This window comes from Nostoc sp. (genome assembly GCF_036917635.1).
Classification (GTDB): domain Bacteria; phylum Cyanobacteriota; class Cyanobacteriia; order Cyanobacteriales; family Nostocaceae; genus Nostoc.
On the sequence record NZ_JBALCW010000082.1, the window covers coordinates 1 to 56,483 of the forward strand.

Here is a 56,483-nt window from a genome sequence, read left to right on the forward strand (position 1 = left end):
TAGCTAATGCGACTGCCAAGGTTAATCTTTGTTTTATTCGGTTGATGGTTAAGAGGCTTGCTGCACCTTCTTAGATGTCAAATGGGTTCTATAAGAGAGGAACTTTAGTTTTGGGCGGTTTATGCCTAGAACGAAATACCCCTGAGTGGGGAGTAGGGAGTTATAAGTTTGGAGTTGAGCCTTTTAACTCGGACGTTGAGCCTCTGAACTTGGAAGTTGGTTTAAAACCCCTGCATTATTACCCACACTACCCCAGCCGTTACTAGAGGCACACTGAGGTTATCTGTGCCGTGGGGTGAAATTCCCTCTGCTAGGGTGGCGAAAGTAGCAGTTACCACTGCTGTCAACAAAGCCCATCGTAAACCTAAAGGCGTTGCTAGGGGACTCAGTGAGGAACCAGGTAGCAGCAACAACACTAAGAAAATTGCCACTGTACTCGCTACAAACATTGCTGCTGAACCTTCCCAAGAACGCACAGAATTTCCCACTTGGTATTTATGCTGCCCGAAGCGTCTACCAATTAATGCTGCTAGTGCATCACCCCAGGTCATCGCCATTATCCCAGCAACTGCGATCGCAACGCTATCTACTGGCCCATCTGGTCGCCACAGTAGCCCGAAAAGCAGCGTCACTGAAATAGCGAAATAAACTGTACCAGGGGAGCTATCCTGGGTATCCATTGCGCCGATGATTCGGTAGCGGTAAAACAGGTAGTTGAGTCCAATAAAGCTAGCAAAAGGTATAATTCCGATTTCCCAATGCTTAAACAGCAGCAGGACACCGAAAACCCACATCCCTGCACCAATATGGATTACCTTCCGAGTCAAATCCGGCTTCACACCAAACAGCCTACGCAGTCCCTCGCCAATAACAAGCAGACTAGTTGCGTAAATATAAGAAATTGCTAGTCCGATAAAATCATTTGTCATTTGTCATTTGTCATTGGTTATTCGCCTCATCTCCCTCACTTAGATCGATCGCTATTTCGTCTCAAGTTTTTTTCTACTAACGAAACACTACCAATACCTTGAAGAATACCACGACCGATTAAACCTAAACCTCTACCAATTATTTGGGTGAGAATGAAGACTATACCGCTACCAATAAAAGCTAATAGTGATTTTAAACGCGGTGCGATCGCATCACTAAATTCTAAAAGCAATGTCACTACTAAAGGAATATTAGAAAGTTTTTCTAATTCCTGATTTCGAGGAGCATAAACTGATATATTGGCAATACCACGAGGCGCAATTACAAATAGTTCATAGCGACTTTCAAAAATTGCTTTTGGCTCACTTATATAATTTTTTAATCGATATTTCCACGACAAATCATTTCTAAATCGTTCAATCTCTCTTGTGGAAATTAATTGCCGTCCATAAAAATTTTGCTTAATCGCCTCTACATCTGCTAAAGAGTTTAACAGTGGTTGCGCTACCCCATTCGCTACCTGAATCAATAAGTTCTCTAAAATCATTAATGCTTGGGACTTGGCTTCAGCGCTGACTACTGGATAGGAGGTATTATCAATGTTCAATTCTGTTTGAAACATTAGATAGGAATACAATTCCAAAACTAAGGGAATTTTATTAAGAATATCTCTTTGCACAACTTCTATATTTGGCAATAAATAATTAACAATTTCTAAGTTTTGATTTCCTACGTTTATCCGAGAAAACTTGCCAAAAAAAGCTGTAATTGCTGCTTGCCATAACTCGCTTAATAATCTAAATTTGACTTCATATAATTGATTTATCTCTATTTTAGAAGCACGCAATTCATCCAACTGTTCAGCCAGTTTTTGCAAGATAAGATAAAGTAATTCTCGTTTTTTATCTTCACGAAATATGTCAATTTCTAAAGGTATATCTGTAACATTTCTTAAAGGAAGTTGAAGTTTGGTAACACAAGATGCAAATAATGCAGATTGTAGTGTTCCCGGACTAAGTAAAGGTGACATTTGCCTTTGTTGAATGGCACTACTCAACGAAGGATTGATAGGCGGCTCATCAGCAACGAGAATATCTGACTCTTGCTTTTCTTGTGATGAAACCAACAATCGATTTAGCAACCAATGAGCCGCTACCAGTTCTCGCCTCTGTCCAGCTAGAATTGCTCGATCTAATACTGTTAGTCCGGGAACTTGTAATTGTGCTGTTACTGCGGCTAGAGTAGCTTCAATGTGAGAAATTCCTGACAAACGTAAATTATTTCGGAGTCTATATAAAGGGAGGGGGGAATTAGGAGTTGGGAGGAGGGAGTTAGGAGTTAGGAGTGAGGAGTTAGGAGTTGGGAGGGGGGAGTTAGGAGTTATTATTGCTTGCGTGTCGTGGAACCAATAATCACCACTATTTGCAACTTCTTGCATGGCGGCGACTAATTCAGGAAGTGGTGTACCTTTGGGGCAGTAGCCATTAATACCAATAGATTTGGCAGCTAATAGCAGTCCTTGTTCTTGAATAGAACTGAGAAGCAAAATTGGCAGGTTGGGATATAAGGCTTTGAGTTGGCGACAGAATTGTAACCCTAGCTGCTGACTGGTGGTGGAGCGACCATTACCGAATTCCAAAACTACCAAATTTACCTGATTTGGGTCTTCTTTGGCAATTTCTGCTAAAATCTGCAAAGCAGTAGGATCATTTTCTACCACTGCTGTTATCTCTAGGTTAGGAATTGCTTCTAGAGCTACCCGTAATCCCAAACGAAAAATCGGGTCTTGGTCGATTAACAATAATTTTATCGGGCGATCGCTCATAGTCTACTCAGTTACACAAGCACTGTTTTTTACCAATCAGAAAACAACTTTGATACAAAACTTTGTCTTCCCCATTGTTACCTGTTTTCGCAAACTGATAAATCGATCATAATTGCCTTATGCAGCCGTCACTGTGTAATTAAATGAACCTGAGTATTCGGCATTGGTTGGCAGAACGCGATATCGCAATCAATCAAATTAGAGGATTTTTGGCGGGACAATTGGCAGGTATTGCCTACCGGATTGTTCAGGATATGGAAGTCAAAAGCTTGATGCCTTTTGATATCTGTACTTTGGTAGAGGTTTTAGAACTGCCCCTAGCTATTGTTTGGCAAGAAATACAATGTCATTTCCCAATTGACAGCAAACCTGTTGCGTAGCCTCAGCCAAAAAACACTGTTAAAACTTAACGAAAGTACATGGCTAGCCTTTAAAATTGTCTATCTCCAAGCTTTGCAAGCAATTATAGAGCAGGAAGCAAGCCTGCAAAGACCGTGGCTAGACCGAGCAAATATACTCATCGCACCACAGATGCTCAAGGAGGAAGTGGGTATCACCCTCCAAGATCCGCAGCCCCAGAAATACCGTTACCATTGAAGCGAATTATCATTCAGGCGTTAGATGGAAAGGAACTCAAACAATGGTTTCAGCAGTGGACAAAAGTACAATCGTTAGCGATCGCTCAAAATTTCTTTATATTTTTAAAACAGGCGGGCTTATTTAACAGTCAATCAAAGTTAAGAGAATTATTTGTGCTTGTCCGTCAACCCCTGATACTGCATTTGTTGGGCATTTTACACCGAGAGGGACTGCTAGATGATGAACTATTATCCTTAGCTGCTAATAACCGAAAGTCTTCTCTGTTATGGGAAATTCATCATCGCCTGAGTCGATGGTTGTTGGGCTATCCGCTAACTAGCGGTATTAAGAGGATGCTACTGCGATCGGGATTGGCTCATATTCATCAGACTCCAGAAGCGATCGCTAATTTACTCGCTAATCGTCATCCCCAAGATTTACTTGAGCAGATGCAAGCGATCACTCTGAAAATTTTACACTCACAACGTCATCAAATTATTTTGCCTGGTAAATTTAATCCTCTACCAGAGTTTTATTTTAAAATTCGGGATTTAGAAAACGCAGCAAGTGCTTGATTCTCCTAGTAGCGTTGCCCAGCATATTTACAATTTACTGGGTTACGGCATACTTAGCCAAGAAATTGAGTATATGACGAGGGACTTCCAAGAAATAAATTATTCCAATAAACGAACCACAGAGACAAGGCAGCGCGGTCTTGGGGGTTTCCCCCATGAGCGACTGCCGCACAGAGAACGCAGAGAGAAGAAATAGAGAGAGTTTTTGCGTTAGTTTTGGAACATTTTTTTATTTGTCAGTCCCCGATCATGATGCCGATGATGAGACAATTTTTGGCAATAATTATATTGAGGAATCGGGAATCGCTTCATGTCCCCCTACCCCTCTTGCGGGTTACGGTAGCCAATAAAGTTAATACTGTAATCAGTAATCCGCACTCCTGTTTCTTCTTCAATTTTGCGGATTAACTCTTCTGGTAGTTCCACATGGACATCAAGAATTTGATTTGTATCTATACAGTTTACATGACTATGAGAATCACTGATATTGCCGTACAAGCGCCCATCACAGCGTTCAATACACTCAATGATGCCCTGACTGGATAATGCTTCTAAATTTTGATAAACAGAGGTATGACCGATATCTTTACCTTGTTGGTTTAAGCGATCGTAAATCTCTCTGGCAGAAAGATGTTCATTTGCTTGCCAAAGTAATTCCAGAATAAAGCGACGCTGGCGGCTGACGCGCATACCCCGCATTTGGCACTGCTCAAGCGCATCTTCTAGAGAACGAATTGGTTTTGGAGAAATTGTTTGTTTTTGCATATTACAGCTTCTTAACTGTTAAGGAAATTTTCCCATTTAAATGTTTATTGCTTATTTATATGCAATGATATTGCACACGAGCTTTTCACCTGTACTTGTGTTTTGGCTTTTGATGCTGCGGAAGTTACAGGTTGCGATAATGATTTTTTGGATTATTGATGGCTATTTTGACAGACCTTCATCTAAAACAAACTCATTACAACTTTAACTTAAAATTGCTATAAATGTCCACCTTGGGAAAGGCAACGCCTGTCCAAGTAGGCTAATTTTTATCGTGTAATAATTTCTGAGAAAAATTTGGGCATTTATCACATTTACGAATGTAACATTTAAGTGTGGAAATTCAGTGTACGTGAGAGGCGACGCCGAATAGCGGTCACTGAGCGCAGCCGAAGTGAGCGCCGCAGGCATGGCCATCTGCTCATATCAAGCCTAGCAACTAGATGTATATTTGTTATAATTAGCGAAAACTAAGAAAAAATATCAAATAAATTAGAGAAGGTCAGACTTGTGTATAAAACTTGTATAAGTTGACCAATTATCAGCAAAAAAAGTATTAGTAAATAATTTATTTGTAAAGGTCAATCTAGCGTCAATCCTTGAAAGCTGCTACTGTATATTCTCGATCCTACAGTTGAGCATCAAAAAAGTGGCTGCTGAATCAAAGACAATTGCGATCGCACTCAATAATGACTTCATTAACAATCTGGATCTGTCGCCTGCGTCAACGGTGATTGAACAACTGCTGCAAGATGGGGCTGCATCCCATGAACAGCAGCTACGCTTTGATATCAATTATCAACTCGAACCTGGCGATCCCCGGGAACTCTCAGAAATTCCAGAGGTGCGCCTGTGGTTTGTACGCCTAGATGCCAAATACCCCTGGTTGCCATTTTTACTAGATTGGAAAGCTGGAGAATTTGCTCGTTATAGTGCCATGCTTGTACCACACCAGTTCAGTTCCAAAGAAGGCATTCAGTACAATCCTGAAGCCTTAGAAATATTTTTGATGCACAAAATATTTATTTTAGGTGATTGGCTCAAACAACAAAATATCCCCAGCCTCTCGCGGCTAAAGTCTATGGCCCAAATGCTGGGTTATGAATTAGAGGATGCTTTTTTTGAGATATTTTAACGAATCGCAAAAGTCCCCACTTTCAATTTGAAATAGTTTTGCAGTACATCAAATCTCAAGAAGTGCTTAGTCTTCTGTCCCATTAATTTTGCGGGACTGCGAGATCCCCGACTTCTTCAAGAAGTCGGGGATGTGAACACCACGAACCTCTGAAAACTTTTGGGACAGACTACTAGTGGTCTGTCCCATTAATTTTGATGAGTGAATAAGTTCGTAGTGAATTAGTCGCTCAGAGGGGTTTCCCCATGAGCGACTAACAAACCCCACTAGACATCTCCAGAAATTAAATAAATATGCGTAACCTGAAACCCTTGTAGAGACGCGAAATTTCGCGTCTCTACATTCATTGTCGGAGATGTCTATTGGGTAAGGACTTTAGTCCTTGATTTGAGCGCCCAGGCGCTCACTACAAACCAAGCATTGTTGACTTGGCGGACTACTAGAAAATAATTGGAGACTCATCATAAGCTAAAAAACATTTAATTTGCATAACCCTTATTAAACATAACTCTTGTGGGGTGGGCCGAAAAGCCCGCCCAGGATATGCAAGTTTATTTGTGGGACAGCTTATCTCCCTATCCCCACCCTCAGATGAAGGCAGGGTGGAGACTTTTGCGAACTGTTAAATTGTGACTAATGGTTTTTCAACGGGGATAGGCGTAGTCAGTGGATCAAATCCTAACTGCTCAGTAATGCGCTCTCTAGCTAAAAGGCGGTATTCCCAAAAATGCTCACCAGCAGCACATAAACCTAAATACATATTCACGAATTGGGGCTTGGTGTAAAGAATAACCCAAAGCTGTTGCCAAAATTGACCCCGAATTTCCCGCCGTTGCCAACCTTGTCGCCACAGCAAGTGAGCAAGTAGTCGCAGCCCTTTGCCAGGAGGAAAATACATCGTCTGCTGTAGTTGAGGATTAGGTGTAATCTTGAGGCATTGTTCAAAACAACGTCGGAGATAGTTTTTGGGTTCGTACATTCTCCAAATTGCCTCTAAATATTCTTTAGCAACTTCAGCCATCGGACGGGTAGGAACAAAATTCATTAAGGAATTCTGATCCCCCACCTCCAAACCTCCAAATCCTTCTAATAATCGCTCCTCTTTTTTTAGTCTTTCCCAGAGGGCAGTATTGGGAAGGGCTTGCAGTATACCTAGCATCGGTTGAGGAATGCTGGTTTCTTCAATAAAAGCTTCAATTCGCTCCCCAGCGCCAGTTTTTTCTCCATCAAAACCAATGATAAATCCTGCATAGATTAACAATCCAGCTTCATTGATGTTACGACAGGCTTCTAACAAAGGATTCCGGGTATTTTGAAACTTGCGAGTGAGTTGCAGGCTGTCTTGATCTGGTGTTTCAATACCCAAAAATACAGCATAGAAACCAGCTTTAGCCATTAATTCTAATAGCTCAGTATCTTCTGCTAGATTGACAGAAGCTTCAGTCATGAAGGTGAAGGGATAATTGCGTTCCTGCATCCACGGAATTAATGCTTGTAAGAGACGTTTCACATTGCGCTTATTGCCAATGAAGTTATCATCAACTACGAACAGAGATCCGCGCCAGCCTAAGTCATAGAGGGTTTGGAGTTCTGCTAGGGTTTGACTGGGTTCTTTGGTACGTGGTTTGCGACCGTATAAATTGATGATGTCACAAAATTCGCATTCAAAAGGACAACCGCGAGAAAACTGGATTGCCATCATTAAGTATTCATCTCGCTTGAGTAAATCAAAGCGAGGTATAGGGCTTTTGCTGACATCTGGTTTTTCTAGGGCGCGGAAAGTTCCTTGTTCTTCACCTTTGGCGATCGCATCTAAAAACTGTGGAACTGTAATCTCCCCTTCATCTAAAATCAAGTAGTTAGCTCCTGCTTTGTGAGCAGGTTCTGGTACTGAAGTTGGATAAGGTCCACCCACAGCAACTTTTTTCCCCAGTTGCGCTGCTTTGTGAATTTGGGCAAGAAAGTCTTCTTTCTGTGCAAGCATGGCAGAAAGAATTACGATGTCGCACCATTGCCAATCAGCATCCGTTTCTTGGTTAACATTGCGGTCATAAAACCGAACTTCCCAATCTGTTGGTAGCATAGCGGCAACAGTCAGAATCCCTAGCGGTGGAATAACTGCCTTAAGTCCCGCTATTTTCATAAATTCGTCGTAAGACCAAAACGTTTTGGGAAAACGAGGGTAGAGTAAGAGTACTTTCATTGCTGTAGTCCTCTAATTAAATTTTGGTTGGAAAATTTTTTACTTTTGATAAAACTGTATTTTGGATACTGATTGCAGAGATGATGCTACAATCGCACTACCCCTATTCTTTCGCTATCTGTCTTTAGACAGACATTTGCATCGGCAAACGTGATTTTTTCGCAGGATTGCCACCGTTGTATTGAAGGAGGCAGAAGGCAGGAGGAGCAAATCATCCTTTTATCCGACCCTTTTGTTTCGTGAAGAGTTTTTATAGCAATCCGAGTTGAGTTAAAATCTCTAATTCCGTCACGGCGAGTTGACCTGGAAAATGTCAAAATTAAATGAGTTTTGCGTAGGCGCAAAGCGACTTTTCGCCAGACATCGCCACTTTACTAGGGCGGATTTGAGATAACTAAGTTGAAATTTATGGGCAAGCAACGTGTTCTTTCTGGAGTTCAACCAACGGGCAATTACCATCTAGGTAACTATTTGGGAGCCATTCGCAACTGGGTAGAAGGTCAGAGCGAATACGAAAATTACCTCTTTGTGGCTGATTTACATGCGATTACAGTCCCCCACGATCCAACACAGTTGGCAGCTGATACCTACACTCTTGCTGCTCTGTATCTAGCTTGTGGTCTTGATTTAAACCACTCCACTATCTTTGTCCAATCCCACGTTTCCGCCCACAGTGAACTCACCTGGTTGCTCAACTGCATTACACCTCTAAACTGGCTGCAAGACATGATCCAGTTCAAGGAAAAGGCTGTTAAACAAGGAGAAAATGTGAGTGCAGGCTTATTGGATTACCCTGTGCTAATGGCATCTGATATTTTGCTTTACCAAGCTGATAAAGTGCCAGTGGGTGAAGACCAAAAGCAACACTTGGAGTTGACACGGGATATTGCAGCTCGGTTAAATCACCAATTTGGTAAACCAGATCAACCAGTTCTAAAGTTACCAGACCCTTTAATTCGTAAGGAAGGGGCAAGGGTGATGAGTTTAGCGGACGGTACACGCAAAATGTCGAAGTCCGATCCTTCAGAGTTAAGCCGAATCAGTTTGCTAGATCCACCAGAACAGATTCAATACAAGATTAAGCGTTGCAAAACCGATCCGGTTCGTGGGCTGACTTTCGACGATCCGGCGCGTCCAGAGTGTAATAATTTGTTAACGCTGTATACATTGCTTTCTGGTAAAACCAAGGAAGATGTAGCCGCTGAGTGTCAGGATATGGGCTGGGGGCAATTCAAGCCATTATTGACAGAGACGATAATTGAGTCTTTGAAACCAATTCAAGAAAAATATCAGTCGATAACGGAGGATAAAGGCTATTTGGAGTCTGTGTTGCGGGATGGAGGGGAAAAAGCTAGAGCGATCGCAAATCAAACTTTATCACAAGTAAAAACTGCTTTAGGTTACTCTCTTCCTCTATAATTTGTCCCTTTTCGGTGTGATTGGCTATACCATTTAAGAAATTGAATTTCTTAATTTTATGCATCACACCCATAGCCCCACAGCCTTTCGCAAAGCTGTACAAGCAGGTGAATTTCTAATTACCGCCGAGGTAGCGCCGCCGAAAGGGGGAGATCCAGCGCACATGATTCAAATGGCGGCGACTCTTAAGGGAAGGGTTCATGCTGTCAATGTTACTGATGGTAGCCGCGCAGTATTACGGATGTCTTCGTTAATGGCGTCGGTGATTTTGTCACAAAACGGTATAGAGCCGATTTGTCAAATTGCTTGCCGCGATCGCAACCGCATTAGTTTACAAGCTGATTTGATGGGCGCTCATGCCTTGGGCATACATAACATTTTAGCTTTGACTGGCGACCCAGTAAAAGCGGGCGATCATCCAGATGCCAAATCAGTGTTTGACTTGGAAGCCGTGCGACTGCTGCAACTGATTCGGAAGATGAATCAAGGCGTTGATTGCAACGAGAAACCTTTAACTGATGGAGCGTTAGATTTATTTGTTGGTGCAGCAGTAGATCCACAATGTAACAGTTGGTCGGGTTTGCAAAGTCGATTTGAACGCAAAATTGAAGCCGGAGCGCAGTTTTTTCAAAGTCAGTTAATTACAGATTTTGAGCGGCTAGAAAAGTTCATGGATACTATTGCTGCTGGCTATAAAAAACCAATTTTGGCAGGAATTTTTCTGTTAAAATCGGCAAAAAATGCCCAGTTTATTAATAGATGTGTTCCGGGTGTAAATATTCCCCAACATATTATTGATAGATTGGCAAAAGCCAAAGATCCTTTTGAGGAAGGGATAAAAATCGCCGCCGAGCAAGTGCAAATAGCGCGGCAATTGTGCCAGGGTGTGCATATGATGGCGGTGAAGAGAGAAGATGCGATCGCACCAATTTTAGATTTGGCTGGGGTTGCTCCACTTAATCAGTTGGTATCCAAGTAAACAAATTGATGGATTTTTTTATTAAAGCAGATGGGAGCAACCATCTGCTTTTTTTAACGCCGAATCAGATGCCTGATTTTTCACGGTATCTGGAAAACCTCACTTCTATTTCTCTCTTCCTTTAAGGAGAGAGACTTTGAATTTTCCCCCTTAGAGGGTCGGTAAGGGGGTTAGGTTAATCGTTAGCTTTTCCACATGATCTGAATTGTCAGAATCAGACGCGGATACACTATTGCGGAGGTAGCTTTAATTTTTTGACTACTAGGTTAAATTATTTGCTTTCTCAACTGCTCCCTTTAACTCTTCAAAGGTAATACTACCGTCTTGGTCTGAATCATACTGTACTAGTAACTCCTGGGGACTACTGGTATTTGTTTCTGATATGATGATTGCACTTAAGCCAGGACTTAAAAAAAGCTCATTAATGGAGACTTTGCCGTCTTGATCGCGATCTAATTTATTAAAAAGAGATTGAAGCTCTTGCTCGGTTGTCATAAGTTTCTATCTGAATTAATCTTTCAATTTAATATCTCAAAATCTTGACAAAGACGCAAGGATAGTTAGTACAGTTAAAGTGTAGTCTGTGATACAGGGTCTACAGTCTGACAATGAAAATCAATCGGCACAATATTCTCACACAGCAAGAAATACAGCTAATTTTCAGTGATGGCTTAGACAACGACCACGATACCTGCGGCGGGCTACGTCTACGCACTTTGTTTGGTGTCTGGGCGTGCTGTTGTCATCTATCCGCAACGAAGTTTAGATCCAAACGATCGGCTACCATATAAGTTGCTGCTCCTCGGTTCACAAGTGCAACGCATTTATCTAGATGAATTAGATACAGGTGAGAACTCAGTTCAAGTTGCGATGGTTAAATTAATTATCGAAAGGGAAGAGACAGCCCCGGTTGTTGGCATTGGGGTTGAGTGTGGAACAAGTGGCGGTGGCTCTCGATTTGACAGTGGAGCAAGTACAGCAAGTAGCCCAGAATCAGTCTAGCTGATAGTGGGCGATGCTTGCGTCTAATATAATCAGCAAGTGCGTAGACTGCGCCTACGCACTTCAAAACTTGGGTTACATCTTACCGTGTTGCAGCACTTGTTGTAGATGTTGGCGAATCTCTTGTGCGTGTTCAATATCAGATTGGCGCAATTTTTGGAACAACTCTACACAAGGCTGAGAACCTACTTGTTCTGCATCTTTAATGTAGGTATCGTAAGCTTTAACGGCTTCTGCCTTGTTGTGCAAAATGGTGACAAAATCGTATTCCAAATCGCTAATCGCTTGTTGAGATTGTCCGTTACCTGTATTTGTAGTCATTGCTTAAACCTCTTTTAGAATTTCTAATTAACTTTATACTCACCCTTAAAGAGCGATTCATCTTCCAAAAAGAGTATATTTCAATACGTCGGAAGTACCTTGCAAAAGTAAGTTATACCATTTTAGATTTTAGATGCATCCAAGTTACTGATACAACCTTAAGCAAAGGAGTGGAGAGTAGGAAAATACTTTTTCACCACTCCCCACTCCCCACTCCCCATTTTCATAACAATTTATCCAAGCGGTTGATTTTCATCACATTGACGTGAATACTGGAATTCCAACTCATTTTGCCGTTCTCTACCTCCCCTATACGCAACCGGACAAAACTTAGTGTTAGCGCTCATACAATCCATGTGTGGCGTTTTAGCACATACCACAAGTAATCCACCCAGAACAAACAACAAACCACAAATTGCAAGCGTATTAACCCAATAAATTTCTAGCGCTCCGTGAACTACTATTTCTCGCAGTAGAGATACAATTGTTACCTCAACTGCCACTCCCACAGAAATACTATGTTCTTGCAAATAGACCATTAATAGTCGGAATAATTCGACTAAAATCAACACAAATAGTATTTTTGCAGTCATATGTTGATAGTCTAGTGGCTGCGTGATGGCGATCGCTATCCCCCACAATTGGATTATCATGACGGCGAACAATCCCAAACACAAAACAATCACAATTAAGTCTTGAAAGGCTTCCATGTTGCGAACAATTGAGTGCCGATCAAGCCAGCGATCGCTAAATAAAAATCGACTTTTCTGGCGCTTTTGCATGTACATTTTTTCCAATCGGGACAACTTCAGACAACACCAGCAAGTCAACCCAATAATTTTATATTATGCAATATTAAGCTTTTGTACATCAGCGAGGTTTGTAATTTAAATTTTGTGCTTGTTGCAACAATTGCTCGGCATTTTTCGCCCACTGAGGATTCTTCTGAGCATTATATAAATCTCTAGCAAATTGCAATACTTGTACTGCATCCCCATATTGCTGTAACTGCATAAAAGCTAACCCTGCACCATAATAAGCGTTGGGATAGTTAGAGTTAGCTTCGGCTGATTTTCTAAAAGCCTCTAATGCCTCTTGCAACTTGCGTTGCCCAAACCAAATTGAGCCGAGATTGTAGTAAGCTTCTGGATACTTCGGATTAATTTTTACTGCCTGATTAAAAGATGCGATCGCTTGATCGAGTTTGCCTTGTTGGAGATAACACATCCCTATATGATAAGGAGGCTCTGGTGCATTTTTGCTATATTCTATGGCTTTTCTAAAAGATGCGATCGCTTGCTTACAATCTCCTTGCTGCTCTCGTACCAATCCCAAGTTATAATGGGCAAATCCGAGTTTAGGATCGAGTTCTAAGGCTCGTTGCAAATAATCGTTAGCTAACTGTAAATTATTACCCTCTAACAACGCTCCACCTAAATTAGCAAAAGCTGGAGCAAACTTAGGATCGGCTTGCGTCGCTCGATAAAATGCATCCGCAGAGGGTTGCAATTGTCCCGTTTGTCGGAATGCTAACCCTAAATTATAGTGCGCTGGTGCCAATGTCGGATTTAGTTTAGCTGCTTGTTTGAAGGCTGCGATCGCATCTTGTACCTTTCCCGCCTGAATTGCTTGTAAGCCTTGGTTTAACCAGTCTATAGCAGTTTTACCATTAGATTGTGCCAGCTTTGAGGGAACAGGAGCAGATAGAGAAACAGAGGGAAAGGTAATACTAACAAGCAGCATCAAGCTTACTAACCCGGCTATGCGATATTTAAAAAATGATTTTCCCATTGATTTTCTGACTTGCAATACCTTCAGTTAAATTTACTTTATAAAAAGTTTTTTACAAAAATTTTTATTTCGCCATAAAAACCGGTTTTTATTAAGTTTTATTAAGGTAAATCTTACAACAGGCTACAATTTTTTTAAATTTAGATTAAAAGGAGCATAATAACAAATTAAAGAAGGGGTAATTTTGACTCCATAGAAGCACTTTTTATCCCTGATATATACACAATCATGCGGTTAGGAAAGACTTACCGCAAGGGAGGTTTTATAAACGAAAAAGTAAAATCGGGTTCGCGGAATGTTGCAATTGTCGGGCCTTATTTAAGTGGAAAAACCACTTTACTAGAAAGCTTGTTATTTGTCACAGGGGCAATTTCTCGCAAAGGGAGTGTTAAGGACAACAATACAGTAGGAGATAGTGCTGCAACTGTTGAGTGGTAGACGGGGGCAAATTTTAGGTTATGAGGGCAGAAACGATTGGTCGGGCTGGGATAATATCTCTGCATACTTGCCACAAGCAGAGATGCAAAACTTTATTGTAAAGCTGCGATCGCTCACCTTGGGTCTTGGTTCCTTCCACTGGGAATATGACCATCTCCAAGAAGTGCCAGAAAAGCTTGCCGAACGTGTTATTCATAACAATGGTAATGGTCCTAACGGCAACGGCAAGTAATTTTGGATTTTAGATTTTAGATTTTGGATTAGGGACTTCAAAATAAAAAATACCCAAAAAACTGCCGAAAAAACTCTCTCCTGCTTATTCCTCTGTGTTCTCTGTGTCTGGAGTAGTTCGTTTATTTGAGTAATTTATTTCTTGTCAGTCCCTTAATCTAAAATCAACACTAGCCCGGAACTTGAAGTTTCGGGTTAATTGACTTGACTGCTGGGGTATTCTGAATTCTATCTTCTGACTCCTTCTCATATAAGGCTTTACCAGAAACATATTTAATAAGGATATTTGCAATCAACTATTTATCGGGTTCAAGTTCTTCCTGCTGGCTAGCAACTTCAAGCCAATCCTGAATCGCATCTTTAAGTAAGTGCGATCGCGCGTTCCTGTTTTGCGGTATCCAGTGGATCGTAGATGTAAACGAGAATGTTGGTATCAAGTAAAATCCTAACGTTCATAAAGGTCTTCACGCTGCCAATCCCGACCTCCAAGTTGAGCAGGTCGAGTTTTGATTTGATCAATAAATTCTCTTTCGGCTTCCCACATTGCAAGATTGGTTTGGCGTGCCGTTATTTCACCAAGATGAAGGTCAATGGCTTGGCGAATAATCTCTGCTTCACTTACACCCGCTTGTTGGGCGATCGGTTTTAGCAGATGTTCTTGACGTGGTTCAATATAAATCTGCTTACGAATTTTGCTCGACACAATTTACATTATACATTACTTGTTTGGAAAGTGCGATCGCACCAAAGCTGAGATTCCCGAACTTTCTAAGAAATTGGGAATCTTTTTCAATCTATCAAAGGATTCGTAAACCACTAACTTTTGTGAAACAATATTAGTTTCATAAAAGCCTTTGGGAATTATGTAATTAAGTATATTCGTCCTAATTACACAAAACAACTCATGGGCTTTATAGTCTCTCTTCTAACTACCCTAATTGCAATTCTTGTTTATCTCAGTACAGGTAGGATATCTGATGAAAGGTCACGTTTAGCAATACGCACAATTATAATATTGATTGGCAGTATTGCAGTACTCAATTCTATTTCTAGACTTTTGGTAATTGTCCCACCTGGTAATGTCGGTGTCGTCAACTTGTTTGGTGAAGTTTCCGAAACTACTCTTAATCCTGGTGTTCACTTGCTTAATCCCTTTAGCAAGGTGCTGAATTTTTCCACTCGCATTAAGGATGTAAAAGAAAATGTAGATGCAACATCTCAAGAAGGTTTGAGCCTAAATCTTGATATCAGTCTTCAATACAAACTCGATCCGCAAAAGGCAGCTACAGTATATAAAACAATTGGAACTGATGAAACACAACTGGTGATTTCCAGATTCCGCTCTACTGTCCGCGCCATCACGGCTAACTACCCAGCCAGTGCTATTTACTCTACCAAACGCCAAGAAATCGCCCAAAAAATTGATCAACAACTCACCCAAGAGATACCCGCTTTGGGTTTCATCGTAGAGGAAGCTCTTTTAAGAAACGTCAAAATGCCTGATACTCTACAAGCTGCAATTCAAAACAAACTCAAGACAGAGCAAGAAAATCAGCAGATGACATTTGTTTTAGAGAAAGAGCGTCAAGAGGCAGAACGAAAGCGTATTGAAGCGCAAGGTATAGCTGATTCCCAAAAAATTATCTCTGGTGGACTTACCAACCAAGTCCTACAATTACGAGCAATTGAAGCCACAGAAAAGCTAGCTCAATCTAATAATTCTAAGCTTGTAATTATTGGTTCTGAAAAAGGTGCAGTGCCTATTCTGATCCAGCCAGAAACAGGAACCTCAAAGCCTTAAAATTTTCTTATTAGGTTAATGGGTTGACAGAATTTCAATTGTATGAGCTATACACTCTACATTATTTACTAGTAAGGTGCGTAGGCAATGCCTGTCGTAGGCATCGCTCACTCTCGGCGTTAGTTCTTTCCACTGGGAATATGACCATCTTCAGGCGGCAAGTAATTTTGGATTTCTTTAAAATCAAAGCCCTACACTTAAAGGTACAGGGCTTTTTGTTAATTAATATTTAATAGGTTTTGGACGTGCTGTTGAAACGTTAATCCTTCTGTGTTCCACCGTTCTTGGAATCCTTGTATATTTTCCAACTTTATTGCTTTTCCATTGGGGGGGAAATTAATATCATAACCAAATACTGTATTCTTATCTGGAGGATGATCCCAATTATCCGTCATCCAAACTACTTGGACAATCCGATAAATATTAAATTCATCTCCAGCATTTTTGTCAAGAGAGAATTGCTTATCCAGTACTTTTACAATGTGCGTTACTTTACTACGTTGTCTTAAAATTATGAGTTCATCTTGTTGTGGAGTACTGGCACTTATTTTGTCTCTACCTTGAAAATTTCTCCAGTGTAAAGCGAAAATCTTTAAGTCTGGATATATGGTAGGTATACTGTGATAAGCCCAATGTTCACCATCTATAGGTTTTACGTTTTTAGTCCAAATTAATCCATTTAAATCCATAACTATTTTTCAATGCTGTTCTAATAGAGAAGCTATAGCTATAGTTATAGTTTTCCCTGAAATATAGCTCAACTAACAACAATTGTTTTTTGAATATCTTGTTAAAAGTTTAGTAGTCTAACATTATTCCTTGCTACGATAGTCTCATATTGGCTTTTGCAAGCTTCAACATGAAATTTCAATGGTAAGTAATGGTAACACTTCAATTACGACAATTAAGTGTTCCGCCGGGACATAGAGTAATACTCCACGATGTTAGCTGGCAAGAATTTGAGGCAATTTTAGAAGAACTTGGCGACCATCGAGCCGCTCGATTGGCTTACAGCAAGGGAACTTTGGAGATGAGAATGCCATTACCAAAGCATGAGAAAGCCAAAGTCATCATTGGGGATTTGGTGAAAATTCTACTTGAAGAGTTAGAAATTGACTGCGAAACATTTGGCTCAACCACTTTTAAACGTGAAGATATGGCTTTCGGTGTAGAACCTGATGACTCTTTCTACATTCAAAATCATGCTCAAATGATTGGTAAAGAGCGAATAGACTTGACGGTTGACCCGCCACCTGACCTTGCAATTGAAGTTGATGTTACTTCTAAAACTCAACTGGATGCTTACGAAGTATTGCGAGTTCCTGAACTGTGGCGATATGAAGATGGTAAGCTACAAATTAATATTCTTCAGGATGGCAAATACATTGAGTCTGAAATTAGTTCTACTTTTCCCAACTTGCCCATTATTGAAGTAATTCCCCGATTTATCGAACAAAGCCGAACTTTAGGTAGAAGTCCAACACTTAGAGCATTTCGTAAATGGGTAAGAAAGCAAATCACCGAAACTTAATGTAATTTTTTCTCCATCCGCGCTAAATTTCCTACGCAATGGTCGAGTTGTTTTATTCCCACTTTGCTGCTATTTGAATGATACAGTATGAGCGTTGCTAAAAACTGATAACTATGAGCGGCGAGATTGTCGAAAAACTAAAGCAAGCTAGTAGTGGCTTGTTAATGATGAGCGAATCAGATTACCCTTTTGAGGTTGTTCAGTGGAAAGGTGCTGCACCTGCAACACAGGAGAAAATATTACAGCTAACAGGTTCTCAAGACTTGCCAGTAGAAATAGTAGACTTAGACTATCTCTTTCGTAATTGTGCATTTGAGCAAGAGTGGCACAATAAATTACAGAAAAAAGATGTAAAAAAATTTCAAACACTTATTCAGACGCTTAAAGATAATCTTAGTGACATCAGGGTTTATCGTGTTGGGCAAATAAATATTGACGCCTACATCATAGGACAAACTAAAGACGGTGACTTAGCTGGAGTAGTAACAAAACTGGTTGAAACCTAATAAACAGTTTGGAAATTTATCTAAGGGACTTCCAAGAAATAAATTATTCCAATAAACGAACCACAGAGACAAGGCAGCGCGGTCTTGGGGGTTTCCCCCATGAGCGACTGCCGCACAGAGAACGCAGAGAGAAGAAATAGAGAGAGTTTTTGCGTCAGTTTTGGAACATTTTTTTATTTGTCAGTCCCTAAATAAAAGCTTAGTACTCTGTCAACCCCAAAATGACGGGTGAAGGTGGGGAGTAGGGAGTAGGGAGTGGGGAGCGGGGAAAGAGTTTTTTCTGTTTCTCAAATGTCTTTATATTCGTCAAAATGTATTTGACAGACTACTAGCCGCACAGATGGCTAGGCTTTCTCATTTTTGAAATAGATATCTCCAGAAATTAAATATGCGTAACCTGAAACACTTGTAGAGACGCGAAATTGCACTTCGTGCCGCTACGAAGAAAGCGTCTCTACATTCATTGTCGGAGATGTCTAATTATCCCAACTTATAAATTATCAACTTGCCCTTCTATTACAGACTGAATAGATGTTGAGACTTCTGAGAGAAAATTGTATCCAGTTAGGGATTCTAATGAGTCAACGCTAACCCGATAGTTTCTCCAATTCGCTGTTCGCACCCCTTGCATATTGGGAATATTGACAGCAATTACTCTTGTGCTGGTTGTCACGCCAGCAAGACCTGAACCTGGATTATCCAGTACAAGAAGAATTTTCCAAGTTGTATTAGGGACTTGAACCCGTCCATTAGCTATTGTATAGAACCTTCCGTTTGACCCAGTACCGCCCATCCCATATCCACCAGATATGATGTAGAGTTCTTTACCCTGTCCTACTAAAGTTCTGGCATATTCCTCTAAGTTTGCCCAAATTCCCTGATTGTTATCTGGGGCTTGAGCAATCATGTTGCTCATTAAAAAGGTGGCAGAATTATTGGTAACACTATTAGTTCTGTCACCACTAGGTGTCATGTGACCACGATCAAACCCACTTCCACTAAAATCGGTAGATTGAACTTGATAGCACCCAGAAGGAAGTGTTGTATCAGCCCGAAAATTATCTTGCCTTGGTGTGCTACCTAACCAACTACTATTCAACTGCCAAGACACCCAATTTGCTCTACCTATTGAGCAGTTGTAACCAATTACATACTGTGGTTTTACCAGCAAATAGTTATTTAGGCTAGAAGTTCCCGCATTGCTGGGGTTGCCAAGGGTTAGGTGAACACTTACTGATGACTGGGCTGGTACGATCTTTCCCAACCCAATTATCAATAAAACTACTACCACAAATGGTATCAGAAACTTGAAAATCTTGGTTTTTTTCACGTTTTTGTACTTTTGATTGCAAGAACAGTGGACGAGTTCTTCACTTCAATATCAAGCATTCAGTGATACAAAAATAAAGATTTTTGTAATGGTAAATATGTAGTGACACAATAGCTGGAAATCTTTGTTCGGCAAGAGTTAACAATCAACAAATCACTATACCACTAGTTTGATCAGGCAGGAGCGATGTCTACGACGGGCTACGCCTACGCTCAACATTTGGCATCCCTATACTAAGATTTATACATCTAATTACCAACACCAATCTTTTTTCTTAGAAGAAATTTAATTAAATGCCTGTAAAACTCAAAAAATTAGGAATGTCATTCTGAGCGGAACGCAGGGGAGAGAAAAATTTAACCAGATGTTTCGCTCCGCTCAAGATCACAATTTCAGTATTTATGCAAGATTAAGGTAAGTATACCTATTGTCTTAATCTTTAATTTTCTCTTTGCAGTCGCTATTTAATTACCTTAAAATTCTCAATTGTGAGATATTTTTCTTCATCAGCTATCTGACTATTGTAATCGATATCAATTTGGGTTGGATAGCCGAATCTAGCATTGTACCGTACATTCAGGCTGAAGGCTTTACGGTTGATAGCATCTTGAATCACATCAAACAGTTTAGGAATTGTGTTGTAATTTTGAAAGTATTCTCGATTAACTGGTTTACCTGTAGCTACAGAAGTGATGGAAGTTGTTTGACCATTACGTACTTCAATTACTACTGGCCCCCTAGCATCGCTTATACAAAAGCAACTATTGCTAAGTTCATAACGATAGTTGGAAATATTTTGCTGATTCCAGAAACGGCGATTAAATTCTAATCGCTTTTGTAATTGCTTTAAATTCAAGTTATTCTTCGGTGGCGATTGTGCTATCTCTATGGGAGATTTAGACATTACTGGTAGGTTCAGTCCAAAAGATAGCAATAATCCGGCACTGATAATCATAGGTAAACGCATATCAAGCCCTTGGATTTCAAAAGTATTATGTATGTATTATATATATTAATTCATCTACTTATTTAAGGACACTTTATATTTTTATTAAAATTTATCAGTGGTATACAAGGGCAAATAGCAAATTTATGACTCTACGGAACTGGTTGCTGAGTGTAGTCTATAGCTAAATCAGATCCGATGTAATCGCATACACGCAAGAATATTTTCTCTATGGCGTAAAATTTTTACTGTAAAAAACAAATGTTTTATTTAAAGTATGAATAAATCACAAAGTTCGTATATTGTCAAGGTTTCTGTTGGTAATTGCGAAATTGTCCCCAGCGAGAAAGTTGGCGACGATAATCTACAGATTATAGAACAGTGGGGGCCTTTTAGTTCACAAGAAGAAGCGATCGCTCGGCGTGTCGGACTTATTAGGGCTGGAAAGTGCCAACCAGTTTAATTTAGGAGTTAGGAGTTAGGAGTTTGGAGTTAAAAGTTCACAATGATGGTTTTTATTCATAACTCCTCACTATTGACTCCTAACTTTATTCCTAACTTTTCATTTTTCTGCTGTGGCTGCGCCCACAGCAGCAATTTTTTTACCTATTACGTCCACTGCTTTAGCGAATTGGGGATCTGCTAAAGTAGCGAGTTTGTCACGTCCATGAAGCCACAATTCCTCCATCTGCGCTTTAGTCAAATCTACCTTCACATCTGGACTAATACCTTTATGATTAATATCTGTACCGTTGGGGGTATAGTAATGAGCAATTGTTACCGCCAATCCTGAACCATCTTCCAAGGGACGCACTGATTGCACTAATCCCTTACCAAAGGTTTGAGTACCAACCAAAGTAGCACGCTTGTTATCTTGCAAAGCCCCTGAAAGAATTTCACTTGCACTGGCTGAACCTTTATCTACCAGCACCACCAACGGTTTATTTGTCAAGGCGCGTCCGTTTGCTTCTTCTTTTTCAGCCTCTCCTTGGCGTTCAACGGTGGAGACAATCTTACCTTTATCTATCCACATCCGGGCAATGTCTACACTGGAGAAGAGTAAGCCACCGGGATTACCACGCAAATCCAGGATATATCCAGCTACCTTTTTGCTTTCTAAATCCTTGATAGCGGTTTGCATTTCTTTACCAGCATTGGCGCTGAACTGGTTGAGGCGAATGTAGCCAAGATTACCTGCTGGAGTTTTCTTTTGCGAATATTTAAGTGGATGAATTTCAATCCGTGCCCGTTTGATGTCAAACTGTTTTGTCTGACCGTCACGCTGAATCGTTAAGCTGACTTTCGATCCTGCTTCACCTCTAATCATGGATACTGCCTGATTAGTATCCATCCCTTTGGTATTTTTGCCGTCGATTTTGATGATGACATCTTTTGCCAAAACACCAGCTTTATAAGCTGGTGTATCTTCGATTGGCGCAATTACAACCAATTGCTTGGTTTTTTCATCCTGGCTAATCGTGATCCCAATCCCTGTCAATTCTCCAGAGGTATCCACTTGCATATTCTTGAATTCTGCTGGGTCCATAAACCGGGTGTATGGGTCTTCTAGCTTTTTGAGCATTTCCCGAATGGACTTATACGCTTCCTGCGGATTACTGTAGGACTTGCTCAAGTATTCTTTACGAACAGCTTGCCAATCTACTTGATTAAAAGTACCGTCTACATATTGGCGTTGAACAATTTGCCAAACTTCATCTACTAATTCTTTGGGACTTGCTTTAAATAAAGCCTGACCTCGGGAATGAATGCCAAGGCTAGCAACAGCGATGGTGGAGAGTGTCACTGCCGTAGCACCCAAAACAAGCCTACTTTTTGTAATCACCATAATGACAGCTGCGTCAGAGGGAAAATATATAGTCAGTATGCTCAATCTAACACAGGCTACCACTGTAGAGACCGAGTATGTATCCTTAATTTAAACAAAATACTTGACAATCCGGCGAACTTGATGGTTTATACAAAATTTTGGGGAGTGGGGAGTGGGGAGTGGGGAGTGGGGAATCGGGATCGGCACAGAAGGTAGGAGGCAGAAGTTCTAAAATGTTTGAATTTTGAATGCGTGAATTTTGAATTGATTTCTCCCCCCACTCCCCAAACCCCTTACGGTTCTACCCAGCGTTCATCTGCCTTAATCAGGTTAATTAATTCCTCTACACCTTTATCTTCTGGGACTTTTTTAATTTCCTCTCTACCACGATACAAAGAAATGTAACCAGGTGTTTTGCCAACATAACCATAGTCGGCATCCGCCATTTCTCCCGGACCATTGACAATACAACCCATAACCGCTATGTCAAGACCAGTTAAGTGTTTAGTGGCTTCCCGAACTTTGTGCAGCACTTCCTCTAGGTTAAACAAAGTGCGTCCACAGGAAGGACAAGCGACGTATTCCACCATAGTTTTTCGCAATCCCAAAGCTTGGAGAATGCTATAACAGACGGGAATTTCTTTTTCTGGTGCTTCTGTAAGTGACACGCGAATTGTATCGCCAATGCCATCAGCAAGTAAGGTAGCAATACCGGCGGTGGATTTAATTCGCCCGTATTCGCCATCACCGGCTTCGGTAACGCCTAAATGTAGGGGGTAATCCATACCCAGTTCATCCATGCGCTTGGCGATCAGGCGATAGGCGGCTAGCATCACGGGTACTCGTGAGGCTTTCATGGAAATTACTAAGTTGCCAAAATCCAGAGATTCACAGATGCGAATGAATTCTATGGCAGATTCCACCATGCCTTCTGGGGTGTCACCGTAGGTAAATAGCATCCTTTCAGCGAGGGAACCGTGATTTACCCCAATTCGCATCGATTTACCTTGATCGCGCAAAGAAACTACCAGAGGTTCTAAGGTTTCGCGGATTTTATCGCCAATTTCGTCAAATTCGGTTTTAGTATACTCGGTTCGATTGACGTTGGGCTTTTCAAAGACATATAACCCCGGATTAATCCGCACTTTCTCTATGTGCTTGGCAACTTCCACGGCGATTTTTAGTCCGTTGTGATGGACATCAGCCACAATAGGCACGTCTTGGTAAGTTTTAATTAATTTGTGTTTAATTTCTGCTAAAGCTTTAGCATGAGCCATACTAGGCACTGTGACACGGACAATTTCGCAGCCTATTTCGTGCAGACGACGAATACCAGCCACGGAACCATCGATATCAAGGGTGTCTTCGTTAATCATTGACTGCACCACAACCGGGTAGCCGCCGCCAATGGTGACATTTCCCACCTTTACGGGACGAGTTTTACGCCGCTTGATAGTTGTATCAAAGGTAGGCTGGCTGGATGTAGTATTTGAAGTATCTACTATGGGCAGAGTTTGCATAACCTGATTAGGTAAATTTGCTGTCGTAAAAATATCAGATTTAATAAATCTCTGTTTCCCAGATTGCCACAGGTGGTGGCTCTTTTGGAAGATTAATATAAAAAAAGGAAAATAAGACAGGCAAAGAAATAAAGAGCAATTCAAATATTTTGCTCATTATGAATGTGAAAATTATAATTTTCACCCCTAACTCTGCCAATTTTAGATTTGGGATTGAAGTAAAAATCTAAAATCTAAAATCTAAAATCCAAAATTGAATGACTCCTAACTTGAAAATGGAACGCCCAATTTTATACTTAGTCATAACTAACCACGGATTTGGTCATGCTACCCGTATGGCATCTGTAGCTGCGACAATTCAAAAATTATGTCCAGAAGTTCTGCTAATTCTCGTAACTACTGCCCCGCGCTGGTTGCTAGAGTGCTATATAGAAGGCGATTTTATCTATCGTCCCCGTGCATTTGATTTGGGTGTGGTGCAAACCGATAGTTTGACAATGGATAAAGTAGCGACTTTAGAAAAGTTGCTCGATATTAAGAAGCATCAAAATTCGCTCATTGCCTCAGAAGTGAATTTTATCCGCCAAAATCGCGTTAATCTCATTTTGGCAGATATTCCCGGACTCGCTCCTGGGTTTGCCAAAGGTGCAAATATTCCCTGCTGGATGATGAGTAACTTTGGCTGGGACTTTATCTACCGAGATTGGGGAGGTGAATTTACCGCAGTTGCAGATTGGATTAGTGATTGGTACTCAAAGTGCGATCGCTTATTTCGTCTCCCCTTCCACGAACCAATGCAAGCTTTTAACAATATCACAGATGTCGGTTTAACAGGTGGTTCCCCCCGTCACTCTGCTGATGATTTACGTTCTCTTTGGGGAATAACTGCACCAGTGGAAAAAACTATTTTGTTAACCTTTGGCGGCTTGGGTTTACAGCAAATTCCCTACGAGAACCTGCAACGATTTCCAGATTGGCAATTTATCGTCTTTGATCAATCTGTCCCTGATTTACCTAATTTAGTTAAAATTAGCGATCGCAAATACCGCCCTGTAGATTTTATGCCTATTTGTGGGCGAGTCGTTTCTAAACCTGGTTACAGTACTTTTGCTGAAGCCGCACTATTAGGAGTACCTATTGTTACTATCCCCCGCGAGGATTTTGCCGAAGCAACTTTTCTCATAGAAGGCATTACTAATTATAACCAGCATCAAATCATTACCCCATCTGAATTTTTTCAAGGGACTTGGGATTTTCTGTATAAGTTACCTCAATCGCCAAAACAATCTGAACCAATTGCTAAGGATGGTAATGAAGCGATCGCTAAAGCTATTCTCAATTATTTACACACGAAATAAAGTTATTCAAAACACCATCAATTAATAATGGAATCTCCAGCAATAGATAAAGAAACTTTAGAATTAGCCACCCAAGATGTGCGTCGAATTCTAGAAATCCAAAAAGAAGAACAGCAAATTTTAATTACTCAGATGAACATTCTATTTGTCACAAACAGCGCTATACTAAGTTTTTTATTTAAATGACTCACTACCAAAAGCTACTAAAAATTTCCACCACTGGTAAATCTTTTTACAACATCACTGCAAAAATTGCAGCCACAGTTGCAGAATCGGGAGTTGAAACTGGTCTTTGTACTCTATTTTTACGCCACACTTCAGCCAGTTTAGTCATTCAAGAAAATGCCGATCCTGATGTCCTTGTGGATTTAGCTAACTTTATGGCAAAACTCGTCCCAGAATCGGGAAAATACATTCACGATGCAGAAGGGCCCGATGATATGCCGGCACACATTCGTACCGCACTCACCCACAGTTCTGAACATATCCCCATTAATCGTAGTCATTTAGTACTGGGAACTTGGCAAGGAATTTATATTTGGGAACACCGCCAGCGGAGTCATTTACGAGAATTGGTTGTCCATATTTCTGGATAGGCGATTCTCAAGTTTTAAGTAGGTAGACGTAATTAAACATAAGAAAGAACCTCACCCTCAATCCCTCTCCGATGCTTTGGAGAGGGATTGAGGGTGAGGGTGAGGTTTTATATTTAATTTCACCCACTTACTTATTTATTTAAGGTGGAGTCCTGTAGAGTCTAAATACTCTAGTTATCCCGCTTAACCTTTGGGTATAATCTGATAAACTCGCGGTGATATACATCTAATAAATTTCGCCGCGATCGCTTTGCCATGAAAATTAATCAAATCCACGCTCAAAAAATCGTGTCAATTTGTAAATTCAAAAGTAAAGTTTATTTGTGATTATTAAAAAATCTCCTTGTCTCGATATAAACTAATATTTAGTGTAAGCTGTATGGGCTATTTCAATTACTATGAAGCAAAAAGTGACACCAACTCATACTTTCCAATTAATTGATAAAATACTTGCCCAACAGTCGATTAATTTATTATCACTTAATCCCAATAAAACATTAATTACGAGTTTTGCCGAATTGGAAAATTTAATTACTGAACAAAACACTGATATTGAAATCTTCATAACCCTTCAACAAACTCTCGAAAGCATAGTTATTACTCAGTTGCAAAACTTCCCAGAAAACATATTCTGGGATTTTGATTTTTTGGTAAGTAGTATGCTTAGGCAGGCTTTAGTAGCACATGAAGGTGCTATAGCTTTTTTAAAATTTTTTGGTGAAAAGATGGTTTCTCTTACACAAATGTTCGGAAATAAAACGGAAATGCGCTTCCGTTACGTTCACGATTTTATGTATGGGTTTGAGTGGGCAAGATGGATACAAAAAGAGCCACAAAAACGCGCACATATAGAGCCTTTTAGTCTGGTTTTTTTAGATTATTTGCTCATCAAAGGTAAAGAACTTTTACAACGGATTAATCACGGACAAATCACATCTTATAAGTTATGTGACACAGGCTACCGTAATCCCTTCACTTTTTCTCGTGAACCAGAAGATGAATATCGTCTACTAACTTGTCTTGCCCAAGAAGAACTTATCCCAGTAGCAGTGTGGAACTGGAATGCTAGCCCTGTCTGGAACAAACCTTTCCAAGAAATGCGCCAGCAATTAGCATTAAAATTAAATATTCAACCACAAAGACACTAATTAGCAATTAAAATTAAAAATTGCTGAAGAGAATAGTTATGAAAATTGCTGACTTAATTACTTGGTTTGAAGCATGGGCAAATCCCGCTTGGTGTGAAAGCTGGGATAATTGCGGCTGGCAGATTGAACCAGGAGTGTTGCCGGAAAAAGCACGGGTTTTGGTATGTTTGACACCGACTTTGGCAGTAATGCAGGAAGCGATCGCAGAAAATGCTAACCTGATATTTGCCCATCATCCCTTGATTTTTACTCCTCCTAAATCTTTACGCACTGGGGAAGCGATCGCGGAAATAGTACGGTTATCCTTTACCCACAATATTGGTATTTACACTGCTCACACCAATTTCGACCAAGTACAAGATGGTACTGCTGACGTTTTAGCTCAAATTTTAGAACTCAAAGAAGTTACTCCTATACAACCTACACAAGCAGGGTTAGGATATGGTCGTATTGGTTTGCTAGAGCCATTTTTGACATTACAAGAATTACTCGCAGCCATTCAAACCCGACTTGCTCCCCCTAATTTGATTTTTTCCCCAAGTGCTGATTTACAGCAAACAATTTCACGACTTGCTGTTTTGGGTGGTTCCGGGGCTAGTTACATTTCAGCAGTCGCCAAAAGTGGTGCCCAAGCTTATCTGACTTCTGACTGTAAGTTTCATCAGTTTCAAGAAAGCCGCGATCGCAATCTCATTTTAATCGATGCCGGACATTACGCTACTGAACGTCCGGCTTGCGATCGCTTGGTGCAAAAATTCCAGTCCTTAAACCTAGACTGGGTGCAATTAAGTCAAAAGGATGAAGATTTCCGCCAGTTTTTTGCTTGATTGCTTATTTTTCACTATATTTTTGGGATACTTTTTAAAAGTTTTTCTATCTTTTAATATTGTGCAATTATCCGTCATCTCAGTACTAACATTTTTTTGTAACTATTATCTACGTATATTCATAGATAGATGCACCCAAATCTTATATTGTGAACAAGTTATGTGATCTAAATCACCAATTAAATGTAATTATAATCACATGATATTCATGTTCCATATCAATTATTATCAGAGGGAAATGTTCCACACTTGACGTAACAATTTGTTTACTCTGTCCTAACCAAGATGATTCGCACACTCGTTGAATCTGCTTTTCAAACTGGATATCTTAGTGTTGAATCTGAGGGATTACTCCATCAAGTGCTAGTAACTAAATGCTGGAAGGAAGAGGATTTATCGGATCTCGCAGCCCTATACGATGCAGTTCGGGCAGGTAAAATAAAACGAGAAGCATCCTCGTCGAACGTGCTTATGGAATTTCCGCTACCATATAAATCTTGCTGATACTCCAAAATAAAAAGGGTAACTTTCTGATATTTCCCCTTATCCCCCCATTTCCTTTGCCCCTGAAGCTTCTCCCCTTATTCCGTTGCCTTTTCCTTAGCCATCATCAGCCAAAAACCTGCAAAAATCAAAACTATTTAGGTGTTATTGTTGAAAACCATCAAGGTCAGCAAGAGAATGAGTTAAGATCATATACACATGGGTAAAAGTAAAACCAAGTCCCCGGACTTCCCAGCAATGCCAATGATTATAAGTAGGCAAGTTAAACAACCGCAATCAACGATTGGTTTGGAGTATTGTTTATTACATAATAGTAACAACGACTCACCAGCAAATATCAACCTGGTTACGACAGGTTCCAAATTGTTTGACTTCGATGAAGCAGACATTCCGTAGAATGAGCCGGAGGGAGATTGAGTTCATTAGCTAAAACAAGCATTGATTTATGATCCAAAATTTCTCAATATTTGACAACTACAAGCAAGTCTTGGGATTGGGTGATGAAGCTTGCTTGTTTTCAACAGTGAAATTAACCTCTTAAAGGTGTAATGTAATTGGGTAGAACCCAGATTTTGACAGGTTTAACTACGTTGTTTAAAAAGGCAGAAACAGTACATGCTACACCGCAAGATTTATCAACTCTGTTGCGATGGGCGCGAGGTATGTGTTTTCTTGCGGGACCAGCAACGCTGGATTGAACGCGCCCGCATCATCGACATAGAGGGAGATTTAGTGACTCTACGCTATGAAACAGAAGAAGAGGACGAAGTTTGTTCTTGGGAAGAAATGGTTCGCCTCGAGAGCATTGGTGCTGTAACGCAAAAACTGGCTTCAGTACCACGCGGTAATGTGGAACCTTTGATGACTGAAGACTGTCCCGAGGCCGAACGCATCCACAACCGTTACACTGACTCGAATCCAGAATAATCAGTCATTAGTTAATAGTCATTAGTCATTCGTCATTCGTCATTAATTAAAAATGACAAAAGACACCGGATTAATGACTATTGGCTCTCATTGAAACCTTCAAAAGCAGGACAGTAACCTTCTAGAGTTACCTTAAAGTTATACAACGGGGAAGCTGGATTCCAACATCGCTGCCCCCTTTGGTGTCGGCAAGTACCGCAACAGTCTACATCTGTCCATGTATAGCGATCGCTACTTTGGTTGAGCAATTCTCGTTGAGACAATCCCCTCAATACTAGTTCTTCGCCTTGCCAACGAGCTTCGATTAAACCAGTATCGGCAAATTGCCGCCAACGCGGATCGGTAGTAATCACATCGGCTAGGGTGATTGTGATTACTGTTCCCAACTCTGTCAGTTCGCCTTCGTAATTAGTTTCTGGTGCTGCGGGTTGTAAAAATGTATCGCCGATAGGCAATTCTACTAAAGTATCAGCCGCCGGGGAATGGACATGGTAGCGGTTTTGTAACTCCTCTAAGCTAGTCAGGTCTGCCAAGTAGGCAGGAGAACCGTGAATAAAAATGACGTGCTGGGGTCGCAAATTATGAATTAGCTGCGTAGTACCAGGCCCATCACTATGTTGAGCCAAGAGATAGCTTTCAACAGTGGTGGGTGCTAAATATTCTTTGTTAACTTTTATATCAATTTTTTCTGGTAACAAGATCAGCCAAGGTCCTGTGTCTAGTTGGCAGTGCTTACCCAAATCATCTGTAGAGTCGGTGAGGACTATACAAGGTGACTTACCCACAGTAGGACGATGTTCTGGTTGTAAACGACGCACGCGGGGACGCACCCGTTCATCCCAAAATAAGGGTTGATGGCGGGCGAAGTTCTGTACAGATGGGGGAAGGTGGGGTAACAGTTCTAAGTAGGCATCACACCCAGTAGCGACAGCACCATCTACCCAGATATCTAAATCTCGTCCGGTGAAGTGGTGATGAGAGCGTAAGAGCATTAATAATTCTTGACCCAATCCTAAAGCAGGGGTGGGAAGAATTACAGAACAATTCTCAGCGATGGCGCGATTAATTCTTTCTGCTAGTTGATTTTCTTGGTTGCGGCGGTGAGGATGACGGGATGTGCCATAACTGCCTTCAATAATTAGCACATCCAAGTCTAATCCTCGCAGTTCCTCTAAACGCAAACCTTCTACCAACCGGGAGTTTGACAGGAAAAAATCTCCTGTATACAGTAGCTTGTAAGTACGTTGCTTCGTGGTGTAGGTAAGGAGAATTGCCACAGCCCCCGGTAGATGCCCGGAGGGAAATAATTCTGCCACCAAACCATCTTGGAATTCCACAGGCGATCGCAACGGCAAGGCATGACAAAATTCGGAAATTTTCTCTGGATCTTGGTCTAGCCAATTCAACGGCAGTAACTTGCTGGTTACTTCGCTACCATAAATAGGTAACTTGGGAAAAGCTTTATGCAGTGCCAGTAAGCCTCTGGCGTGATCTGGGTGGGCGTGACTAATTAAAACCAAATCTGCTGGGGAGGACGAATCAATTCCCCGTACCGACTTACTAAGCCCCTTCGCCAGCGATGAAATATCTTCCAAACCACAATCTAACAGGATGCGGTGTGGTCCCATCTTCACCAATAAACACACACCCTCATCGTAATGCTGCACACTATAGGGCAAACATTCTAATTCACTACCCCCGAACGCAGCATCTACGCCAGAGGATGCCGATAGATTATCCCTCATGCTCTCCTCCTCCCCTCAAACCTCATCATCATGGACATATCCCAAAAGCCAAAAATTACACAAATTTTGGTTTTGTGACTTAGGGGTAAGTTTTATCGTGCGCCCCTACACCCTGAGAATACAGATTTTTGATTGGGGAGGACGCCTCCACCGAACCCGCACTGGTTCAGAAAGGTGGACTAACCAGAAGCCATCAAATTACTAGCTCAAGGATGCCTCTTGTTTATTTTCCCTTTGCAAGTTCTGAACGCTCTTAACCAACTCACTCTAAGGCAAGTCGCCCAAGCCTTTACAGATTTATCTCAATGTGCAGAGCCATTGCCGTGATAGTTATCTGAATCATAAAATCCATTTTTCGTGCCAAAAAATAAGCACGAAAGCGTAAAGATAACTGTCAATCCAGCTAGAATCAGCTTTACATCCATTTTTTTGCTGCCCCTTAGTTTTAAAGACTTTCCTATATTAATTTAGTGCTTCCGCAATTAAACGTAATCACTAGAAAATCTTTACTATGGTTATGTGGATTGGGCAATAGGTAAATTTACCGCAATCAGTCAGATTGTAGAACCTTTCGGTTCACCTGTCCATTGATCTAGATTTGACCTTGAAAGGGCTGGTCTTACTTAATATTAAAAACAGGAGCAATTATTTCCCAACCCCTAAATAAAAATACCTGTGTTGTATGACTATCGAACGAATTCCCCAAAAACACTATCCCAAAGCTGAAATTGGGCGGCGAGGTATGGCATTAGGGCTTGATTTCCTTGGTGTCTGGTTAGTCAGTTCCCTGCTGGGAGGGGGCGATATCGGGATTCAATTTGTGCAAATCCTAGTTTTTGTGATCCTTTGGCTGATTTTGCGGGTGGTGGTGGTATACAACAATCAAGGGCAAAGTTTAGGGCGTTGGGCGTTCGATTTAAAGGTATTGGAAGTTGAAGATGGGGAAGTAGTCGGCAGAATTCCAGATTTGCTTTCACTGGTGAAGCGAGAGGCGATCGTTGGCTTGAGCGCCCTTTTAGTGTCAATTGCCCTGAGCAATATTGGAGCCAATCCCACTGCTATACTGCTAGTACTTCCCTTAGCTATTGATTGTGGGACTGCCTTCTCTGATACCCAGATGCGGCAGGCTTTACACGATCGCTATTGTGGAACTTTCATCGTTTCATCGCGTCGTGGCTACTCGCTCGATATAAAAGTTAAAAGATTAGTTGATAATATGCGGCGGAATGTGAGAAGATAGTCATTTGTGTTAATTCTCTTCAGGCTTCACTGTTTGTAAGATTATGGCTAAGAGTAAAGGTGCCCGCATTATTATCACACTAGAGTGTACTGAGTGCCGGACAAATTCAGACAAGCGTTCTGCTGGTGTTTCACGTTATACCAGCACCAAGAATCGCCGCAACACCACTAACCGGCTAGAACTGAAAAAGTTCTGCACCCACTGCAACAAACATACCGTTCACAAGGAAATTAAGTAGAGATGAGTTATTTCCGTCGTCGCCTTTCTCCGATCAAGCCAGGAGAGCCAATCGATTATAAAGATGTTGATTTACTGCGTAAGTTTGTCACCGAACGGGGTAAAATATTGCCACGTCGGATTACTGGGCTTACATCTCAGCAACAGCGAGAGTTGACATTAGCAATTAAACGTTCGCGCATTGTGGCTTTGTTGCCATTTATCAATGCGGAAGGCTAAAACAATTTTGGATTTGGAATTTTAGATTTTGGATTATTAAAGAGAATGTCCAAAATCTGAAATCTGAATCAGAGAGTGTAAAATAGATTGCTGCATAAAAAACGGTTGGATTTAGGGATTTAACACCAGTTATAAAATCCCTTCGGGTTCAGCAGTCGCTCATGGGGGAAACCCCCAAGACCGCGCTGCTTCAGCAAAATCTAAAATCTAAAATCTAAAATTATTAGAGTGCGAGAGTTGTGGAGAAGGGGACGCTAGTTGAATTTAGGGTTCAAGGCGATCGCCGTCTGGGCATCGTAGAACGTCCAGACGGTAAAACCCGCTGGTTTGTGGTAGACGAACGTGGTCAATCCCACAGCCTCGCGCCTAAACAAATAACTTATACAGTTACCGGACAGACGTACAAGCCCTCAGAGATTGCCAGCTTTTTGGAGCAGGTAAAGCCTTATTTAGATCCATCTAGCTTAGAAGTGGCTTGGGAACTATTGGTTGAGGATGGGGAAACAGTCACCCCAGACCAAATGGCAAATTTGCTATTTTCTGAATCAACAGCCCCTCCTTGTTACGCCGCCCATTGCTTGTTATCAGACGACAAGCTTTATTTCAAGCAAAAAGGAGACGCTTACGAGCCGCGAACTGCTGCTCAGGTGGCAGAACGCCAGCATCAGATAGAAGTAGAGGCACTAAAAGCTAAGGGACAGCAGGAATTTTTAACTCGTGTAGAGCAGGCGCTCAAAGGTGAAGCAGTAGAGTGGGGGCGTCACGATCGCCAGCGCTTAGAAGGACTCGAAAAATACGCTGCGTTGATTGCTGACACCGTGCGGACAGGAGTAAATTATGACTCCTTGGCTCGCGCTTATCCGCCAAGCGCTCCAGTATTAGAAACTATGACCATGCTGGGACGACCCACAACACCCCAGGGAGCCTTTCAACTGTTGGTGGATTTGGGTTGCTGGAGTCCTTATGAAAACTTGTTCCTGCGTCGTTCTTCAATTCCGATCCAATTTCCTAATAAGGTATTAGAAGTGGCGCAACAGCGTTTGGATTTCCCGCCGATTGACTCAGATACAAACCGCCTTGATCTGACTCACCTGAAGGTCTACACCATTGATGATGAAACTACCACAGAGATCGACGATGGTCTGAGTTGGGAAGTACTACCCGATGGCCAAGAACGCCTCTGGGTGCATATCGCCGATCCGACTCGATGGTTAGTACCGGAAGATGAATTAGATTTGGAAGCCAGGAAGCGGGGTAGCACAGTTTATTTACCTACCGGGATGATTCCCATGTTCCCGGAGGTATTGGCGACTGGTCCGATGAGTCTGATCCAGGGACGGGTTTGTTGCGCCCTCAGTTTCGGAATTATTTTAGGTACAAGTGGGGGAGTAGAAGATTATAGCATTCATACCAGTTTGATTAAGCCGACTTATCGTCTCACCTACGAAGATGTAGATGAAATGCTGCAATTACGGGTACAGGCAGAACCGGAAATTGCTGCGATCGCAACTTGGGCGCAGAAGCGCAAAGCTTGGCGTTACGCTCAGGGGGCAATTAGCATCACCATGCCGGAAGCGATGATCAAAGTCAAAGATGACGAGATCAATATTGACATTTTGGACGATTCCCCATCACGGCAAGTAGTGGCAGAAATGATGATTGTTGCCGGTGAAGTTGCGGCTCGTTATGGTAAAGCTCATAACATACCTTTGCCCTTTCGCGGTCAGCCGCAACCAGAATTACCCCCAGAAGAAGAATTGCTGCTACTTCCCCCCGGATTCGTTCGCGCTTGCGCTATGCGTCGTTGTATGCCTAAGAGCGAAATGAGCATTACGCCTCTGCGCCATGCTGGTTTGGGTTTGGATACCTACACCCAAGCAACCTCTCCCATCCGTCGTTACAGTGACTTGCTTACCCACTTCCAACTTAAAGCCCATTTGCGGGGTGAAGTTTTACCATTTACCGCAGATCAGCTTAAAGAAGTAATGATGACTGTCACCAGCATTACCCAAGAGGTGACGATGGTGGAACGGCAAACTAATAGATATTATGCTCTAGAGTATTTACGCCGTCATCCAGAGGAAACTTGGGAGGTAACAGTGTTAATGTGGCTGCGAGAAGACAGCAACTTGGCTCTAATTTTGTTAGAAGATTTGGGCTTGCAATTACCAATGGTTTTCAAGCGTTCCGTGAAGTTGGGCGAACAGATATTGGTGAAAGTTAGCCACGCCGATCCGCAAAAAGATATGATCCAGTTTCAAGAAATAGTTTATCAAGAAGCCCAAACAGCAGCGAATTAACTAATTTGTCATTTGTCATTTGTAATACTCGCCAGAGGCTAGTATTATCAATTACGAATTATTTTAATCTTGCTCTAACCCCTGTCGGTTAGGATATAGGGTAAATGGAATGAGGTAATAGTTGTGAATATATCTTTGACCCCAGAACTGGAGCAGTTGGTTAAGGATAAAGTTAGTAGTGGGAAATATCACTCAGTTAGTGAAGTGATGGGTGAAGCATTGAGATTGCTAGAAGAACGCGATCGCATTCGAGATCAGCGTCTAGCAGAATTGAAAGCTAAAATCCAAGAAGGAATAGAAGCCTCAGAGCGTGGTGAAGTAGTCGATGGCGAAGAGGTGTTTGCAGAAATTGAAGAAGATATCCGACGCGCTGAAGCCCAAATGCAACAAGCAGAGGCTGCTAAATAATGAGTCGGTATGTTTTAACAATTCCAGACAAGCAAGACCTCAAGGAGATTAATCGCTATATTATCCGCTTTAATCCTGCTGCGGCTCGAAGATTCAATGAAAAATTTAAACAGCAGTGTAAATTGCTGGCTGATTTCCCTAACATGGGGCAAAGTTGCGATAATTTTATAAGCGGTTTACGGAGTTTCCCCGTAGAAGATTATTTGATATTCTATCGTCCCATTGATGACGGTGTGGAAGTTGTGCGTGTTATCAGTGGTTATCGGGATTTAGAGACAGTTTTCTTAAGTGAGGATATTCCTTAAAATTGCATTTGATCTAAGGGTTTTTTCCCATCTCCTCACACCGTGCTTTTGCCATCACAGCCTGGATATAATCATTTTTACCACTAGTATAAGCCTCGCGATCGCTCCGAAAACTTGCCGCCAAATCGCGTTTTAAAGCTTCATATCGTTTTGCCTCTTCAGGATGTCTCCTCAGATAGTCGCAAAATAGCTTGTGCTTCTCCCAAAATTCGCTGTCAGCCTCGACTATGTGAACATGATGTGTACGTTGCTTTCCGTATGATGGCATTCCTTTCACAAAAAACATCCGTCCTGGATCTGGGTTTTCACGCCAATAAACGTATCCCAACGATTCCAATGCCGGAATAGTAGATTTCGCATTTACTAAGGAACGGACTCCTACCATGATGTCAACAACTGGTTTTGCTGCCATTCCTGGTACTGCCGTACTCCCAATATGTTCAATTTCCACAATCAAGTCATTGCCTACTAGTTGCCAAATCCGCTCGGCTTCTTCTGTAAACAAAGTCTGCCAATGTGGGTCATATTCGACTATATTTACTTCATCCATCGGTGAAATTAATTTTGTCTATAACAGTGGTAATTGGTTAAATAATTTACTTAATTACCATTCAAGCAATTTTATTAGTATAATAATGGATCGTGTCGAATTAAAGCTAGATCATGCCTAAACTAAAGACTCGTAAAGCAGCGGCAAAGCGATTCCGTGCCACCGGTACCGGCAAAATCGTCCGTCGTAAAGCGTTCAAAAGCCACCTTTTAGAGCACAAATCTTCCAACAAGAAGCGTAGCTTGCGCCAGAGTACACTTGTACATGAACGCGATGAACTTAACGTGCGCTTGATGCTCCCATATTTGTAAGTATTTTAGGAAATAAGTTATGACACGGGTAAAACGCGGTAATGTAGCTCGGAAGCGCCGCAATAAAATTCTCAAACTAGCTAAAGGTTTTCGCGGTTCTCACTCAACTCTGTTTAGAACTGCGAACCAACAAGTGATGAAGGCGCTACGGAGTGCCTACCGCGATCGCAAAAAGAAAAAGCGCGATTTTCGTCGCCTCTGGATCACCCGCATCAACGCTGCTTCAAGGCAACACGGCATGAGTTACAGCCAGTTGATCGGGAACTTGAAAAAAGCTGATATCCAACTAAATCGCAAGATGTTGGCACAATTAGCAGTCCTCGATCCAGCTAGCTTCGGTAAAGTTGCTGAACTCGCAAATCAAGCTAAAGGATAAAGGTGGCAAGGGATGTATAACAGATGTAACAGATGGCAAGTAATTACTCGGTTACATCTGGTATTATCCGCCACTATTTTTTTGATATCTTGCTTTTCCATAGTGGGGACAGGATTAACTGGATCTGCTGCCGAAATCCCAGAAATTCAGCAGCGAGGCTATCTAACTGTTGCCGTTAAAGATAACTTGCGTCCGTTGGGATTTAGAGATGCTAACGGCAATTTGCAAGGCTTAGAAATTGACTTAGCACAGCGATTGGCACTTGACTTAGTTGGTACTAAGGCTGTCAAATTGAAACCCGTAGCGAATAGCGATCGCTTATCTGTAGTCTTAGACAAGAAAGTTGATTTTGCGATCGCTAGGGTAACAGCAACTGAATCTCGCAGCCGCATAGTTAATTTCAGTGTTCCCTACTATTTGGATAGCACTGTATTAGTTACAAAAGATCCCTCTGTGCAGAAATTGAGTGATTTTGCAAAACAAAAAATTGCCGTACTCAACAACTCCAGCACCATCGCTAAAGTGCGGTATTATGTGTCAAACGCCGAGTTGATAGGAGTAAATTCATATCAAGAAGCGCGAGATAAAATAGAAAATAATGCAGCCTTTGCCTTTGCCGCAGATGCTAGCGTTCTGAGTGGTTGGGTGCAACAATATCCCCAATATCGGCTACTGCCAATTAAGCTATCAACTGAACCCTTGTCTGTAGTTATGCCCAAGGGATTGCAGTACGATAAGTTAAGACGAAATGTGAATCAAGCGATCGCTCGTTACTTAGAAGAAGGTTGGCTCCAGCAACGTGTTCAATATTGGGGCTTACCGTAAGGAAGTTAGGAGTTAGGAGTTAGGAGTTTGGAGTTTGGAGTTTGGAGTTAGGAGTTTGGAGTTAGAAGTGAAGAATTATCTCCCTCATCTCTCTCATCCCCAATAGGCTGATAATAGATTACAGAAGTAACTTTTAATATTTTTATTTGCAGCAATGGATAACAGTCTAGCCGTTGTTTATCTCTCAGTTTTGGTGGTTATACTCACAATTGCAGCCGTGAGTGTTTTTCGCCAGATTTTAAAAACTCGCAAGATTGAAGGCTCCTTTGGAAGATTGCGGAAGAAGTTAGAGAAAGAAAAGGGTACGACTCAAGAATATTATGAGTTAGGCAGTATTTATTCAGACAAAAAAATGTATTCCCAAGCGATACTGCTGTTTCAAAAAGCTATCAAAGCTGCCCAAGAAGAGGGAGAAGAAAATATTGCCCCTATTTACAACGGGCTGGGTTATATTTATTTTATCCAAGAGCAATATGACTTAGCAATTCGTCAGTATAAAGAAGCCCTAAAAGCTAAACCAGACTACGTAACAGGGTTGAATAATCTCGGTCACGCTTATGAGAAAAAAAAGTTAACTACTCAGGCGTTACAAAGTTACGAAGAAGCACTAAAATTGGCTCCAAATAACCCTATTGCTAAACGTCGTGCTGAATCTTTACGTCGTTTAGTTTCTGCGTAATTGCTCAAGCGTCAAATAATTTTGGATTTTGGATTTTAGATTTGATGTTGATCCAGTTAACCTCTCTTGATAAATTATGAGCTACATCAATTAAACCGCGTCTATCTTGAAACCTGTAGTTCTTTGGTGATGAAAAGGATTTGCCCTCATCCCCCAACCCCTTCTCCCAGATTTGGGAGAAGGGGAGCCAGAACTTCAAAGTCCCTCTCCCATACATGGGAGAGGGATTTAGGTTGAGGGCAAAAACTACGGTTCTCAACTTAGATGAGGTTTAAATCAAGGAATATATTGGGTTTCATAATTGGGGACACTGTTAGCAAATTAATTTGGCTTTAGCTTTTATATTTTATCGGGTTTCAATCTTAGGCTTGGAAATAGATAAATATAAGTCTTTTGTAAAAATATCAAAGATGATTAAGCGGCTACATTTTTTTTGGATAGCTATTACTATCACTGTCGTCATTTCTATCTCACTAGGACTAATGGGAATATTGACGGCTCAACAGCCTTCGATTTCCCATCCTCTCACTTCGCTAACAGAGGTAGAAATTAGCACAGCTGTTTCGGTCATAAAAAGAGAAAAAACTTTGAGCCAAATGGCAGTTTTTCCACTTATTGCTTTACAAGAACCAGATAAAGAAGAAGTTCTGAGTTTTACACCGGGTAAAGTCTTCCAGCGAAAAGCTTTTTTGGTAATCTATGAGCGATCGCTCAATAAAACCTATGAGGGAATTGTTGATCTAACAAGCAAAACCTTAAGTTCTTGGAAAGAAATATCCTCTGTTCAACCTGCGATCGCCAATCCAGAATATGAACTGGCAACTCAGGTAGTTAAAGCCGATCCCCGATGGCAAAAAGCGATGCAAAGGCGGGGAATTACTGATTTTAAGCGAGTCAAAATCAGTTCCTGGTCCCCAGGTATCCTGAGTCAACAGGAAGAAGCGGCAGGTAATCGTCTTTGCCGCAGCTTATCTTACTACCAGGGCAAAGGCTGGAATTATTACGGTAGTCCTATTGAAGGAGTGATGGCAACGGTAAATTTGAACACAGGTAAAATTGTTAGTTTCGTTGACAAGGGAAACGTACCTTTCTCTAAAGACAACTGGAACTACGATGTAAAGTCTTTGGGCAAATTACTTTCAGCGCCTAAAGCATTAAAAATTCTCCAACCAAATGGTGCAAGTTTCCGAATTAATAACAATGAAATTAACTGGCAAGGTTGGAAGTTTCGGTATTTAATGCATCCTCGGAATGGATTAATGCTGTACCAAGTGACCTACAAGGACGGGGAAAATATTCGACCAGTTTTATATCGCGCTGGCCTATCAGAAATGGTAGTTCCTTATGGCGATCCAGATCCCACTTGGTCGTTTAGGAATGCATTTGATGTTGGAGAATACAACTTTGGTTTGCTAGCAAATACGATGGAGTTAGGTAAAGAAATTCCTGAAAACGGTTTGTTGCTGGATGCTATATTTGCTAATGAGCAGGGAGAACCTTATAAGATACCAGGGGTTGTTGGTATCTATGAACGCGATCGCGGAATGCTGTGGAAACACTATGACTACAATACTGGGCGTAATGATGTCCGTCGCAGTCGAGAATTAGTGATGACGATGACTGCGGCCGTTGACAACTATGATTACAGCCTTAATTGGATCTTTCACCAGGATGGGACTTTGGAAGTCCAAAATGAACTAACCGGTATCGTACTGGCGCAGGGAACGGCTGCTCAAAAGCAATCTGAGGATGATTCCTATGGTCGGCTAATCGCTAAGAATATCTTCGGAGTAAATCACCAGCACTTTTTCAACTACCGCCTAGATTTCGATGTCGATGGGCAAGCTAATTCTGTGATAGAAATGAATGTGAAAGCTTTGCCGATGGATGAGAAAAATCCTTTAGGAAATGCGATCGCAATTACAGAAACCCCACTCACAAAAGAAACGGCTGCTGTGCGCGATTTGGATATGAAAAGCAGTCGGGAATGGATGATTGTTAGTGCAGATAAGAAAAATCCGCTAGGGGCTGCACCTGGATATATGCTGATGCCTGGTGGTAACTCCATATTTTTCCCAGTGGAAGGCTCTAACATCCGTCAAAAGGCAGAATTTGCGACTCACCACGTCTGGGTAACAAAATATAAACCTGCTGAACTCTATGCTGGCGGTGATTATCCCAACCAGACTCAACCAGGACAGGGTTTACCAAAATATATTGCAGACGATGAATCCTTGACGGGTGAAGATATCGTGCTGTGGTACACAATGGGCGTAACTCATATTCCGCGATCGGAAGATTGGCCTGTAATGCCTGTTCACCGAGTTGGCTTTAAGCTAGTCCCTAGAGGATTCTTTAGCCGTAATCCAGCGATTAATTTACCAGAGTAAAATATTCGTTTTCTCAAGTTTCCTTGGTTCAGCTTTTTCGCAATCTGTAAACCTGTAACTTGAATGCTGATAAGCTAAAAAACATCTAACTTGCATAACCCTTGTTAAATATAACTCTTGTGGGGTGGGCATCCTGTCCGCCCAGCTTATGCAAGTTTATTTGTGGAACAGCTTAAGCTTATCGTAGTCCAAAAACTGACAGTTTTCATTCATAGGATACCTCATGAATTTTCCAGAAATTAATATTCCCGGTGAAGGCACACTGCACGCTCGTTTAATTACTTCCTTGGGTCAAATTATAGTTCTTTTGGAGGAAGACAAAACCCCCAACACCGTCAAAAATTTTGTAGGTCTAGCAACCGGGACAATCGACTGGAAAGACCCTAAGACAGGTCAATCTCAGAAAGGGACTGCTGCCTACGATGGAGTTCGCTTTCACCGAGTCATCCCTGATTTTATGATTCAGTGTGGCGATCCCCTGGCTCGTTATCCAGATATGGCCAACCGATGGGGTACTGGTGGGCCAGGATATCAATTTGAAGATGAATTTCATCCTGAATTGAAACACTCTAGTGCGGGTATCCTCTCAATGGCAAATGCAGGACGCGGTACGAATGGTTCGCAGTGGTTTATTACAGAAGGGCCAACGCCTCATCTTGACCGCAAACACAGTGTTTTTGGTAAAGTTGTCGAAGGTATGGATATAGTCAACCGCATCGCCAATGTGCCTGCGACTAGAGATCGTCCGAATCAAGACGTAGTGTTAGAAAAAGTAGAAATTTTTCGCCAGTAACTAACATCTCTCTAGTATACAAGGCGGAAGTCAAAAGTCGTTTGTAGTGAGGACTAAAGTCCTCACTACAAACGAATCTCAAGATTTTTTACATTACAAGTTAGCCGACAAGCGTAAAGCTCAGTCCCTTTATGGCTGAGATACAAGCGATCGCGCAAGTTTTAACCCCATTCAGAATTAATTTTTGGTTGTTCATTTCAGGGTATGGTATATAGTATTCCGCCACAGGTAGAATAACCGCTAGCACAAATGGATAATCAACCCCAAAACGATTGGCTAGGAAAAAATAATGGCAAGTGGGTAGTGAATGAACCACTTTAAACATAACTAGGATACCAACGCGTATCTAAATCCAGCAAACTAACTATTTTTCAAAAAACATTAAACGTACCGTGGGGCACACGGGAACAAGAGAATTCGTTCTCTAACGCTTAGGGAGATGAAGCCCGCTGGGATTATCTAAATTGAACTCGATGCTTGGTTCTATTGAACAGGTTTCAGGTTTAAGTACTGCCGCAAGGATAGGTGATTTTAAGGCACGTCGATGAACTAAGAATCTCAGGTCTGAAGACCTGAGAGTGTCAAAAGTCTTCACTTCTTCAGAGCTACAAGTTTTGAGACAATCAGAAACGATTTAATAATAATCAAGCACTTATAGTCCACTCTTATCGGACTCCGTGTTATTTCTATTGAAAAGGGAGAACACAAACATGAAATTAGCTTACTGGATGTATGCAGGACCTGCCCACATCGGCACTCTGCGAATCGCTAGCTCTTTTAAAAATGTGCATGCGATCATGCACGCCCCCATTGGCGATGACTACTTTAACGTTATGCGCTCCATGTTATCGCGCGAGAGGAATTTCACTCCGGTAACAACCAGTGTCGTCGATCGCAACGTTTTGGCACGCGGTTCTCAAGAAAAGGTGGTAGATAACATCGTCCGCAAGGATGCCGAGGAACACCCAGATTTGATTGTGTTAACTCCCACCTGCACTTCCAGCATTTTGCAAGAGGATTTGCACAACTTTGTCGAACGGGCGCAGTTGGAAGCGAAAGGAGACGTAATGCTGGCGGATGTGAACCACTACCGCTACAACGAACTGCAAGCCGCCGATCGCACTTTGGATCAAATCGTCCAATACTACATTGAAAAAGCCCGGAAGCGGGGCGAATTGGCACAGGGCAAAACAGCAAAGCCCTCAGTTAACATTATCGGTACTACTACCCTTGGTTTCCACAATAATCACGACTGCACCGAACTCAAACGGCTGATGGCTGACTTGGGAATTGAGGTAAATACCTTAATTCCCGAAGGTGCTTCGGTGAATGACTTGAAGAAGATGTCCCAAGCTTGGTTTAACCTCATACCTTACCGTGAACTCGGTTTAACCACCGCTCGTTACCTGGAAGAACAATTTGGCACACCCTATATAGACATTACTCCGATGGGTGTAGTGGAAACTGCCCGTTGTATTCGCAAGATTCAGCAGGTAATTAACGCTCAAGGTGCAGAAGTTGACTACGAAAACTTCATCAATGAGCAAACCTTGCATGTTTCTCAGGCTGCTTGGTTCTCCCGTTCCATTGACTGTCAAAACTTGACTGGCAAAAAAGCTGTAGTATTTGGTGACAATACCCACGCCGCAGCCATTACCAAGATTCTGGCGCGAGAAATGGGGATTCATGTTGTTTGGGCTGGAACCTACTGCAAATATGATGCAGACTGGTTCCGCGAACAGGTTAGCGAGTATTGCGATGAAGTGCTAATTTCCGAAGATCATGGTGAAATTGGGGATGCGATCGCTCGTGTCGAACCCTCTGCCATTTTCGGCACCCAAATGGAACGCCACGTTGGTAAACGTTTGGATATTCCCTGCGGCGTAATTGCTGCACCAATCCACGTTCAAAACTTCCCCATTGGTTACAAACCATTTATGGGTTACGAAGGGACAAATCAGATTACAGATTTGATCTACAATTCCTTCACTTTGGGAATGGAAGATCACCTATTAGAAATCTTCGGTGGTCATGATACTAAAGAAGTTATTACTAGGGGAATTTCTGCTGATTCTGATTTGAATTGGACAAAAGATGGTCAAGCAGAATTGAATAAGATTCCGGGATTTGTTCGCGGGAAAGTGAAGCGTAATACTGAAAAATTTGCCCGCGATCGCGGTTTCAAGGAAATCAACGCTGAGGTACTATACGCCGCGAAGGAATCTGTCGGGGCGTAGCTTAACGGGTTAGCGATTTTTAATAATAAAGGGCATATCTTAAGGAATGCCTTTTATTATTACTTATTCTGACTTCAGCAGACGAATAAAGCCAGCTTGTTCAAAGTGGTGATCTGTGGTTAATGACTCTTTAATACCAAGCTGTTGCATGACTATAAAAGAAGTGCTATCCACCAAAGACCAAGCTTTATCTTCTCTAGTTTTGAGTAGCTCCCAAGCTGCTGAATCTATTGCTGGTTCAATATAAATCAAGTTGATATAAGGAGCGGTTCTGACAGCTTCTACATATTTAAATAACTGCGAACGAGGTACACGTAAAGGGCTATTCAGTAAAGCCACCAGTTCAATCACAACATAATTAGTTGTTACCATTGCTTGATTTTGCTGACGTTTATGTTGAAACCACTGCTTTGCTTGTTTATGGTAAGACTCAGTTGCAATAAATAAATTAGCCCACCCGGATGTATCTATAAAGACTTTATTCGCCAATTTTTAACTCCTGCTGCAAACTTTGCTGGAGATATTTATCGTGGTTTTCTCCTACATCAGAATTATCAAATTTCAATGTACCTAGTAAAGGTAAAATTGGATCGAATTCGGAGATATTTTCCTGTTTAGCTGATTGAGATAAGGATTGTAGAATTAAATCTTCTAAAGATAGATTCAGTTTTTGCGCCTGAGCAGTTAATTTACTTTCTAAGTCATCTGACAACTGTATTGTTAATATTTTAGCCATTTGATTTACCAGTTACGGATGTTTCTAATCCTATTATATGCCCGCATAGCAAGTAGAAAAGAGTAGTTGTTTAGCATGGAAACGATCGCAACTATTTGTAAAATGTGAATTAGAAGTTTTACGTGCAGTAATAATTTCAGTTAAAAGAATATAAATCTATTGAAGCACCAAGAAATTTGCCTGCGATCGCGGTTTCAAAGAAATCAACGCTGAGGTTTTGTACGCCGCGAAGGAAGCTGTCGGGGCGTAGATTGTGGAGTTAGCGATTATTTAAATTAAAGGGTGTCCTGTATGGATACCCTTTTTGCTTACTTATCCTTGATTTACTCATGATGTACAAAAAACTGTAGTACATACAGTTTTTTTTTCATGAATTTCATATTTTTACAAAGATTTTATGTTTTTGACTGCTAAATTATTACAGAAGAATTAATGTAAATTATATATAAATGAAGATTGAAGAATTTAACTATGAAAAATCAGCTTTAATTGCCGAACTCCTCCAACTTAGCATTAAACACAGTCCTGAGAAAATTGTGCGGATTGCCAAGCAAACTGATGGTAAAATTCTATTTTTAGAAGAGGGAAATGCTGAAGCAGGACTCCAACACATATTGCAAGAACATTCTTTAGAGTTTGCTGATCAGGGAATCGAGCCAAGCCAGATACCAGATGCAATTATCACCGCAGTAACCCAAGGTAAAATAATTGGTTATCAAGGAAGAAAAAAAACTCGCACTATTTATGAAGTTAATTTTAATGGCAAAATCCAATACATCTGTGTGACTGTAAGCGATAATGGATATATAGTTGGTGCTAATCCCAGAACTTCCTCATAATTCGGTGAAGTAACTATGGCAGAAAAAATCAAACTTATGGCTGATTATGGATGCTACCCGCTATGGTGGGCTAGTTCCGATAAAGCTGGAGATATTGATCCTCTTATAATGCCATTAAGTCAAGAAACTATTAGCCGTTTAGAAAAATGGGCAGAAGTTTATGATGCAAAGTTAAACTGGAAAGATCCTAATTCTTCAGGTTTTCACAGTTTAGAGGCTAAAACGGCTTTTGAAGCAGAAGGAATTAGCTTGTGGAAGCGACTGCAAAAAGAACTTGCACCCAACTATGAAGTTTTATATTTCAGTGAAATATTACGTAAAGTTGTAACTGATACTAATGAATTAGACTCTTTGCGTACTATCTATGCTTAACTGATAGTCCACGAAAAAATTAAGCAATGACAACAGCTAGTTTATTTCAGTGGGTAGAACTGAAGCAAGATGTTCCTAATAGCCCTGTAACAGCTGGCAATAGGGGGGTTGTATTAGATCATCTACGTCCTACTAAAACTCAGCAAGAGCCAGGATATATTTTAGAAGTCTTTAAAGACGGTGAAACTCTAGATGTAGTTAGTGTGCCTATTTCCTGGGTCAACCTTCTACCTGAAACCTGGGGAAGTATTGAACATGATACAAGACAGACAGTTTAAAACATCGCGGTTTCAAAGAAATCAACGCTGAGGTATTATACCCTGCAAAGGAGGCTGTCGGGGCTTAATTTAGCGGGTTAACAATATCAGCAGTCAGCCTTGGAAGTTGACTGCTGAATTATGATGTGAGTAGAGCTAGCGAACTACCTAGTCTTTTTGTTTAGTGTTTTGATTAGTTTAGTAATCAACTTTAATTGGATTTGGGAAAAGTAACTCATTGAAATAATGACAGCTACTGCAATTCCTCCATCCATCAATATGGGAATTGAAACTGCTGGTGGGACTGGTATTGGAGGATCACTTAGATTGGAAGAAACAAGCATCTCCTGCTGTTTTTCTACCTTCTCCACTATCTTTTGAGCGTAAAAGTCGTATTCCCATTTTTGGAGAAAAGAGGGTGAAGGCTGGAAAAAACCAATTCCATTCTTTTTATTCATAGGTTCAAAACCCACTAAATTTATAGTTTTCAGACTAAAGCCTGTTGCTAGTGGGTCTATCAAGTGTGTCAAAGATGTGAAGAATTGTTAAGCAGAATAAGCACCACCCTTGCCAGCAGAGACCTTTGTACCTTTTTTCCAAGCATAAGAGTAGCTTTTTTGCCAGGTAGCTGATTCTCTCTTACGAATTGAAGTAGCTATATGGTTCTGAAAGTCGTAAAATGCCGTCATAAAGGTATCAAAATTTTCTTTAATCCGTCGATTTGACCTTGCCTCTATCCGACAAAAAGTAATAAAAAGAAAGTACCAACGTCTTTCTTTAACAAAATGTTTCTTTTCTAATGATTTATAGTTCTTAACTTCTATTGAATTACGTTGCTCCTCAAGAACTAACTTTGTCGTTCCATTTTTATTCTCTACTAGATGAGATTTTTTGCCTGAGTTAATCATTTCCTTGATTTTTGGAAGTGATTTTTCATAATGATTTTGTAGACAAGGTAAAAACTCATCTTCTGCTTCTTCTTCCAAAAATGCTAATAACATTTCCAAAGGAGATTGGAAAGGGTACTTAAAAGGTAAGTTTGCTTTTAGACATTTTTCTCTAAATTGCGGTTCAGCAACCTGTACCAATTCCCATAAACCCATCAGATAGTTCATCCATCGTCGGTAGTGTTCACAAGTATGAGCGTTAATTTGCTTATTATCAGCAATAACGTCAAATGGATTATGTCGGATAGAATGACTTTCTTTCCAAAATACTGATAGTAATCCATAATTAAGCCTTAACCTCAACCACTCGATTCGTTGCTCGTCTGTTTTTGCTTGAGATAGTAGTCTATCGGAAGGTAGTTGGGCTAGATAGTCGCTAATCAAGTGATATTTCTGTTTTTTTGCGTCCGTAGGTTCATTCATAGTTGTATACTAAGTACTTAGAAATTTGAGGCACTTATCAATACTGATTTTAGCTAAGACACAATTCTCCAACTAGTCTAGCTATTATGTTCTGTTAGCGATCGCTGCTGCAACCCCTCAAGCGATCGCACTCCCTAACGCAGAGATTTACTGATAAATAAAAATTAAAATAGAACAAATATCACAATACAAAATTATTACTCCGGGGATTTAATAGGCAGAATAACCTACTAAAGCCTTAACCGATGTATCTCCCATAACGAAGTAAAAAAAGCATCATAAAAGCCTCGCAATATCTCTTATAGAAAAAAAGCAGATGCGTGTTAGTGTTTTAATCTCATCGTCTTTCCTTCGGGTCTTTCCCTATGCATCTGCACTATTTACACCCCCAACACCTTGAAGAATTAGTCAAGAGTAGTGGTATAGACTTACACTTAGTGCAACTCAATTTTAGGTCACTCCAAGGCGTAACTGCTTATGAGTACCTATTGATTTCTGAGCTACTCCCTCGCACCAATACCGGAATGGTGAAAGCTGCATGGTTGCAGCGTTATGCTCATATTACTGAAGGTGGTTGGTGGTGTTCCGGGCTAGACCCTTTGAATAATTGGCAAATGATGGAATGGGGATGCTTTAAGCCAAACCAACCGCGACAGAATCATAATGGTAAGTCCATCAAATACGAGCATCCCCCCAGCACACCAACGCGGGTGTTTTGTTTGCGGGTAACGCTGCAAGTGTGGCAGCAAGTCGCTGGACGTTACAATCTGGTCATGCCTGACAATATCACCATTACTGCTGATGGTGAAGCTGAAGGCTTTTGGCAATGGGTGATGCAACAGAATATTTCCCTGATTCTCTGCGAAGGTGTGAAGAAAGCAGCAACACTTTTGACGCAAGGATATGCAGCTATTGCCATTCCCGGAATTACCAGTGGTTATCGGGTTGTTAAAGATGAATTTGGTAAAGTTACTCGTCGTCAGCTAATTCCTGATTTAGCAGCATTTGCAATTACAAAGCGTAGCTTTTATATTTGCTTTGATTTTGAAACTCAACCTAAAACAATTGCTGCTGTAAATAATGCTATTTCTCAACTTGGTTGTTTATTCCAGCAAGAAAAATGCACTGTTAAAATTATCGAACTTCCAGGAATAGAAAAAGGAGTTGATGAGTTTATCGTTGCCAAAGGTGCAACTAGTTTCGATAAAGTTTATCGTCAAAGTGTTGATTTAGAAATTTATCTTGCTCAAACCAAACCCCACACTGAGTTAACTATTCCTGCTGCACTCACCTTGAACCGCCCTTATATAGGTGAAATACCTTTCCCCACTTCTGGATTAGTAGGAGTCAAATCAGCAAAAGGAACAGGTAAAACTACAGCCCTGCAAGCCGTTGTTCAGCAAGCAAAAATTAGAAATCAACCCGTTTTGTTAATTACTCACAGAATCCTACTAGGAAGATTTTTGTGTGAAAAAATTGGTATTCAATGGGGAACACATAAAGAAGATGCGGATAAAAGGATTGATAAAACACTTACCCCCGCTCCTCCCATTCTCCGCTCCCTCTCTCCTCAGCAGTCTCTTGGATTGTGTGTTGATTCTATTTGGAAACTTAACCCAGAAAATTGGCGAGGAGCAATAGTAATTCTAGATGAAGTAGAGCAATCTTTGTGGCATCTATTAAACAGTAATACTTGTAAACACAAGCGTGTAAAAATATTAAAATTATTCCAGCAACTTATTTCCATCGTTTTAACAACTGGGGGTTTAGTAATTGCCCAAGATGCTGATTTATCAGACGTATCACTTGAATATTTACAAGGATTAGCAGGAATTAAATTAACACCTTGGGTAGTTCTCAACCAGTGGAAACCTCAGCATGGTTGGGACGTAACTTTTTATGATTCACCGAATCCAACACCGCTAATTCACCAACTAGAATTAGATTTACTTGCTGGACGTAAATGTTATGTTACTACCGATAGTCGCGCTGGGCGTTACAGTTGTGAAACAATTGAACGTTATCTCAAAGAACGCTTACAAAAATTACGAAGGCAATTTCCCAAAACTTTGGTAGTTAGTAGTCATACTACAAACACACCTGGACACGAAGCCGTTGATTTTATTACAGCTATCAATCAAAAAATCTCTGAATATGATGGCGTTTTTGTTACCCCTAGCCTTGGTACAGGAATTAGTATTGATGTGCAACATTTCGACCGGGTTTATGGTATTTTTCAAGGGGTAATTCCTGATTCGGAAGCAAGACAAGCATTAGCGAGAGTGCGGGATGATGTGCCGCGTGTTGTCTGGTGCGCGAAACGAGGTATTGGTTTAATTGGTAGTGGTAGTACAAATTATCGCTTGCTATCTGACTGGTATCAAGAAAATCAAAAAGAAAATTTAGCTTTGCTTAGTCCACTGCATAAAATAGATGTGGATTTACCTTTAGTTCATGATCCGATTCATTTGCGAACTTGGGCTAAGTTATCTGCACGGGTAAATGCTTCTATCCGCCTCTACCGTCAATCGATGCAAGATGGTTTAATTGCTGATGGGCATCAAATTCAGATGCGGAGTAATGCTGTTCACAATAATATTATTCGGGATTTACGCCTTGCATTTTTGGCAACTGACGCTGATGATTTAGCTACCCGCAGAAGATTAGTTTTGGAAATTGTCAAAGTTCAAAAAGATTGGGCGCAAAGCCGTCAAAAAGCTAAAGAAATTAAACGCAAAATTAAGGATATTAAGCAGCAAAATCAACTATCGGTAGCAACTGCTGTAGCTAATGCTAAAAATATCGATTATATAGAATATGAGCAGCTATTAGGGAAGCATTCTCTGACTGATGGAGAACGCAACCAAATTAATAAATATATTCTCAGACAAAGGTATGGTGTAGAAGTTACTCCTTGGCTGAAATTGCAAGATGACCAAGGATATTATCGTCAATTGTTAATTCATTATTATCTAACTCACGAAAGCGAATATTTTCACGTCAGAGATCAGCAAGAATGGCATCAACAATTGTCTTGGGGTGAAGGGAAAGTTTTTCTCCCAGATTTAAAAACTTACACGCTCAAAGTTGAGGCTATGAGAGCTTTGGGAATGCTTCAGTTTCTCGAAGCAGAAAGAGAATTTACTGAGAGTCATCCAGATTTGATGTTGCTGAAAAATATTGTTTTTCAGCATAGTAAGCATATTAAAAGAGCGCTTAGTATTAACTTAATCGGGGAGAAAGAGCAGGTTTCAGCAATCAAAATACTCAGCCGATTGTTCAATTTGTTAGGCTTGAAACTAAAGCGGGTAAATGAGGTTTATCAAATCGACCTAGAAACACTTTATGATGGCAGGGAGAGAATATTTACAGTTTGGCATCAACGGGATGAGTTGATGTTGGCTCATGTTAAGAGTGTTGGCTATGAATTGCCTGATTATTCTTCAGACTGGAAGTTTGAAATTATCCAACCCAAGGCTTATACCACAGTAGCTAATATCCTTGACAGCTAAAGATAGCAGTCCTAAATCATTTGTAAAAATAAATTAACCACAGAGGCGCAGAGAACGCAGAGAGAGGAATCGGAGATTTTCACGACTCATTTAAGATTGCTATATCAAGCAAACGGTATGTCTAAAGACAGCCAAGCATTAGTCATACAATTAGCCCAATTTCTACTTTGCCTTCAGCCGCGCCTGCTTCACCATCGCAATTAGAGTTTGATGGGCATCTTCAGCATCTGCTAAAACACGATCAAAGTCAATGCGAACTGGGACAGCTTCCCCATTTACTTGCGCTGTCAAATCCATCCCTTGTGCATCAATTGACAGCATTTGTGCTGCACTAGCATCTGTGACACCAGCAAAAGCCTTAGCATAAAGAACTATGGCATCAGCATGATCGTCATTCATGTGCTTGCAGATGCGCGAACTAATATCAGCAGAAAAATCTTTAGACATTGTTGAGATAGAAGCAACAGCTTAAATTTTAAGCTAAGAACGCGAATGAAATTTGGTGATTTTCTTTCTTAGCACTCAAGACTATGCATTTTATCCCATTGCATAATAAATTAATTTTATTTATATGGGAATAATTAAATTAAAATAAAACTTATTCAGTATTTCTACCTTCTATTACGGAAACCAGACAGCTTAAACTGTAGCAGAAGTATTAGCCAAACTATTGAAGCTAAGAGACAATGAGCGAAACTAGCCCCAGACGAATTGTAATTGGGGATGTGCATGGACACTATGAAGGTTTGATGACATTGCTGGAGGCGATCGCCCCCACGTCAGACGATCAAATCTATTTTCTGGGAGACTTAATTGATCGTGGCCCTCATAGCTCACAAGTAGTTAATTTTGTCAAGCGACATAACTACCCATGTTTGCTGGGAAATCATGAGCAGATGTTATTAAACATTCTGACCAATCACAGAACTTCCTCCCCGACGATGCAAGCATGGCTGTACAGTGGGGGACAAGCTACCGTAGCCAGTTACCACGAGGCTTCAATTCCTGACGATCATCTGGATTGGTTCAAGAGTTTGCCTACATATCTCGACTTGGGGGATATTTGGTTAACTCATGCTGGTGTTGACCCTTCCAAGTCTGTAACAGAACAAACTGCCGATCAACTGTGCTGGATACGAGAAGAATTTCACAGCATTGAAAAACCCTACTTTCCAGATAAGCTCATTATCATCGGTCACACCATTACCTTTACTCTGCCGGGTGTTTCTCCTGGCAAACTGGCACAAGGAGAGGGATGGCTAGATATAGATACTGGCGCTTATCATCCCCGGAGTGGCTGGTTGACTGGACTAGATGTCACAAACAACCTGGTTTATCAAGTTAATATTTTTAAAGACTATCACCGTACCCTGCCCTTAAAAGATGTAGTGATTAGAGTTGATCCAGCTAAAATCAAAGTCGATCGCCGCAATAAGAATTGAGCAATATTCGAGATGAGGGGGATGAGGGAGACAAGGGGAATAACCAATGCCCAATACTTAAATACCCTCAAGACCTCACTAATGCTCGCATATTAGCTCTATAACTAGCCTTATCCAAGCCATAATTTTCCTCACTAGGTTGAGAGTTAATTGCACTTCTGAGGGCTTTAATGCGATCGCTCGTTCCGGGGTGCGTACTTAAAAATGTCGGAGCAGAACCACCCTGTTTCAGCAGCTTTTGCATAAAAGAAACCATTGCAGACTGGGCGTAACCAGTTCGTGTCAAAGTTCGCAGTCCTCTTTGATCAGCCTCAAATTCATTGCTACGACTGCGTGGCAAGTCTCGCGCTAGCTGTACACCAATTTGCACCGCCGTATTCCGGTCTAAGCCAGCAGCTGTTAATAGACCACTTTCCAGTGCTTTTTGCCGCATCTGTTTAACTACGTGTTTGCCGCCAATGTGACCAATTTCATGGGCGAGTACACTTGCTAGTTCCGCTTCATTGTCTGCGGTTTTCAGCAAACCCGTGTGGACATATACATAGCCGCCCAAGGTAGCAAAAGCATTAATACTGTCATCCTGAACTACTTGGAAGGTATAGGGGAGATCGGGGCGATCGCTATTAGCAGCTAAACGCCGACCAACTTGTTCCACATAGCGATTAACTTCTGGATTGCGGTAAAGCCGCACTTCACTACCGACTAATTCTTGATTAATCTGCTTACCCAGATCAACTTCCTGGCGAGGGGATATATTAGAAAGCTGAAATGCCTGAACTCCTTGGAGTAGAAGAGGCAAGAAATCTAAAGTTCTTCCAGGTAGGGGTGTACTCAAGCACAGACTCAAGGCAACTATCACTGAAATTAAAGGATAAAACCAGCGACGCCGCGACACACGGTAATTTGCAACAAAATTCCAGTTGAACATAATAGGCTCTGAAGATTATTTTGGGAGAACATAAAATGATGGGACAAATTATGAGACGGATTTAGAGTATTCTAAGTTGCATTCTTAAATCAAGACCAAAGGAGTTGTTATACAGCTAATGTTTAGGCAAATCTACCGAATTACTGGGGTTAGAGACTCCCTCTAGAGATAGGCTTAAACACTAGATATTACTTTCTGGGTGTGTCAATCTTAACTGACAAAAGTTTAAGGGTTAGCTGCCACCCCTGCCAACTTACGAACTCGTGATAAACTGTCGCATAACTGCAACGCCCAGCCGCTTTGAGTTATTACCAAATAGGGAAAATTACTATTCCCATCGAAAACCTTCTTGCTACAATCAATTACTTCGCTATTAGCTCGGAAAACTTTTTATGGCTATTTTAGATTCAAAAGGTCGCTTGTTCGGCAAAATCAACCTCTTAGATTTAGGTGCTGCGCTGGTAACTCTGCTCGTTATATTTGTCGTCTCGTCTAGCATCTTGTCTAGCTTGGGTGTTGCCCAAGTTGGTGAGAAAACAGTACCCATAGAAGTAGACCTAGTAGTTCGTGGTTTGAATGTGCGTGACCCGGAACAATTATTCAATAACGGATTAAAAAAAGGCGGGAAAACTAATGTGATTATCCGCAATCAACCTCACGGAGAGATTGAGATTAAATCCATTCAACAGCTACCTAGAACAATCAATATTCCCCAACCTGATGGCACTGTTAAAGAATTACCAGATCCAAAAACCAACAATTTTAGTACCGATTTGATTTTGACTTTAGATGGCAAAGCTCAACTGACTGATAATGGCCCCGTTCTCGGTAACAGTAAAGTTAAAATTGGTATGCCATTTGAGTTGGAAGGCTATAACTACAACTTCAATGCAACTGTTATTGATGTCAGATTAAAAGACAAATAGCATTCACATTTTTGCCTTAAAAAAATAATTTGATAAACCGAATTTTATATAATTTCCAAAAACTCGGTTTATCAGATTAATCAATTGAGGTTAAAACTACTGAGCAGTTTTCGCTTCAAAGATTAAATACGTCCCTCCTAACCCTTCTACAATTGTGCGTGTATTGGCAATCATCATTTTCTGATAAGTGTCAGCCTCGGTTCCGGGTTCACCAAGTCCCTCAGCATACAACTTCCTATTAGAAATTTTTACTCCAGCTTGTCTAGCTACAGATTGAAGCAAATTAGGGTTAATTGCCGCCTCAGTAAAAATTGTTGGTACTTTAGCCTGTTTAATATTTGTAACCAAAATTTTCACTTTTGCATCTGTCAGGTTTTCGCCAGTACTAATACCTTGTAATCCCCCTGTTAATGGAATACCGTATGCTTTGGCGTAATAACTCAGTGCATCAGAAGTTGTAACTAATTTCCGTTCTTTGGGAGGTATAGTGGTAATTCTTGACTTAATCCAGCTATCTAGTTGAGTGAGTTCATTTGTGATTCTTTTGGTATTGCTGGTATAAGCGTCCGCTTCGCTAGATTCTAATTTTCTCAAGTTACTATTAATTACCTCCACCATCCTGATAGTATTCTTGGTATTGTGCCAAAGATGAGGATTAGTTAGATTATTGTCGCTTTTCTGAAACTTTTGTGGCTTAGACATTGCAAGTTGACCAACGGCTATTTTTGGTGCAGTGTTTTTAGTCACTTTAATTAATTTGATCAAATTTGGTTCTAAATTATAGCCACTATAGAGAATAAGATTAGCTTGCTCAATGGCTCTACGATCTTCCAGCTTTGGTTTATAAAATTGGGGGTTAGCACTAGGGTCAATTAAGCAGGTGAGGTTAACTGTATTTCCGGCAACTTGTCTGGTTAAGTCACATAATACACTTGTAGTTGCAACGACTCTGGGAAGATTCTCATTTACCTGAGTGGTTGTCTGAGTGAATGCAGTTCTTGCAGTTTGATTTCCACACCCAACAAATCCAATCGTCAAAGCAACAAGAATAGCTCGGAAGGAATTAGTTGATGGTAATTTTTTTGACATCCTAAACTCCTACTGGATGTGTAGAAATAATCATTATCAGTAACAGATTAGTGAAATACCAAATGGAAGCCTTCGACAAGCAAGACGTTAAAGGCAATACGCTTTCCTCCCTAGCCCTCTTTGTTAAGGAAAGAAAAAGAATTAGAGCAAGCCTTTTTAAAGGAAGAAGAATTAATAGATTCTTTCCTTTTCCCATCGCACGTCCAGCAATTTTTCCTTAGTAAACCCGAAGTGAGGTTTTTGCAGGCAAAATGTTAGTTAAGGTCAGGCGACAGACTGGAAAACTGGTAGTGTAAAAGCACAATAATAAAGGTGAGTGATGCTGGGGAGCCTGCGGTAAAGAGGGGAGCATCCCGTCAGGTGCAAAAACCTTGATAGCCCTCATCCCCTAACCCCTTCTCCCAAACATGGGATTCGGGGAACTAGAATTATGTCTCCCCTCTCCCAAACATGGGAGAGGGGCTGGGGGTGAGGGAAAAGATTTAAGCCAAGATTGGGATGCTCCGGTAAAGAGTGTAGTGTAGTTCTCTCACCGTCTGTTGAAGGGGCTATACCATTGTGCTTACATTCCACAAAGGTCGCAAATGATCTAGGATTATCAGGTTAAGGAGAGGAACATAGTAATGCTGGGGCTTATTGAGCATACGGGTTGATTTCGCCTTCCCGAGTCGTGAATCTAAGGCAATTGTAGCTGTGGTTTTGCGAACTGTGGGCATCTGGGGGTTACAAAATTGGCGAATTGGTGATTTTTTAGCGTTAGACTAAATTTTACCTAGTAAAGCCTTTCAATAACGCTCAGAGCATCATCTAACTGCTCTTTATTGAATAATATCGGCTGTACTTTGTGCCAGAATTTTTATTTTTTAATTTCTTAATCATTAAATAAGAACCAAGTCAAGTATATAGAAAATCCCTCAAAGCTGATATTGGTGAATATAAACAATGGTTATTTTAGTTATCCTCGTTAACACCCTCATTTCACTGATACTACTCTATGTGGCTTGGCGAGTGTGGCAACTCAAGCAGCAGTTAGCATACATAGCAGATAGGTTAACCGCCTATGAAAGTTGTACCCATGCAGCACTGAATAAAGCACCCGAAAATATTTATCTCAGCCAGGAGAGTATTTATAGCTTACGGCAGAAAAATCAAGTACTACAAATGCAAATCCAACAAGTGCGGCAAATTATCAGTCTACTTTTGCTAGGACAGCAAATCTGGCAGCGTTATTTTCGTAGGCTACATTTAACACCAGCGAAAAGAACTGTTGGAAAATGAGTTATGTCAACACATGAACATTTATAATCAGGGGTGACACACTGACGCAGTGACACGATGAGACAAAGACGCGGGGAGTTTTGATTATAAGTAATTAATGATTT

The 56,483-nt window shown here is 41.0% G+C and carries 59 protein-coding genes and 2 pseudogenes; 38 read left to right on the forward strand and 23 right to left on the reverse strand.

What is annotated here, in order from left to right; genetic code table 11:
* Positions 1-221: 221 nt before the first annotated feature.
* Together V7K32_RS19005 and V7K32_RS19010 are read right to left on the reverse strand one after the other, a co-directional pair.
* Positions 222-929 (reverse strand): diacylglycerol/polyprenol kinase family protein, encoded by a 708-nt coding sequence (locus tag V7K32_RS19005; protein WP_334995366.1) that lies wholly within the window; start codon positions 927-929, stop codon positions 222-224.
* Positions 930-964: 35 nt separating this feature from the next.
* A complete protein-coding gene (locus tag V7K32_RS19010) occupies positions 965-2,755 on the reverse strand; it encodes a DUF3685 domain-containing protein (RefSeq protein ID WP_334995367.1) in 1,791 nt (596 codons plus the stop codon).
* 143 nt (positions 2,756-2,898) lie between these two features.
* Between V7K32_RS19010 and V7K32_RS28835 the strand changes: the two are divergent.
* A pseudogene (locus tag V7K32_RS28835) lies at positions 2,899-3,979 on the forward strand (pentapeptide repeat-containing protein); the annotation flags it as partial.
* A 248-nt stretch (positions 3,980-4,227) separates the two neighbouring features.
* Here the strand turns inward: V7K32_RS28835 and V7K32_RS19025 are convergent.
* Entirely contained in the window at positions 4,228-4,674 is a 447-nt protein-coding gene (locus V7K32_RS19025) for a Fur family transcriptional regulator (RefSeq protein WP_334995370.1), read from the reverse strand.
* A 649-nt stretch (positions 4,675-5,323) separates the two neighbouring features.
* Here V7K32_RS19025 and V7K32_RS19030 point away from each other — a divergent pair.
* Positions 5,324-5,809: a CRR6 family NdhI maturation factor gene (locus tag V7K32_RS19030; RefSeq protein ID WP_334884651.1), complete on the forward strand. Its 486-nt coding sequence runs from the start codon at positions 5,324-5,326 to the stop codon at positions 5,807-5,809.
* 622 nt (positions 5,810-6,431) lie between these two features.
* Here V7K32_RS19030 and V7K32_RS19035 read toward each other — a convergent pair.
* Positions 6,432-8,012 carry a B12-binding domain-containing radical SAM protein gene (locus V7K32_RS19035; RefSeq protein WP_334995371.1) on the reverse strand — a complete coding sequence of 527 codons (1,581 nt, stop codon included), beginning with the start codon at positions 8,010-8,012 and terminating at the stop codon, positions 6,432-6,434.
* Positions 8,013-8,420: 408 nt separating this feature from the next.
* Here V7K32_RS19035 and trpS point away from each other — a divergent pair, with 408 nt between their 5' ends.
* Positions 8,421-9,431 carry a tryptophan--tRNA ligase gene (gene trpS, locus V7K32_RS19040; protein ID WP_334995372.1) on the forward strand — a complete coding sequence of 337 codons (1,011 nt, stop codon included), beginning with the start codon at positions 8,421-8,423 and terminating at the stop codon, positions 9,429-9,431.
* A 58-nt stretch (positions 9,432-9,489) separates the two neighbouring features.
* Complete coding sequence (locus V7K32_RS19045; protein ID WP_334995373.1) at positions 9,490-10,410, forward strand: methylenetetrahydrofolate reductase; 921 nt, start codon at positions 9,490-9,492, stop codon at positions 10,408-10,410.
* Positions 10,411-10,671: 261 nt separating this feature from the next.
* Here the strand turns inward: V7K32_RS19045 and V7K32_RS19050 are convergent, their stop codons facing one another.
* Positions 10,672-10,905 carry an EF-hand domain-containing protein gene (locus tag V7K32_RS19050; protein ID WP_334995374.1) on the reverse strand — a complete coding sequence of 78 codons (234 nt, stop codon included), beginning with the start codon at positions 10,903-10,905 and terminating at the stop codon, positions 10,672-10,674.
* A 228-nt stretch (positions 10,906-11,133) separates the two neighbouring features.
* Between V7K32_RS19050 and V7K32_RS19055 the strand changes: the two genes are divergently transcribed.
* Entirely contained in the window at positions 11,134-11,412 is a 279-nt protein-coding gene (locus V7K32_RS19055) for a DUF2887 domain-containing protein (protein ID WP_334995375.1), read from the forward strand.
* A 75-nt stretch (positions 11,413-11,487) separates the two neighbouring features.
* Here V7K32_RS19055 and V7K32_RS19060 read toward each other — a convergent pair whose 3' ends face one another.
* From V7K32_RS19060 to V7K32_RS19070, 3 genes are all read right to left on the reverse strand, one after another.
* Complete coding sequence (locus V7K32_RS19060) at positions 11,488-11,733, reverse strand: hypothetical protein (RefSeq protein WP_334995376.1); 246 nt, start codon at positions 11,731-11,733, stop codon at positions 11,488-11,490.
* A gap of 233 nt (positions 11,734-11,966) precedes the next feature.
* Positions 11,967-12,515 (reverse strand): phosphate-starvation-inducible PsiE family protein, encoded by a 549-nt coding sequence (locus V7K32_RS19065; RefSeq protein ID WP_334995377.1) that lies wholly within the window; start codon positions 12,513-12,515, stop codon positions 11,967-11,969.
* Positions 12,516-12,603: 88 nt separating this feature from the next.
* Entirely contained in the window at positions 12,604-13,524 is a 921-nt protein-coding gene (locus V7K32_RS19070) for a tetratricopeptide repeat protein (RefSeq protein WP_334995378.1), read from the reverse strand.
* Between the two features lie 228 nt (positions 13,525-13,752).
* Here V7K32_RS19070 and V7K32_RS19075 point away from each other — a divergent pair, with 228 nt between their 5' ends.
* Both V7K32_RS19075 and V7K32_RS19080 read left to right on the forward strand, forming a co-directional pair.
* On the forward strand, positions 13,753-13,962 hold the full coding sequence (locus V7K32_RS19075; protein ID WP_334995379.1) for a GTP-binding protein: 210 nt from the start codon (positions 13,753-13,755) through the stop codon (positions 13,960-13,962).
* Positions 13,940-14,194: pseudogene (locus tag V7K32_RS19080) on the forward strand (elongation factor G); the annotation flags it as partial. The gene V7K32_RS19075 and the pseudogene V7K32_RS19080, both read left to right, overlap by 23 nt.
* A 444-nt stretch (positions 14,195-14,638) precedes the next feature.
* On the opposite strand, the gene V7K32_RS19085 reads toward V7K32_RS19080, so the two are convergent.
* The gene (locus V7K32_RS19085; protein WP_334995380.1) at positions 14,639-14,896 is read right to left on the reverse strand and encodes a hypothetical protein; all 258 of its coding nucleotides are present in this window, start codon (positions 14,894-14,896) and stop codon (positions 14,639-14,641) included.
* A gap of 201 nt (positions 14,897-15,097) precedes the next feature.
* Between V7K32_RS19085 and V7K32_RS19090 the strand changes: the two genes are divergently transcribed.
* Positions 15,098-15,994, forward strand: coding sequence for an SPFH domain-containing protein (locus tag V7K32_RS19090; protein ID WP_334995381.1), 897 nt, complete (start codon positions 15,098-15,100; stop codon positions 15,992-15,994).
* A gap of 218 nt (positions 15,995-16,212) precedes the next feature.
* Here V7K32_RS19090 and V7K32_RS19095 read toward each other — a convergent pair whose 3' ends face one another.
* A complete protein-coding gene (locus tag V7K32_RS19095; protein ID WP_334995382.1) occupies positions 16,213-16,683 on the reverse strand; it encodes a hypothetical protein in 471 nt (156 codons plus the stop codon).
* Positions 16,684-16,874: 191 nt separating this feature from the next.
* On the opposite strand from V7K32_RS19095, the gene V7K32_RS19100 reads away from it, so the two are divergent.
* Entirely contained in the window at positions 16,875-17,525 is a 651-nt protein-coding gene (locus tag V7K32_RS19100; RefSeq protein ID WP_334995383.1) for a Uma2 family endonuclease, read from the forward strand.
* A gap of 113 nt (positions 17,526-17,638) precedes the next feature.
* Positions 17,639-18,031 carry a nuclease A inhibitor family protein gene (locus V7K32_RS19105; protein WP_334995384.1) on the forward strand — a complete coding sequence of 131 codons (393 nt, stop codon included), beginning with the start codon at positions 17,639-17,641 and terminating at the stop codon, positions 18,029-18,031.
* Positions 18,032-18,521: 490 nt separating this feature from the next.
* On the opposite strand, the gene V7K32_RS19110 is transcribed toward V7K32_RS19105, so the two are convergent.
* Both V7K32_RS19110 and V7K32_RS19115 read right to left on the reverse strand, forming a co-directional pair.
* The gene (locus V7K32_RS19110; protein ID WP_334995385.1) at positions 18,522-19,361 is read right to left on the reverse strand and encodes a DNA/RNA non-specific endonuclease; all 840 of its coding nucleotides are present in this window, start codon (positions 19,359-19,361) and stop codon (positions 18,522-18,524) included.
* A gap of 460 nt (positions 19,362-19,821) precedes the next feature.
* Positions 19,822-20,328 (reverse strand): DUF6174 domain-containing protein, encoded by a 507-nt coding sequence (locus V7K32_RS19115; protein WP_334995386.1) that lies wholly within the window; start codon positions 20,326-20,328, stop codon positions 19,822-19,824.
* Between the two features lie 256 nt (positions 20,329-20,584).
* Between V7K32_RS19115 and V7K32_RS19120 the strand changes: the two genes are divergently transcribed.
* On the forward strand, positions 20,585-20,770 hold the full coding sequence (locus V7K32_RS19120) for a DDE transposase family protein (RefSeq protein ID WP_334995387.1): 186 nt from the start codon (positions 20,585-20,587) through the stop codon (positions 20,768-20,770).
* Between the two features lie 99 nt (positions 20,771-20,869).
* Here the strand turns inward: V7K32_RS19120 and ctpC are convergent, their stop codons facing one another.
* Complete coding sequence (gene ctpC, locus V7K32_RS19125; protein ID WP_334995388.1) at positions 20,870-22,153, reverse strand: carboxyl-terminal processing protease CtpC; 1,284 nt, start codon at positions 22,151-22,153, stop codon at positions 20,870-20,872.
* 275 nt (positions 22,154-22,428) lie between these two features.
* Positions 22,429-23,655 (reverse strand): (E)-4-hydroxy-3-methylbut-2-enyl-diphosphate synthase, encoded by a 1,227-nt coding sequence (gene ispG, locus V7K32_RS19130; protein ID WP_334995389.1) that lies wholly within the window; start codon positions 23,653-23,655, stop codon positions 22,429-22,431.
* 275 nt (positions 23,656-23,930) lie between these two features.
* On the opposite strand from ispG, the gene V7K32_RS19135 reads away from it, so the two are divergent.
* The 7 genes from V7K32_RS19135 to V7K32_RS19165 all read left to right on the forward strand — a co-directional run bounded on the left by V7K32_RS19135 (position 23,931) and on the right by V7K32_RS19165 (position 29,015).
* Positions 23,931-25,013 carry a glycosyl transferase gene (locus tag V7K32_RS19135; RefSeq protein ID WP_334995444.1) on the forward strand — a complete coding sequence of 361 codons (1,083 nt, stop codon included), beginning with the start codon at positions 23,931-23,933 and terminating at the stop codon, positions 25,011-25,013.
* Positions 25,014-25,040: 27 nt separating this feature from the next.
* A complete protein-coding gene (locus tag V7K32_RS19140; protein WP_334995390.1) occupies positions 25,041-25,199 on the forward strand; it encodes a hypothetical protein in 159 nt (52 codons plus the stop codon).
* On the forward strand, positions 25,196-25,609 hold the full coding sequence (locus tag V7K32_RS19145; protein ID WP_334995391.1) for a secondary thiamine-phosphate synthase enzyme YjbQ: 414 nt from the start codon (positions 25,196-25,198) through the stop codon (positions 25,607-25,609). Before V7K32_RS19140 ends, V7K32_RS19145 begins: the two co-directional genes overlap by 4 nt.
* Positions 25,610-26,007: 398 nt before the next feature.
* On the forward strand, positions 26,008-26,757 hold the full coding sequence (locus tag V7K32_RS19150; protein WP_334995392.1) for a hypothetical protein: 750 nt from the start codon (positions 26,008-26,010) through the stop codon (positions 26,755-26,757).
* Between the two features lie 38 nt (positions 26,758-26,795).
* Positions 26,796-27,584, forward strand: a complete 789-nt coding sequence (locus V7K32_RS19155; protein WP_334995393.1) for a Nif3-like dinuclear metal center hexameric protein — start codon at positions 26,796-26,798, stop codon at positions 27,582-27,584.
* Positions 27,585-27,869: 285 nt separating this feature from the next.
* The gene (locus V7K32_RS19160; RefSeq protein ID WP_334995394.1) at positions 27,870-28,088 is read left to right on the forward strand and encodes a hypothetical protein; all 219 of its coding nucleotides are present in this window, start codon (positions 27,870-27,872) and stop codon (positions 28,086-28,088) included.
* A gap of 615 nt (positions 28,089-28,703) precedes the next feature.
* Positions 28,704-29,015: a DUF6679 family protein gene (locus V7K32_RS19165; protein WP_012408115.1), complete on the forward strand. Its 312-nt coding sequence runs from the start codon at positions 28,704-28,706 to the stop codon at positions 29,013-29,015.
* 77 nt (positions 29,016-29,092) lie between these two features.
* On the opposite strand, the gene V7K32_RS19170 is transcribed toward V7K32_RS19165, so the two are convergent.
* Positions 29,093-30,760, reverse strand: coding sequence for an MBL fold metallo-hydrolase (locus V7K32_RS19170; RefSeq protein WP_334995395.1), 1,668 nt, complete (start codon positions 30,758-30,760; stop codon positions 29,093-29,095).
* Positions 30,761-31,442: 682 nt separating this feature from the next.
* Between V7K32_RS19170 and V7K32_RS19175 the strand changes: the two genes are divergently transcribed.
* The 6 genes from V7K32_RS19175 (at position 31,443) to V7K32_RS19200 (ending at position 35,469) form a co-directional block, all read left to right on the forward strand.
* Positions 31,443-32,000 carry an RDD family protein gene (locus V7K32_RS19175; protein WP_334995396.1) on the forward strand — a complete coding sequence of 186 codons (558 nt, stop codon included), beginning with the start codon at positions 31,443-31,445 and terminating at the stop codon, positions 31,998-32,000.
* Between the two features lie 43 nt (positions 32,001-32,043).
* A complete protein-coding gene (gene rpmG, locus V7K32_RS19180; protein WP_012411241.1) occupies positions 32,044-32,238 on the forward strand; it encodes a 50S ribosomal protein L33 in 195 nt (64 codons plus the stop codon).
* A 2-nt stretch (positions 32,239-32,240) separates the two neighbouring features.
* A complete protein-coding gene (rpsR, locus tag V7K32_RS19185; RefSeq protein ID WP_012411240.1) occupies positions 32,241-32,456 on the forward strand; it encodes a 30S ribosomal protein S18 in 216 nt (71 codons plus the stop codon).
* A 239-nt stretch (positions 32,457-32,695) separates the two neighbouring features.
* Complete coding sequence (locus tag V7K32_RS19190; protein WP_334995397.1) at positions 32,696-34,756, forward strand: ribonuclease catalytic domain-containing protein; 2,061 nt, start codon at positions 32,696-32,698, stop codon at positions 34,754-34,756.
* 123 nt (positions 34,757-34,879) lie between these two features.
* Entirely contained in the window at positions 34,880-35,164 is a 285-nt protein-coding gene (locus tag V7K32_RS19195; RefSeq protein WP_334995398.1) for a type II toxin-antitoxin system ParD family antitoxin, read from the forward strand.
* Positions 35,164-35,469, forward strand: a complete 306-nt coding sequence (locus V7K32_RS19200; protein ID WP_334995399.1) for a type II toxin-antitoxin system RelE/ParE family toxin — start codon at positions 35,164-35,166, stop codon at positions 35,467-35,469. The genes V7K32_RS19195 and V7K32_RS19200 overlap by 1 nt, the downstream gene beginning before the upstream one ends.
* A gap of 13 nt (positions 35,470-35,482) precedes the next feature.
* Here the strand turns inward: V7K32_RS19200 and V7K32_RS19205 are convergent, their stop codons facing one another.
* Complete coding sequence (locus tag V7K32_RS19205) at positions 35,483-36,019, reverse strand: GrpB family protein (RefSeq protein WP_334995400.1); 537 nt, start codon at positions 36,017-36,019, stop codon at positions 35,483-35,485.
* Between the two features lie 113 nt (positions 36,020-36,132).
* On the opposite strand from V7K32_RS19205, the gene rpmI reads away from it, so the two are divergent.
* From rpmI to bchB, 7 genes are all read left to right on the forward strand, one after another.
* Positions 36,133-36,330, forward strand: a complete 198-nt coding sequence (gene rpmI / locus V7K32_RS19210; protein WP_292760699.1) for a 50S ribosomal protein L35 — start codon at positions 36,133-36,135, stop codon at positions 36,328-36,330.
* A 19-nt stretch (positions 36,331-36,349) separates the two neighbouring features.
* Positions 36,350-36,706 carry a 50S ribosomal protein L20 gene (rplT, locus tag V7K32_RS19215; protein ID WP_334995401.1) on the forward strand — a complete coding sequence of 119 codons (357 nt, stop codon included), beginning with the start codon at positions 36,350-36,352 and terminating at the stop codon, positions 36,704-36,706.
* Positions 36,707-36,718: 12 nt separating this feature from the next.
* The gene (locus V7K32_RS19220) at positions 36,719-37,531 is read left to right on the forward strand and encodes a transporter substrate-binding domain-containing protein (RefSeq protein ID WP_334995402.1); all 813 of its coding nucleotides are present in this window, start codon (positions 36,719-36,721) and stop codon (positions 37,529-37,531) included.
* Between the two features lie 154 nt (positions 37,532-37,685).
* Positions 37,686-38,210 (forward strand): tetratricopeptide repeat protein, encoded by a 525-nt coding sequence (locus V7K32_RS19225; RefSeq protein WP_334995403.1) that lies wholly within the window; start codon positions 37,686-37,688, stop codon positions 38,208-38,210.
* Positions 38,211-38,620: 410 nt separating this feature from the next.
* A complete protein-coding gene (locus V7K32_RS19230; RefSeq protein WP_334995404.1) occupies positions 38,621-40,600 on the forward strand; it encodes a primary-amine oxidase in 1,980 nt (659 codons plus the stop codon).
* Positions 40,601-40,823: 223 nt separating this feature from the next.
* Positions 40,824-41,393 (forward strand): peptidylprolyl isomerase, encoded by a 570-nt coding sequence (locus V7K32_RS19235; protein ID WP_334995405.1) that lies wholly within the window; start codon positions 40,824-40,826, stop codon positions 41,391-41,393.
* A gap of 710 nt (positions 41,394-42,103) precedes the next feature.
* Entirely contained in the window at positions 42,104-43,630 is a 1,527-nt protein-coding gene (gene bchB / locus V7K32_RS19240; RefSeq protein WP_334995406.1) for a ferredoxin:protochlorophyllide reductase (ATP-dependent) subunit B, read from the forward strand.
* Positions 43,631-43,693: 63 nt separating this feature from the next.
* Here the strand turns inward: bchB and V7K32_RS19245 are convergent, their stop codons facing one another.
* Together V7K32_RS19245 and V7K32_RS19250 are read right to left on the reverse strand one after the other, a co-directional pair.
* Entirely contained in the window at positions 43,694-44,119 is a 426-nt protein-coding gene (locus V7K32_RS19245; protein WP_334995407.1) for a type II toxin-antitoxin system VapC family toxin, read from the reverse strand.
* A complete protein-coding gene (locus tag V7K32_RS19250) occupies positions 44,109-44,366 on the reverse strand; it encodes a hypothetical protein (RefSeq protein ID WP_334995408.1) in 258 nt (85 codons plus the stop codon). Before V7K32_RS19250 ends, V7K32_RS19245 begins: the two co-directional genes overlap by 11 nt.
* A 449-nt stretch (positions 44,367-44,815) precedes the next feature.
* On the opposite strand from V7K32_RS19250, the gene V7K32_RS19255 reads away from it, so the two are divergent.
* Genes V7K32_RS19255 through V7K32_RS19265 form a run of 3 tightly spaced genes read left to right on the forward strand, consistent with a single transcriptional unit; the run spans position 44,816 to position 45,855 of the window.
* A complete protein-coding gene (locus V7K32_RS19255; RefSeq protein ID WP_334995409.1) occupies positions 44,816-45,205 on the forward strand; it encodes a hypothetical protein in 390 nt (129 codons plus the stop codon).
* A 15-nt stretch (positions 45,206-45,220) separates the two neighbouring features.
* Positions 45,221-45,577, forward strand: a complete 357-nt coding sequence (locus tag V7K32_RS19260; protein ID WP_334995410.1) for a hypothetical protein — start codon at positions 45,221-45,223, stop codon at positions 45,575-45,577.
* Between the two features lie 26 nt (positions 45,578-45,603).
* Positions 45,604-45,855, forward strand: a complete 252-nt coding sequence (locus tag V7K32_RS19265) for a hypothetical protein (RefSeq protein ID WP_334995411.1) — start codon at positions 45,604-45,606, stop codon at positions 45,853-45,855.
* 143 nt (positions 45,856-45,998) lie between these two features.
* On the opposite strand, the gene V7K32_RS19270 is transcribed toward V7K32_RS19265, so the two are convergent.
* Together V7K32_RS19270 and V7K32_RS19275 are read right to left on the reverse strand one after the other, a co-directional pair.
* Positions 45,999-46,292: a hypothetical protein gene (locus tag V7K32_RS19270; RefSeq protein WP_334995412.1), complete on the reverse strand. Its 294-nt coding sequence runs from the start codon at positions 46,290-46,292 to the stop codon at positions 45,999-46,001.
* 87 nt (positions 46,293-46,379) lie between these two features.
* A complete protein-coding gene (locus V7K32_RS19275; protein ID WP_334995413.1) occupies positions 46,380-47,204 on the reverse strand; it encodes a hypothetical protein in 825 nt (274 codons plus the stop codon).
* A 365-nt stretch (positions 47,205-47,569) separates the two neighbouring features.
* On the opposite strand from V7K32_RS19275, the gene V7K32_RS19280 reads away from it, so the two are divergent.
* Positions 47,570-50,716 carry a plasmid replication protein, CyRepA1 family gene (locus V7K32_RS19280; RefSeq protein WP_334995414.1) on the forward strand — a complete coding sequence of 1,049 codons (3,147 nt, stop codon included), beginning with the start codon at positions 47,570-47,572 and terminating at the stop codon, positions 50,714-50,716.
* A gap of 162 nt (positions 50,717-50,878) precedes the next feature.
* On the opposite strand, the gene V7K32_RS19285 is transcribed toward V7K32_RS19280, so the two are convergent.
* The gene (locus V7K32_RS19285) at positions 50,879-51,163 is read right to left on the reverse strand and encodes a DUF2470 domain-containing protein (protein WP_334995415.1); all 285 of its coding nucleotides are present in this window, start codon (positions 51,161-51,163) and stop codon (positions 50,879-50,881) included.
* A gap of 239 nt (positions 51,164-51,402) precedes the next feature.
* Here V7K32_RS19285 and V7K32_RS19290 point away from each other — a divergent pair, with 239 nt between their 5' ends.
* Positions 51,403-52,158, forward strand: a complete 756-nt coding sequence (locus V7K32_RS19290; RefSeq protein WP_334995416.1) for a metallophosphoesterase family protein — start codon at positions 51,403-51,405, stop codon at positions 52,156-52,158.
* A gap of 67 nt (positions 52,159-52,225) precedes the next feature.
* On the opposite strand, the gene V7K32_RS19295 is transcribed toward V7K32_RS19290, so the two are convergent.
* A complete protein-coding gene (locus V7K32_RS19295; RefSeq protein ID WP_334995417.1) occupies positions 52,226-53,086 on the reverse strand; it encodes a M48 family metallopeptidase in 861 nt (286 codons plus the stop codon).
* Positions 53,087-53,478: 392 nt separating this feature from the next.
* On the opposite strand from V7K32_RS19295, the gene V7K32_RS19300 reads away from it, so the two are divergent.
* Positions 53,479-54,012 (forward strand): DUF4330 domain-containing protein, encoded by a 534-nt coding sequence (locus V7K32_RS19300; protein ID WP_334995418.1) that lies wholly within the window; start codon positions 53,479-53,481, stop codon positions 54,010-54,012.
* 96 nt (positions 54,013-54,108) lie between these two features.
* On the opposite strand, the gene V7K32_RS19305 is transcribed toward V7K32_RS19300, so the two are convergent.
* A complete protein-coding gene (locus V7K32_RS19305; protein WP_334995419.1) occupies positions 54,109-55,101 on the reverse strand; it encodes a metal ABC transporter solute-binding protein, Zn/Mn family in 993 nt (330 codons plus the stop codon).
* Between the two features lie 942 nt (positions 55,102-56,043).
* Here V7K32_RS19305 and V7K32_RS19310 point away from each other — a divergent pair.
* Positions 56,044-56,379, forward strand: a complete 336-nt coding sequence (locus tag V7K32_RS19310) for a hypothetical protein (protein WP_334995420.1) — start codon at positions 56,044-56,046, stop codon at positions 56,377-56,379.
* The last annotated feature ends 104 nt before the right edge of the window (positions 56,380-56,483 follow it).

What these genes read in the sequence shown, in the direction of transcription:
- V7K32_RS19005 (WP_334995366.1), bottom strand. Translation starts at nt 929, where the DNA reads ATGACAAATGATTTTATCGGACTAGCAATTTCTTATATTTACGCAACT.
- V7K32_RS19010 (WP_334995367.1), bottom strand. Translation starts at nt 2,755, where the DNA reads ATGAGCGATCGCCCGATAAAATTATTGTTAATCGACCAAGACCCGATT.
- V7K32_RS19025 (WP_334995370.1), bottom strand. Translation starts at nt 4,674, where the DNA reads ATGCAAAAACAAACAATTTCTCCAAAACCAATTCGTTCTCTAGAAGAT.
- V7K32_RS19035 (WP_334995371.1), bottom strand. Translation starts at nt 8,012, where the DNA reads ATGAAAGTACTCTTACTCTACCCTCGTTTTCCCAAAACGTTTTGGTCT.
- trpS (WP_334995372.1), top strand. Translation starts at nt 8,421, where the DNA reads ATGGGCAAGCAACGTGTTCTTTCTGGAGTTCAACCAACGGGCAATTAC.
- V7K32_RS19045 (WP_334995373.1), top strand. Translation starts at nt 9,490, where the DNA reads ATGCATCACACCCATAGCCCCACAGCCTTTCGCAAAGCTGTACAAGCA.
- V7K32_RS19050 (WP_334995374.1), bottom strand. Translation starts at nt 10,905, where the DNA reads ATGACAACCGAGCAAGAGCTTCAATCTCTTTTTAATAAATTAGATCGC.
- V7K32_RS19060 (WP_334995376.1), bottom strand. Translation starts at nt 11,733, where the DNA reads ATGACTACAAATACAGGTAACGGACAATCTCAACAAGCGATTAGCGAT.
- V7K32_RS19065 (WP_334995377.1), bottom strand. Translation starts at nt 12,515, where the DNA reads ATGCAAAAGCGCCAGAAAAGTCGATTTTTATTTAGCGATCGCTGGCTT.
- V7K32_RS19070 (WP_334995378.1), bottom strand. Translation starts at nt 13,524, where the DNA reads ATGGGAAAATCATTTTTTAAATATCGCATAGCCGGGTTAGTAAGCTTG.
- V7K32_RS19075 (WP_334995379.1), top strand. Translation starts at nt 13,753, where the DNA reads ATGCGGTTAGGAAAGACTTACCGCAAGGGAGGTTTTATAAACGAAAAA.
- V7K32_RS19090 (WP_334995381.1), top strand. Translation starts at nt 15,098, where the DNA reads ATGGGCTTTATAGTCTCTCTTCTAACTACCCTAATTGCAATTCTTGTT.
- V7K32_RS19095 (WP_334995382.1), bottom strand. Translation starts at nt 16,683, where the DNA reads ATGGATTTAAATGGATTAATTTGGACTAAAAACGTAAAACCTATAGAT.
- V7K32_RS19100 (WP_334995383.1), top strand. Translation starts at nt 16,875, where the DNA reads ATGGTAACACTTCAATTACGACAATTAAGTGTTCCGCCGGGACATAGA.
- V7K32_RS19105 (WP_334995384.1), top strand. Translation starts at nt 17,639, where the DNA reads ATGAGCGGCGAGATTGTCGAAAAACTAAAGCAAGCTAGTAGTGGCTTG.
- V7K32_RS19115 (WP_334995386.1), bottom strand. Translation starts at nt 20,328, where the DNA reads ATGCGTTTACCTATGATTATCAGTGCCGGATTATTGCTATCTTTTGGA.
- V7K32_RS19120 (WP_334995387.1), top strand. Translation starts at nt 20,585, where the DNA reads ATGAATAAATCACAAAGTTCGTATATTGTCAAGGTTTCTGTTGGTAAT.
- ctpC (WP_334995388.1), bottom strand. Translation starts at nt 22,153, where the DNA reads ATGGTGATTACAAAAAGTAGGCTTGTTTTGGGTGCTACGGCAGTGACA.
- ispG (WP_334995389.1), bottom strand. Translation starts at nt 23,655, where the DNA reads ATGCAAACTCTGCCCATAGTAGATACTTCAAATACTACATCCAGCCAG.
- V7K32_RS19135 (WP_334995444.1), top strand. Translation starts at nt 23,931, where the DNA reads ATGGAACGCCCAATTTTATACTTAGTCATAACTAACCACGGATTTGGT.
- V7K32_RS19140 (WP_334995390.1), top strand. Translation starts at nt 25,041, where the DNA reads ATGGAATCTCCAGCAATAGATAAAGAAACTTTAGAATTAGCCACCCAA.
- V7K32_RS19145 (WP_334995391.1), top strand. Translation starts at nt 25,196, where the DNA reads ATGACTCACTACCAAAAGCTACTAAAAATTTCCACCACTGGTAAATCT.
- V7K32_RS19150 (WP_334995392.1), top strand. Translation starts at nt 26,008, where the DNA reads ATGAAGCAAAAAGTGACACCAACTCATACTTTCCAATTAATTGATAAA.
- V7K32_RS19155 (WP_334995393.1), top strand. Translation starts at nt 26,796, where the DNA reads ATGAAAATTGCTGACTTAATTACTTGGTTTGAAGCATGGGCAAATCCC.
- V7K32_RS19160 (WP_334995394.1), top strand. Translation starts at nt 27,870, where the DNA reads ATGATTCGCACACTCGTTGAATCTGCTTTTCAAACTGGATATCTTAGT.
- V7K32_RS19165 (WP_012408115.1), top strand. Translation starts at nt 28,704, where the DNA reads ATGCTACACCGCAAGATTTATCAACTCTGTTGCGATGGGCGCGAGGTA.
- V7K32_RS19170 (WP_334995395.1), bottom strand. Translation starts at nt 30,760, where the DNA reads ATGAGGGATAATCTATCGGCATCCTCTGGCGTAGATGCTGCGTTCGGG.
- V7K32_RS19175 (WP_334995396.1), top strand. Translation starts at nt 31,443, where the DNA reads ATGACTATCGAACGAATTCCCCAAAAACACTATCCCAAAGCTGAAATT.
- rpmG (WP_012411241.1), top strand. Translation starts at nt 32,044, where the DNA reads ATGGCTAAGAGTAAAGGTGCCCGCATTATTATCACACTAGAGTGTACT.
- rpsR (WP_012411240.1), top strand. Translation starts at nt 32,241, where the DNA reads ATGAGTTATTTCCGTCGTCGCCTTTCTCCGATCAAGCCAGGAGAGCCA.
- V7K32_RS19200 (WP_334995399.1), top strand. Translation starts at nt 35,164, where the DNA reads ATGAGTCGGTATGTTTTAACAATTCCAGACAAGCAAGACCTCAAGGAG.
- V7K32_RS19205 (WP_334995400.1), bottom strand. Translation starts at nt 36,019, where the DNA reads ATGGATGAAGTAAATATAGTCGAATATGACCCACATTGGCAGACTTTG.
- rpmI (WP_292760699.1), top strand. Translation starts at nt 36,133, where the DNA reads ATGCCTAAACTAAAGACTCGTAAAGCAGCGGCAAAGCGATTCCGTGCC.
- rplT (WP_334995401.1), top strand. Translation starts at nt 36,350, where the DNA reads ATGACACGGGTAAAACGCGGTAATGTAGCTCGGAAGCGCCGCAATAAA.
- V7K32_RS19220 (WP_334995402.1), top strand. Translation starts at nt 36,719, where the DNA reads ATGTATAACAGATGTAACAGATGGCAAGTAATTACTCGGTTACATCTG.
- V7K32_RS19225 (WP_334995403.1), top strand. Translation starts at nt 37,686, where the DNA reads ATGGATAACAGTCTAGCCGTTGTTTATCTCTCAGTTTTGGTGGTTATA.
- V7K32_RS19230 (WP_334995404.1), top strand. Translation starts at nt 38,621, where the DNA reads ATGATTAAGCGGCTACATTTTTTTTGGATAGCTATTACTATCACTGTC.
- V7K32_RS19235 (WP_334995405.1), top strand. Translation starts at nt 40,824, where the DNA reads ATGAATTTTCCAGAAATTAATATTCCCGGTGAAGGCACACTGCACGCT.
- bchB (WP_334995406.1), top strand. Translation starts at nt 42,104, where the DNA reads ATGAAATTAGCTTACTGGATGTATGCAGGACCTGCCCACATCGGCACT.
- V7K32_RS19250 (WP_334995408.1), bottom strand. Translation starts at nt 44,366, where the DNA reads ATGGCTAAAATATTAACAATACAGTTGTCAGATGACTTAGAAAGTAAA.
- V7K32_RS19255 (WP_334995409.1), top strand. Translation starts at nt 44,816, where the DNA reads ATGAAGATTGAAGAATTTAACTATGAAAAATCAGCTTTAATTGCCGAA.
- V7K32_RS19260 (WP_334995410.1), top strand. Translation starts at nt 45,221, where the DNA reads ATGGCAGAAAAAATCAAACTTATGGCTGATTATGGATGCTACCCGCTA.
- V7K32_RS19265 (WP_334995411.1), top strand. Translation starts at nt 45,604, where the DNA reads ATGACAACAGCTAGTTTATTTCAGTGGGTAGAACTGAAGCAAGATGTT.
- V7K32_RS19270 (WP_334995412.1), bottom strand. Translation starts at nt 46,292, where the DNA reads ATGAATAAAAAGAATGGAATTGGTTTTTTCCAGCCTTCACCCTCTTTT.
- V7K32_RS19275 (WP_334995413.1), bottom strand. Translation starts at nt 47,204, where the DNA reads ATGAATGAACCTACGGACGCAAAAAAACAGAAATATCACTTGATTAGC.
- V7K32_RS19280 (WP_334995414.1), top strand. Translation starts at nt 47,570, where the DNA reads ATGCATCTGCACTATTTACACCCCCAACACCTTGAAGAATTAGTCAAG.
- V7K32_RS19285 (WP_334995415.1), bottom strand. Translation starts at nt 51,163, where the DNA reads ATGTCTAAAGATTTTTCTGCTGATATTAGTTCGCGCATCTGCAAGCAC.
- V7K32_RS19290 (WP_334995416.1), top strand. Translation starts at nt 51,403, where the DNA reads ATGAGCGAAACTAGCCCCAGACGAATTGTAATTGGGGATGTGCATGGA.
- V7K32_RS19295 (WP_334995417.1), bottom strand. Translation starts at nt 53,086, where the DNA reads ATGTTCAACTGGAATTTTGTTGCAAATTACCGTGTGTCGCGGCGTCGC.
- V7K32_RS19300 (WP_334995418.1), top strand. Translation starts at nt 53,479, where the DNA reads ATGGCTATTTTAGATTCAAAAGGTCGCTTGTTCGGCAAAATCAACCTC.
- V7K32_RS19305 (WP_334995419.1), bottom strand. Translation starts at nt 55,101, where the DNA reads ATGTCAAAAAAATTACCATCAACTAATTCCTTCCGAGCTATTCTTGTT.
- V7K32_RS19310 (WP_334995420.1), top strand. Translation starts at nt 56,044, where the DNA reads ATGGTTATTTTAGTTATCCTCGTTAACACCCTCATTTCACTGATACTA.